This is a genomic window from Nakamurella sp. GG22, from assembly GCF_052976845.2.
The window spans coordinates 1-57,671 of sequence record NZ_JBRIIO020000020.1 but is presented as its reverse complement, the minus strand read 5'-3'; the positions used below and the strand labels follow the sequence as shown (position 1 = coordinate 57,671).

The 57,671-nt window shown below is 70.2% G+C and carries 51 protein-coding genes and 1 riboswitch (1 of these 52 running past the window's edge); of the genes, 26 read left to right on the top strand and 25 right to left on the bottom strand.

The window, feature by feature from the left end:
* Positions 1-283: the 3' portion of a DUF3099 domain-containing protein gene (locus tag ACVBEQ_RS19065; RefSeq protein ID WP_447154881.1), read on the top strand. The gene continues 140 nt to the left of window position 1, outside the view; the window shows 283 of its 423 coding nt (coding positions 141-423); its start codon lies beyond the left edge, outside the window; its stop codon occupies positions 281-283.
* Here ACVBEQ_RS19065 and ACVBEQ_RS19060 read toward each other — a convergent pair.
* Together ACVBEQ_RS19060 and ACVBEQ_RS19055 are read right to left on the bottom strand one after the other, a co-directional pair.
* Positions 268-1,152 carry a carbohydrate kinase family protein gene (locus ACVBEQ_RS19060; RefSeq protein ID WP_447154880.1) on the bottom strand — a complete coding sequence of 295 codons (885 nt, stop codon included), beginning with the start codon at positions 1,150-1,152 and terminating at the stop codon, positions 268-270. The genes ACVBEQ_RS19065 and ACVBEQ_RS19060 overlap by 16 nt on opposite strands.
* Complete coding sequence (locus ACVBEQ_RS19055) at positions 1,149-2,087, bottom strand: pseudouridine-5'-phosphate glycosidase (RefSeq protein ID WP_447154879.1); 939 nt, start codon at positions 2,085-2,087, stop codon at positions 1,149-1,151. Before ACVBEQ_RS19055 ends, ACVBEQ_RS19060 begins: the two co-directional genes overlap by 4 nt.
* 227 nt (positions 2,088-2,314) lie before the next feature.
* On the opposite strand from ACVBEQ_RS19055, the gene ACVBEQ_RS19050 reads away from it, so the two are divergent.
* Complete coding sequence (locus ACVBEQ_RS19050) at positions 2,315-2,548, top strand: DUF3039 domain-containing protein (protein ID WP_447154878.1); 234 nt, start codon at positions 2,315-2,317, stop codon at positions 2,546-2,548.
* Positions 2,549-2,579: 31 nt separating this feature from the next.
* Here ACVBEQ_RS19050 and ACVBEQ_RS19045 read toward each other — a convergent pair whose 3' ends face one another.
* On the bottom strand, positions 2,580-3,845 hold the full coding sequence (locus ACVBEQ_RS19045; RefSeq protein ID WP_447154877.1) for a YihY/virulence factor BrkB family protein: 1,266 nt from the start codon (positions 3,843-3,845) through the stop codon (positions 2,580-2,582).
* A gap of 309 nt (positions 3,846-4,154) precedes the next feature.
* Between ACVBEQ_RS19045 and ACVBEQ_RS19040 the strand changes: the two genes are divergently transcribed.
* The gene (locus ACVBEQ_RS19040; RefSeq protein WP_447154876.1) at positions 4,155-5,906 is read left to right on the top strand and encodes a DEAD/DEAH box helicase; all 1,752 of its coding nucleotides are present in this window, start codon (positions 4,155-4,157) and stop codon (positions 5,904-5,906) included.
* 19 nt (positions 5,907-5,925) lie between these two features.
* Here the strand turns inward: ACVBEQ_RS19040 and ACVBEQ_RS19035 are convergent, their stop codons facing one another.
* Together ACVBEQ_RS19035 and ACVBEQ_RS19030 are read right to left on the bottom strand one after the other, a co-directional pair.
* Positions 5,926-6,423: a hypothetical protein gene (locus ACVBEQ_RS19035; RefSeq protein ID WP_447154875.1), complete on the bottom strand. Its 498-nt coding sequence runs from the start codon at positions 6,421-6,423 to the stop codon at positions 5,926-5,928.
* A gap of 333 nt (positions 6,424-6,756) precedes the next feature.
* Positions 6,757-6,951, bottom strand: a complete 195-nt coding sequence (locus ACVBEQ_RS19030) for a DUF7455 domain-containing protein (RefSeq protein ID WP_447154874.1) — start codon at positions 6,949-6,951, stop codon at positions 6,757-6,759.
* A 439-nt stretch (positions 6,952-7,390) separates the two neighbouring features.
* Here ACVBEQ_RS19030 and ACVBEQ_RS19025 point away from each other — a divergent pair, with 439 nt between their 5' ends.
* Both ACVBEQ_RS19025 and cydB read left to right on the top strand, forming a co-directional pair.
* Positions 7,391-8,851, top strand: coding sequence for a cytochrome ubiquinol oxidase subunit I (locus ACVBEQ_RS19025; protein ID WP_447154873.1), 1,461 nt, complete (start codon positions 7,391-7,393; stop codon positions 8,849-8,851).
* A 127-nt stretch (positions 8,852-8,978) separates the two neighbouring features.
* Entirely contained in the window at positions 8,979-9,998 is a 1,020-nt protein-coding gene (gene cydB / locus ACVBEQ_RS19020; protein ID WP_447154872.1) for a cytochrome d ubiquinol oxidase subunit II, read from the top strand.
* 117 nt (positions 9,999-10,115) lie between these two features.
* Here the strand turns inward: cydB and ACVBEQ_RS19015 are convergent, their stop codons facing one another.
* The 3 genes from ACVBEQ_RS19015 to ACVBEQ_RS19005 all read right to left on the bottom strand — a co-directional run bounded on the left by ACVBEQ_RS19015 (position 10,116) and on the right by ACVBEQ_RS19005 (position 14,418).
* Complete coding sequence (locus tag ACVBEQ_RS19015) at positions 10,116-13,169, bottom strand: S8 family serine peptidase (protein ID WP_447154871.1); 3,054 nt, start codon at positions 13,167-13,169, stop codon at positions 10,116-10,118.
* A gap of 175 nt (positions 13,170-13,344) precedes the next feature.
* A complete protein-coding gene (locus tag ACVBEQ_RS19010) occupies positions 13,345-13,626 on the bottom strand; it encodes a hypothetical protein (protein WP_447154870.1) in 282 nt (93 codons plus the stop codon).
* A gap of 198 nt (positions 13,627-13,824) precedes the next feature.
* Positions 13,825-14,418 carry a response regulator transcription factor gene (locus ACVBEQ_RS19005; protein ID WP_447154869.1) on the bottom strand — a complete coding sequence of 198 codons (594 nt, stop codon included), beginning with the start codon at positions 14,416-14,418 and terminating at the stop codon, positions 13,825-13,827.
* 340 nt (positions 14,419-14,758) lie between these two features.
* On the opposite strand from ACVBEQ_RS19005, the gene cydD reads away from it, so the two are divergent.
* From cydD to ACVBEQ_RS18970, 7 genes are all read left to right on the top strand, one after another.
* Positions 14,759-16,507 carry a thiol reductant ABC exporter subunit CydD gene (cydD, locus tag ACVBEQ_RS19000; RefSeq protein ID WP_447154868.1) on the top strand — a complete coding sequence of 583 codons (1,749 nt, stop codon included), beginning with the start codon at positions 14,759-14,761 and terminating at the stop codon, positions 16,505-16,507.
* 11 nt (positions 16,508-16,518) lie between these two features.
* On the top strand, positions 16,519-18,273 hold the full coding sequence (cydC, locus tag ACVBEQ_RS18995) for a thiol reductant ABC exporter subunit CydC (RefSeq protein ID WP_447154867.1): 1,755 nt from the start codon (positions 16,519-16,521) through the stop codon (positions 18,271-18,273).
* A 99-nt stretch (positions 18,274-18,372) separates the two neighbouring features.
* Positions 18,373-18,720 carry a BlaI/MecI/CopY family transcriptional regulator gene (locus tag ACVBEQ_RS18990; protein ID WP_447154866.1) on the top strand — a complete coding sequence of 116 codons (348 nt, stop codon included), beginning with the start codon at positions 18,373-18,375 and terminating at the stop codon, positions 18,718-18,720.
* Positions 18,721-18,744: 24 nt separating this feature from the next.
* Positions 18,745-19,701: a M56 family metallopeptidase gene (locus ACVBEQ_RS18985; RefSeq protein WP_447154865.1), complete on the top strand. Its 957-nt coding sequence runs from the start codon at positions 18,745-18,747 to the stop codon at positions 19,699-19,701.
* Positions 19,702-19,803: 102 nt separating this feature from the next.
* Positions 19,804-20,040, top strand: a riboswitch (cobalamin riboswitch).
* Positions 20,041-20,250: 210 nt separating this feature from the next.
* A complete protein-coding gene (locus ACVBEQ_RS18980; protein WP_447154864.1) occupies positions 20,251-21,522 on the top strand; it encodes an ABC transporter substrate-binding protein in 1,272 nt (423 codons plus the stop codon).
* 2 nt (positions 21,523-21,524) lie between these two features.
* Positions 21,525-22,565, top strand: coding sequence for a FecCD family ABC transporter permease (locus tag ACVBEQ_RS18975; protein WP_447154863.1), 1,041 nt, complete (start codon positions 21,525-21,527; stop codon positions 22,563-22,565).
* Positions 22,562-23,359 (top strand): ABC transporter ATP-binding protein, encoded by a 798-nt coding sequence (locus ACVBEQ_RS18970; RefSeq protein ID WP_447154862.1) that lies wholly within the window; start codon positions 22,562-22,564, stop codon positions 23,357-23,359. The genes ACVBEQ_RS18975 and ACVBEQ_RS18970 overlap by 4 nt, the downstream gene beginning before the upstream one ends.
* Positions 23,360-23,471: 112 nt before the next feature.
* Here ACVBEQ_RS18970 and ACVBEQ_RS18965 read toward each other — a convergent pair whose 3' ends face one another.
* The 3 genes from ACVBEQ_RS18965 to cei form a co-directional block, all read right to left on the bottom strand.
* The gene (locus tag ACVBEQ_RS18965; RefSeq protein WP_447154861.1) at positions 23,472-24,821 is read right to left on the bottom strand and encodes an RNA polymerase sigma factor; all 1,350 of its coding nucleotides are present in this window, start codon (positions 24,819-24,821) and stop codon (positions 23,472-23,474) included.
* A gap of 229 nt (positions 24,822-25,050) precedes the next feature.
* Positions 25,051-25,857: a polyphosphate--glucose phosphotransferase gene (gene ppgK / locus ACVBEQ_RS18960; protein WP_447154860.1), complete on the bottom strand. Its 807-nt coding sequence runs from the start codon at positions 25,855-25,857 to the stop codon at positions 25,051-25,053.
* 131 nt (positions 25,858-25,988) lie between these two features.
* Positions 25,989-26,747: an envelope integrity protein Cei gene (cei, locus tag ACVBEQ_RS18955; RefSeq protein ID WP_447154859.1), complete on the bottom strand. Its 759-nt coding sequence runs from the start codon at positions 26,745-26,747 to the stop codon at positions 25,989-25,991.
* 585 nt (positions 26,748-27,332) lie between these two features.
* Between cei and ACVBEQ_RS18950 the strand changes: the two genes are divergently transcribed.
* The 4 genes from ACVBEQ_RS18950 (at position 27,333) to ACVBEQ_RS18935 (ending at position 29,492) form a co-directional block, all read left to right on the top strand.
* Complete coding sequence (locus ACVBEQ_RS18950) at positions 27,333-27,632, top strand: DUF4193 domain-containing protein (RefSeq protein WP_447154858.1); 300 nt, start codon at positions 27,333-27,335, stop codon at positions 27,630-27,632.
* On the top strand, positions 27,625-28,113 hold the full coding sequence (locus tag ACVBEQ_RS18945) for a pyrophosphohydrolase domain-containing protein (RefSeq protein ID WP_447154857.1): 489 nt from the start codon (positions 27,625-27,627) through the stop codon (positions 28,111-28,113). Before ACVBEQ_RS18950 ends, ACVBEQ_RS18945 begins: the two co-directional genes overlap by 8 nt.
* An 87-nt stretch (positions 28,114-28,200) precedes the next feature.
* Complete coding sequence (locus tag ACVBEQ_RS18940) at positions 28,201-28,569, top strand: OB-fold nucleic acid binding domain-containing protein (protein ID WP_447154856.1); 369 nt, start codon at positions 28,201-28,203, stop codon at positions 28,567-28,569.
* Positions 28,566-29,492, top strand: a complete 927-nt coding sequence (locus tag ACVBEQ_RS18935; RefSeq protein ID WP_447154855.1) for a DUF3159 domain-containing protein — start codon at positions 28,566-28,568, stop codon at positions 29,490-29,492. Before ACVBEQ_RS18940 ends, ACVBEQ_RS18935 begins: the two co-directional genes overlap by 4 nt.
* Positions 29,493-29,516: 24 nt before the next feature.
* Here the strand turns inward: ACVBEQ_RS18935 and ACVBEQ_RS18930 are convergent, their stop codons facing one another.
* Together ACVBEQ_RS18930 and ACVBEQ_RS18925 are read right to left on the bottom strand one after the other, a co-directional pair.
* Positions 29,517-30,170 (bottom strand): potassium channel family protein, encoded by a 654-nt coding sequence (locus tag ACVBEQ_RS18930; protein ID WP_447154854.1) that lies wholly within the window; start codon positions 30,168-30,170, stop codon positions 29,517-29,519.
* Between the two features lie 85 nt (positions 30,171-30,255).
* Positions 30,256-30,921 (bottom strand): potassium channel family protein, encoded by a 666-nt coding sequence (locus ACVBEQ_RS18925; protein ID WP_447154853.1) that lies wholly within the window; start codon positions 30,919-30,921, stop codon positions 30,256-30,258.
* A gap of 182 nt (positions 30,922-31,103) precedes the next feature.
* Between ACVBEQ_RS18925 and ACVBEQ_RS18920 the strand changes: the two genes are divergently transcribed.
* The 4 genes from ACVBEQ_RS18920 to ACVBEQ_RS18905 all read left to right on the top strand — a co-directional run bounded on the left by ACVBEQ_RS18920 (position 31,104) and on the right by ACVBEQ_RS18905 (position 36,809).
* Positions 31,104-33,152, top strand: a complete 2,049-nt coding sequence (locus tag ACVBEQ_RS18920; RefSeq protein ID WP_447154852.1) for an APC family permease — start codon at positions 31,104-31,106, stop codon at positions 33,150-33,152.
* Entirely contained in the window at positions 33,149-34,435 is a 1,287-nt protein-coding gene (locus tag ACVBEQ_RS18915) for a class I SAM-dependent RNA methyltransferase (protein ID WP_447154851.1), read from the top strand. The genes ACVBEQ_RS18920 and ACVBEQ_RS18915 overlap by 4 nt, the downstream gene beginning before the upstream one ends.
* A 169-nt stretch (positions 34,436-34,604) precedes the next feature.
* Entirely contained in the window at positions 34,605-35,165 is a 561-nt protein-coding gene (locus tag ACVBEQ_RS18910; RefSeq protein ID WP_447154850.1) for a DUF4265 domain-containing protein, read from the top strand.
* Between the two features lie 234 nt (positions 35,166-35,399).
* The gene (locus ACVBEQ_RS18905) at positions 35,400-36,809 is read left to right on the top strand and encodes an FAD-binding oxidoreductase (protein WP_447154849.1); all 1,410 of its coding nucleotides are present in this window, start codon (positions 35,400-35,402) and stop codon (positions 36,807-36,809) included.
* 89 nt (positions 36,810-36,898) lie between these two features.
* Here ACVBEQ_RS18905 and ACVBEQ_RS18900 read toward each other — a convergent pair whose 3' ends face one another.
* Positions 36,899-37,630, bottom strand: coding sequence for a glycerophosphodiester phosphodiesterase (locus ACVBEQ_RS18900; RefSeq protein ID WP_447154848.1), 732 nt, complete (start codon positions 37,628-37,630; stop codon positions 36,899-36,901).
* A 248-nt stretch (positions 37,631-37,878) separates the two neighbouring features.
* Here ACVBEQ_RS18900 and dxs point away from each other — a divergent pair, with 248 nt between their 5' ends.
* Genes dxs through ACVBEQ_RS18885 form a run of 3 tightly spaced genes read left to right on the top strand, consistent with a single transcriptional unit; the run spans position 37,879 to position 41,773 of the window.
* Positions 37,879-39,903 (top strand): 1-deoxy-D-xylulose-5-phosphate synthase, encoded by a 2,025-nt coding sequence (gene dxs / locus ACVBEQ_RS18895; RefSeq protein WP_447154931.1) that lies wholly within the window; start codon positions 37,879-37,881, stop codon positions 39,901-39,903.
* A gap of 20 nt (positions 39,904-39,923) precedes the next feature.
* Entirely contained in the window at positions 39,924-40,586 is a 663-nt protein-coding gene (locus ACVBEQ_RS18890) for a response regulator transcription factor (protein ID WP_447154847.1), read from the top strand.
* Positions 40,583-41,773, top strand: a complete 1,191-nt coding sequence (locus ACVBEQ_RS18885) for a HAMP domain-containing sensor histidine kinase (protein WP_447154846.1) — start codon at positions 40,583-40,585, stop codon at positions 41,771-41,773. Before ACVBEQ_RS18890 ends, ACVBEQ_RS18885 begins: the two co-directional genes overlap by 4 nt.
* A 580-nt stretch (positions 41,774-42,353) precedes the next feature.
* Here ACVBEQ_RS18885 and ACVBEQ_RS18880 read toward each other — a convergent pair.
* Both ACVBEQ_RS18880 and ACVBEQ_RS18875 read right to left on the bottom strand, forming a co-directional pair.
* Entirely contained in the window at positions 42,354-45,077 is a 2,724-nt protein-coding gene (locus tag ACVBEQ_RS18880; RefSeq protein WP_447154845.1) for a cation-translocating P-type ATPase, read from the bottom strand.
* Positions 45,078-45,256: 179 nt separating this feature from the next.
* Entirely contained in the window at positions 45,257-45,763 is a 507-nt protein-coding gene (locus ACVBEQ_RS18875; RefSeq protein WP_447154844.1) for a mycothiol transferase, read from the bottom strand.
* Positions 45,764-45,883: 120 nt separating this feature from the next.
* Here ACVBEQ_RS18875 and ACVBEQ_RS18870 point away from each other — a divergent pair, with 120 nt between their 5' ends.
* Both ACVBEQ_RS18870 and ACVBEQ_RS18865 read left to right on the top strand, forming a co-directional pair.
* Positions 45,884-46,213 carry a hypothetical protein gene (locus tag ACVBEQ_RS18870; RefSeq protein WP_447154843.1) on the top strand — a complete coding sequence of 110 codons (330 nt, stop codon included), beginning with the start codon at positions 45,884-45,886 and terminating at the stop codon, positions 46,211-46,213.
* Between the two features lie 65 nt (positions 46,214-46,278).
* Positions 46,279-46,752, top strand: a complete 474-nt coding sequence (locus ACVBEQ_RS18865; RefSeq protein ID WP_447154842.1) for a YbaK/EbsC family protein — start codon at positions 46,279-46,281, stop codon at positions 46,750-46,752.
* Between the two features lie 51 nt (positions 46,753-46,803).
* On the opposite strand, the gene ACVBEQ_RS18860 is transcribed toward ACVBEQ_RS18865, so the two are convergent.
* The 8 genes from ACVBEQ_RS18860 to ACVBEQ_RS18825 form a co-directional block, all read right to left on the bottom strand.
* Positions 46,804-47,007 carry a hypothetical protein gene (locus ACVBEQ_RS18860; RefSeq protein WP_447154841.1) on the bottom strand — a complete coding sequence of 68 codons (204 nt, stop codon included), beginning with the start codon at positions 47,005-47,007 and terminating at the stop codon, positions 46,804-46,806.
* Positions 47,008-47,207: 200 nt separating this feature from the next.
* Complete coding sequence (locus ACVBEQ_RS18855) at positions 47,208-49,355, bottom strand: 3-hydroxyacyl-CoA dehydrogenase NAD-binding domain-containing protein (protein ID WP_447154930.1); 2,148 nt, start codon at positions 49,353-49,355, stop codon at positions 47,208-47,210.
* Positions 49,356-49,360: 5 nt separating this feature from the next.
* Entirely contained in the window at positions 49,361-50,590 is a 1,230-nt protein-coding gene (locus tag ACVBEQ_RS18850) for a thiolase family protein (protein ID WP_447154840.1), read from the bottom strand.
* 248 nt (positions 50,591-50,838) lie between these two features.
* The gene (locus ACVBEQ_RS18845) at positions 50,839-52,191 is read right to left on the bottom strand and encodes an HRDC domain-containing protein (RefSeq protein WP_447154839.1); all 1,353 of its coding nucleotides are present in this window, start codon (positions 52,189-52,191) and stop codon (positions 50,839-50,841) included.
* A gap of 66 nt (positions 52,192-52,257) precedes the next feature.
* Complete coding sequence (locus ACVBEQ_RS18840) at positions 52,258-52,938, bottom strand: helix-turn-helix transcriptional regulator (protein WP_447154838.1); 681 nt, start codon at positions 52,936-52,938, stop codon at positions 52,258-52,260.
* A gap of 186 nt (positions 52,939-53,124) precedes the next feature.
* Positions 53,125-53,706 carry a DUF3000 domain-containing protein gene (locus ACVBEQ_RS18835; protein WP_447154837.1) on the bottom strand — a complete coding sequence of 194 codons (582 nt, stop codon included), beginning with the start codon at positions 53,704-53,706 and terminating at the stop codon, positions 53,125-53,127.
* Positions 53,707-53,787: 81 nt separating this feature from the next.
* Positions 53,788-55,311 carry an alpha/beta hydrolase gene (locus ACVBEQ_RS18830; RefSeq protein ID WP_447154836.1) on the bottom strand — a complete coding sequence of 508 codons (1,524 nt, stop codon included), beginning with the start codon at positions 55,309-55,311 and terminating at the stop codon, positions 53,788-53,790.
* A gap of 119 nt (positions 55,312-55,430) precedes the next feature.
* Entirely contained in the window at positions 55,431-56,264 is an 834-nt protein-coding gene (locus ACVBEQ_RS18825; RefSeq protein ID WP_447154835.1) for a pyrimidine reductase family protein, read from the bottom strand.
* A 71-nt stretch (positions 56,265-56,335) separates the two neighbouring features.
* Here ACVBEQ_RS18825 and zapE point away from each other — a divergent pair, with 71 nt between their 5' ends.
* Positions 56,336-57,349 (top strand): cell division protein ZapE, encoded by a 1,014-nt coding sequence (gene zapE, locus ACVBEQ_RS18820; protein ID WP_447154834.1) that lies wholly within the window; start codon positions 56,336-56,338, stop codon positions 57,347-57,349.
* A gap of 21 nt (positions 57,350-57,370) precedes the next feature.
* Here the strand turns inward: zapE and ACVBEQ_RS18815 are convergent.
* The coding region (locus ACVBEQ_RS18815; RefSeq protein WP_447154833.1) for an aminotransferase class III-fold pyridoxal phosphate-dependent enzyme at positions 57,371-57,671 on the bottom strand (301 nt) is incomplete at its 5' end.

Sequence of the window (57,671 nt, the reverse complement as noted above, 5' to 3'; positions counted from 1 at the left end):
CATGATCATGATGAGCCTGCGGGTGCCGTTCCTGATCCTGGCAACCGCGCTGTACCAGACGCCGTGGCTCGCGATCCTGGTGATCGCCATCTCCATCCCGCTGCCGTGGGCAGCGGTGCTGATCGCGAACGACCGGCCGGCCCGCAAGGCGACCACCGTCATCCCCGGAACCATCAACTACGAACGTGCGCTGCCGCCCGGCGGCCGCGAGGTCGTCGACAGCACGCCCGACGACACGGCAGGTTCGGCGACGCCGCCGGCGGGCAGCTACCGCGCCGGCTGATCCACACCGGGCCGGGCACCGATCCTGGCCGCGGCAGCCGTCCCGGCGACGACCCCCGCGCGCAGTGCATCCAGGGCCGGCGCGCCTGCCAGCCAGGACGCCAGCAGCCCCGCGTTGAACGCGTCGCCGGCGCCGGTGGAGTCCGTCTCGCAGGACTCCGGTGCCGGCACGTTGATCCGTTCCGACTCCGAATACCACGACGCGCCGTGCCGGCCGTGGGTCACCACGACGGTGCCGACAGAGGCCAGCGCGTTGTCCAGGCCGCCGAGCGCGGCGAGCTCGGAGTCGTTAGGCAGCAACAGGTCTGTTCCCTCGACCCAGGCCAGGAAGTTGTCCGAACCCACCGACACGACGTGGGTGGACGCCTGCGGATCGACCGACGTCGTCCAGCCTGCCTGCTTCGCCAGCCTGAGCGCCGCCAGTGCGGCAGGCCGCGAGCCCTCGTCCAGCAGCACGTACCCGGACAGGTGCAGATGGCCCCGACCCGGCACGGGCGGCAGGGACACGTCGTCGACGCAGAAGGCCGCGTTCGCGCCCCGGTCGGCCAGCATGGTCCGGTCGCCGTCGGACGCTACGAGCACGACGACACAGCACGTCCGCAGCACCGGGTCGATGGCGAACCGGCAGTCGATGCCCGCCGCGGCGAGCTCGGTCTGTGCCGTCCGCCCGGCCTCGTCCGAGCCGACCCTGGCGATCAGCGAGACGTCGACGTCGTGCCGGGCCAGCCAGGCAGCGGTGTTCCCGCCGGCACCGCCGGGCGCCACGGTGACCGCGGCCCGGGTGTCCTGGCCGAAGACGACGTCACCGGCGAGTTTCGCGACGATGTCCAGGCCCACGTCGCCGACGACCGTCACATGCGGGCGGGTCATGCCGGGCCGCCGGCCGGGGACGCGTCAGCGGCCAGTGACGCGGCGATCGCACCGGCGAGGGCGGCGTTCGCCAGCACCAGCGCGACGTTGACCTGCAGGCTCCGGCCCTCGGTCGCGGCGTGGAAGTACTCGAGAAGGCGTGGTGTGACGTCCTTCCCGCTGATCCCCTCGCGGTCGAGCAGCTGCAGCCCCGCCGCCAGGGTCCGGTCGTGCAGGTCCGGGTCGAGTTGCCGGTCCGGCGGCAGTGGGTTGGCCAGCACCACGCCCGCCCGGTCCGTCGCCAGTTCGCGGCGCGCCCTGACCACCGCCGCCGCCTGGTCGGGGCTGTCGATCCGCCACGCGACGGTCTCGCCGGAATCGGACAGGTAGAAACCGGGAAAAGCGTTGGTGCGGTAGCCCAGGACCGGTACGGACAGCGTCTCGAGGTACTCCAGCGTCGCGGGGACGTCGAGGATCGACTTGACCCCGGCGCACACCACCAGCACCGGGGTGGTGGCCAGCACACCCAGATCGGCGGACACGTCGAAGCTCTGACCGGCGCCGCGGTGTACCCCGCCCAGACCACCGGTGGCGAACACCCCGATCCCGCTGCGATCGGCAAGGGCGGAGGTGGACGCGACCGTCGTTGCGCCGCTGATCCCGAGCGCGACCGCGACGCCGACGTCGCGAACGGACAGCTTGGCGATGTCGGGGGAGTCGCAGAGCCGGTCCAGTTCGGCGGCGGTCAGGCCGACCCGCACGCGGCCGTCGAGCACGGCGATCGTCGCCGGCACGGCTCCCGCGGCGCGCACAGTGGCCTCGATATCGTCGGCAATCCGGCGGTTGTCGCCGCGGGGGAGTCCGTGCGCGAGGATCGTGGACTCGAGAGCGACCAGCGGCCCTCCCGACGCCAGCGTGTCGGCGACTTCGGGGTGGATCGAGACCAGCGGCGACACGTGGTGTCCTTTGATCGGCTGACGGCGGTGGTGCCCTGTCGAAAGGGGGGCGGTCGGGGGCTCGGAAACCGTGCCGGCCCGTTGCCCTCCGACTGGCATCATGATCGAAGCAGTGCCGGCATCACCAATCAGCCCCGAGAGAACCAAGGCCGAGAAACATCCGGCGGCCGCCGACCGTTGGACGACGTAGCGCACCGACATCAGCTTGCAGAAGGAGCAGACCCGCGATGACGACATCGACCCAGACGCTGGACAAGCCGCTCGAAGACACCACCACCGACGACGACACGCCGAAGATGTTCCACTACGTGCGCAAGTCGAAGATCGCCGAATCGGCCGTCCTCGGCAGCTTCGTGGTGGCGCTCTGCGGCGAGACCTTCCCGGTGACGAAGTCGCCGAAGCCGGATTCCCCGGTCTGCCCCGACTGCAAGAAGATCTACGAATCGATGAAGAAGGGCTGAAGCCGCAAGGGCCCGGCGCGACCGGCCGGGCTCAGTCGCCGGCCGGGTCGAGCTCCGGGTCGGAGTAGCGGTTCCACTTGCGCTGCTCCCGCTTCGACAGCCGCGGCGGGTAGAACTCCAGCATCGCGTTGTTGAACTGGGCACCGATGATGATCGCCATCGAGACGAAGTAGTAGAAGAGCAGGAACGTGATCGGCGTCGCCAGCGCGCCGTAGGTCAGTCCGTGGGAGTACACGTACGACAGGTAGAGCCGCAGTCCGAAGCTGGCCACGATGAAGACCGCGGCAGCCACCAGCGCCCCCGGTACCCCTCGGTACCAGGGGTGCTTGTGTTTGGGGGCGACCTTGTAGAGCACGGTCAGCATGAAGATGAGTCCCAGCGCCAGCACGGGGTAGTACGCGAAGTTGACGATGTCGGCGACCTGTGCGCGCCAGGACTCCGGGAACACCTTGGGCAGGTAATCGGGCCCGATCGCCAGCAGCGGCAGCAACACGATCCCCGCCAGCAGGGCGACCAGGTAGAGGCCGAGTGCGAAGAACCGCTCGGTGACCGGGTGCCGCACCTCGTGCTGGTTGTAGGCGATGGTGATCGATTCCACGAACGCCGACATCGCCGACGACCCCGCCCACAGGCTGATGATCAGGCCGATGGAGACGACGTCGGCCTGGCCGTCCCGAAGGATGGTATTGACGGTGTCGCCGACCAGGTTGTCGGCGACCTCCTCGTTGAAGATCGTGTTGAGGAAGAGCAGGACCTGTTCGCGGACCTGGTCGATCGTGCCCGCGGGGAAGTAGGACGGGACGATGAAGCCGATCATCCCGAGCAGCGCGAGCAGCAGCGGTGCGGTGGACAGCGCGCACCAGAAGGCCGCCTGCGAGCTCATCCCGAACAGCGAGTCGGCCCAGGCCTTGCTCAGCGTGCGCCCGAAGATCTTCCGCCAGCGGTGCCGCACCTTCGGGACGGGCAGCGGCATCGGTCCGGTGCCGTGCCGGTGCCAGGGAACCGTCAGCGAGTCGGCGGGAGAAGGCGCGGACCGGTGGATGACGGCGGTCGCCTCGGCCGAGTTGTCTGCGTCACCCCGCGCGTCACCCCGGGAGTCGACCGACTCGCGGTCGACGGCGGGCGTCGGACGGCTGCCGTTGACCGACGCGCCGTCCGGGCGGCGGGTGCCCGGAGGGGTCGGCCCGCCGGAGGACGGCCGGAGCGACCGTGTCTCGCCCGCGGTGACCGATCGCACAGGCGCCGCGGGTGTCAGCCGCTGGGTGGGACCGCCGGTCGGCGGTGGCGCGCTGGTCACCACACGAGCATGCCCTGACCCGAGCCCCCAGCGGTACTGCGACACCATCTCGAAACACGCGGTGTCGAAACAGGCGGCTTCGAAAACACGCCGGGTGAAACGCTCCGTCCGCAGCCGCCCGCTGCCGCCCGCGGTGCTCGGGAGCGGATCCGGTCGGCCACACCGGCGACGCGTGGCCGTCGCGGGCCGGGCTCGGCGGTAGGGTCGGTGCCGGCCCTCGAGCCGCCAGGACAGTCCAGATCGCTGTTGTGCGATCGTCCGGCGTCGGGGGTTTTTCCACGAGTTCGAGCTGAGACAGGGAGCGTTGCCGTGCGTCCGGTCGATCCTTCGGAGTCGCAACTGCGGCCCTGGCAGCGGCAGGCGCTGGCGGCCTACGACGACACCGCCGGGCAGCGCCGCGATTTCCTGGTGACGGCGACCCCCGGGGCCGGCAAGACCACCTTCGCGCTCGCCGTCGCCGCCCGGCTGCTGCGCCGCCGGGTCATCGACCGCGTCGTGGTGGTGTGCCCGACCGACCACCTTCGGACGCAGTGGGCCGACGCGGCCGGGGCGGTCGGGTTGGTGCTGGAACCGGGCATGACGAACGCGCAAGGCCCGGTTCCGGATGGCACCGACGGCTACGTCACCACATACGCGCAGGTGGCGAGCCGGCCGGCGATCCATGCCGCCCGGTGCCGTCGGCAACGGACGCTGGTCATCCTCGACGAGATCCACCACGCCGGTGACGGGCTGTCCTGGGGGGAGGCCACGGCGGAGGCCTTCGCGGAGGTGCACCGGCGGCTCAGCCTGACCGGTACCCCGTTCCGGACCAAACCGGGGGAGCGCATCCCATTCGTCGAGTACGAGACCGACGGCGAGCTGCTCAGGTCGGTGGCCGACTTCACCTACGGGTACCGCAACGCGCTGGCCGACCGGGTGGTGCGGCCGGTGGTGTTCGCCGCCTACACCGGGGTGTCCCGGTGGCGGAACAGCGCGGGTGAGGTGATCGCGGCGTCGTTGACCGATGCCGGGACGAGATCGGTCGAGGCCGCCGCCTGGAAGACGGCGCTGGACCCGGCGGGCGGCTGGGTGCCGCACGTCATCGCCGCCATGGACGAGCGGATCACCCACCTGCGGGAATCGGGGATGCCCGACGCGGCCGGGATCGTGCTGGCCAGCGATCAGGACGACGCGCGGGCCTACGCCGCCATCGTCCGGCAGATCACCGGAACCGCTCCCGCGCTGATCCTGTCCGACGACCCGGCCGCCTCGAAGCGGATCGAGCGGTTCCGCACGTCCGACCAGCGCATCGCCGTCTGCGTACGGATGATCTCGGAAGGCGTCGACATTCCCCGGGCCGCATGCCTGGCGTGGATGACGGCGTACCGCACGCCGTTGTTCTTCGCCCAAGCGGTCGGTCGCGTGGTGCGGGCCCGCGGACCTCGCGAATCGGCGACCGTCTTCCTGCCGGCCGTGCGACCGCTGCTGGCGCTCGCCGCCGAGCTGGAGAACGACCGCAACTACGTGATGGCCCCGCCCCCTCCGGTCGAGGACGACCTCGATGCGCTCGACCTGCTGCTGGAGCCGGCCGAGCCGACCGCGTCAGGCGCGATCGAGGTGCTCGACTCGCAGGCCGAATTCGCGCACCTGCTGCACTCCGGTCGCGCGGTCACCGCCACACCGGTGTCCGCGGCAGGGTCCGACCCGGCCGTCGTCGATGCCGGGCCGATCACGGCCGAGGACCAGGAGTACCTCGGGCTGCCGGGACTGCTGACCCCTGAGCAGACGGCCGCCCTGCTGGCCACCCGCGACTCGGACCTGCGCCGACGCGTGCAGGCCGCGTCCCAGGTCAGCGTGGCGGACCGGCCGGACGGACAGCACACCGAGGCCTCGTCCTGGCGGGCTGCGGCCGCGCTCCGGCGGGAGGTCAACCAGCTCGTCGCCAGGGTGGCTGCCCGCACGGGTGCGGCGCATGCCAAGGTGCACTCGCAGCTGCGGCGGGAAGTCCCGGGGCCGGCGTCCGCGGCTGCCGGACCGGACGTCCTGCAGGCGCGGCGGGACCACCTGCTCGGCATGCTCTGACGGTCGCCGGCCGGCATTCTCAGCCGGTCGCGAGTGCTTTCCACGCTCCCAGCAGACCGACGAAGCCCGCCGCCAGGAAGAGGTACCAACCAACCTGGGCCTGTGCGAACAGGGTGAACAGCCCGACGTCGAAGATGGCCCGCGCGCGCACCAGCATCCAGGCGGCCCCACCGATGCAGAGCAGCGACACCAGCAGTGCGGCAAGTCCGAGCGGCCGATGGTTGATGGAGGCCATCATCGCCAGCCCGAGGACGATCAGCGCTCCGCCGCCGACCGCGGCGCCCAACACGGAGTAGGTGGCGATCTGCAGATCGCCGGCCGCGTCGGGCACGGACCTGAGCAGCCGGTAGACCTGCCAGCCGGTGATGGAGACGTCATCCCCGGCGGCCCGCGGATCCACCGCAACGGCTCGCCAAGGCAGCAGCAGTTGCCAGATACCGATGGCGCCGCCGATCAACAGCAGCGCTGCCGCCACCGGGTCCGCCCGCGGCGGGCGCCGACCGGCCAGCGCGGGCATCGGTTGACCGGCGGGGGTACCGACCGCCCTGCTGGGTTGTACCAAGACCCGCCTCCCCGCCCGCTCGCTGCGCTTTGTTCGCGGGCGCGTTGTTCGCGCCTGCCCGGGCATCATCGCGCATCGGGGGGGCGGGGTCACGGCATTTGCGGGCACGTTCGGCCGAACGGGTGGCAACCCAAACCTGCTGGCAGGCAAGGAATTCGGTCGGGAAAGAATCAGGGGCGGCCCGTCGAAGACGGACCGCCCCTGGTCGGTGTGCGTCGGTGTGGACCCCTGCGGGCCCGCGCCGAACAGAACCCGCGGCCCGGTCAGGACCGGCGGGCGCTGCGAAGATCAGCCCGCGTCGCGGGAGTGGTGCAAAACGGCGGCGAGCTGCTCGAGGCGCGCGCTGTGCTCCTGGGCGTGGTGACCACAGAAGAGGAGCTCACCGCCCGTCGGCAGGACGGCGCGGACCCTCGCTGCTGCTCCGCAGCGGTCACAGCGGTCGGCGGCGGTGAGTGCAGCTGGACTGGCCAGGATTCCGGTCATTGTCGTCCTCCCATCGTCGGCCACCGCAAGCGGTGGCGGTACGTCACGCACCGTCAACGTTCCCGTTCACGGCTACTGTCAATCCGGTCTTTCGGTGCAGAGCCGACGAACACGCTCGATGACGGCACCGCTACTGGCGATGCACGACACGTCCGCAACCCGACAACTTTTACAGAAAGAGCCATCCCGCGGCCGTTGGGATACCGGGCCAATGGTGGTCGGCGTGACCGTCGGTTCCGTGGGACTCCTTCATCGTGCCACTCCGATGGGCCCGGACGGGGGCAGTTCGCCCGTGGCGTAGAACCCACTTTGGCAACCCTCGGTGATGGGCCGCACAGCTAACTAGGGACTTTGGTCCCTTTGTCCGAAGGACCATGCGAGTTCAAGCTGATCCGTGGCGCCGCCTGGTGCCCGTTCGACCTGCCGTCAAGGAGCTCCGATGGACTCGCTGGGGATCGCCCGTTGGCAATTCGGGATCACCACCGTGTACCACTTCCTGTTCGTGCCGATCACGATCGGTATGGCTTTCTTCCTCGCGCTGACGGAGACCGCCTGGGTGCGAACCCGGAAGCCTGTGTACCTCCGGATGGTGAAGTTCTGGGGGAAGATCTTCCTGATCAACTTCGCCCTCGGCCTGGTCACCGGCATCGTCCAGGAGTTCCAGTTCGGGATGAACTGGTCGAGCTACTCCCGCTTCGTCGGCGACGTGTTCGGTGCCCCGCTGGCCATGGAGGCGCTGCTCGCGTTCTTCCTCGAGTCGACCTTCCTGGGCCTGTGGATCTTCGGCTGGGACAAGTTCTCGCCGCGCCTGCATGCCGCGTGTATGTGGGCCGTGTCGATCGGCACGGCGCTGTCGGCGTACTTCATCATGGCGGCCAACTCGTTCATGCAGAATCCGGTCGGCATCACCGTCGACGTGGAACGCGGCAGGGCCGAGATGAACGACATCTGGGCGGTGCTGTCGCAGCCCCTCCAGTTGTGGGCCTACTCGCACGTGATCGCGGCCTCGGTCCTGAGCGGCGCCGTGATGTTCGCCGGCATCTCGGCGTGGTTCCTGATGAAGCAGCGTGACGTCGTCGTGTTCCGCCCCTCCGTCCGGCTAGGGCTGGTGGGCATGCTGATCGGGTCACTGCTGGTACTGGTCACCGGTGATCTGCTCGCCAAGGCGATGACCGAGGTGCAGCCGATGAAGATGGCGGCCGCCGAGGCGCTGTACGAGACGACCGACGGTGCGTCCTTCTCGCTGATCACGATCGGAACCCTGGACGGATCCCAGGAGGTCTGGTCGATCAGGGTGCCCGGGGTGCTGTCCTTCATGGCCACCGGCTCCACCGACGGCACCGTCGAGGGCATCAACAACATCCAGCAGCGGTTCGAGCAGCAGTACGGCCCCGGCGACTACCGGCCGAACATCCCCGTCTCCTACTGGTCCTTCCGGATCATGATGGGCGCCGGTTTCGTGATGATCCTGGTGTCGCTGGTCGGCCTGTGGCTGACCCGCCGAGGTCGTCTGCCGAAGAACAAGTGGGTCTGGCGCCTTGCGATGATCTCCATCGCGGGACCCGTCATCGCAAACTCCTTCGGCTGGATCTTCACCGAGATGGGCCGCCAGCCCTGGACCGTGGTCGGCCTGTTCAAGACCGAGGACTCCGTCTCACCATCGGTGTCCGGCGCCGCGGTGCTGACGTCGCTGATCATCTTCACCGCCGTGTACGGGATCCTCGCGATCATCGAGGTAGGCCTGGTCATCAAGTTCGTCAAGATCGGTCCCCCGACCGAGCAGGAGGCGCTGGCCTCGATCGAGCGCCGGCCACGGGGCGGATCCGCCGGCGACGGCGATGGTGGCGACGGCGATTCATCCAGCGAGCCGGGCGAAAAGCCGATGGCCTTCGCCTATTAGTGGATCCCGCTCTGCCCGGTCGTCCAGCTCGTAGCAGGTGCAGCTCAGCAGGTGCAGCTCAGTTGCAGCTCAGCAGTCGTTCAGCTCAGCAGTCGTTCAGCTCAGTACCGTCGGAGGAGCAATCGCCGTGTGGCTCAATAATTTGTGGTTCGGTCTCATCGCGATCCTCTGGATCGGCTACTTCGTCCTGGAGGGTTTCGACTTCGGCGTCGGTGCCCTGCTGCGGCTGGTCGGTAAGGACGAGAAGGGCCGCCGGGTGTTGATCAACACCATCGGCCCGGTCTGGGACGGCAACGAGGTGTGGCTGCTCACGGCGGGCGGCGCGACCTTCGCGGCGTTCCCGGAGTGGTACGCCTCGATGTTCTCCGGCTTCTACCTCGCCCTGGTGGTCGTCCTGGTTTGCCTGATCGTCCGCGGGGTGGCCTTCGAGTACCGGGGCAAGGGGCACAGCGATGTCTGGCGTGCCCGCTGGGACTGGGCGATGTTGATCACCTCCTGGGTGCTCGGGCTGCTCTGGGGTGTGGCGTTCGGGAACATCGTCCGGGGCGTGCCGCTGGACGCCGACCACGAGTACGTCGGCACCTTCTTCGACCTGCTCAACCCGTTCGCGCTGCTGATGGGGCTCTGCACGCTGAGCCTGTTCCTCACGCACGGCGCGGTGTACCTGGCCCTGAAGACCACCGCTGATGTCCGGGCCAGGGCCCGCGGTGTGGCGTTGACGGTCGGCCCGGCCGCCATCGTGCTGATGGCACTGGCCGTCGGCTGGCAGCAGATCATCCGCGGCACCGCGATCTCCGTCACAGTCGGCGTACTGGCTGTCGCCGCACTGCTGGTGGCATACCTGCTGACCCGGGCGGAGCGCGACGGCTGGGCATTCCTGGCAACCGCGCTCTCGACTGCCCTGCTGGTCATCGGCTGGTTCGCCTCGCTGTACCCGGACGTGCTGCCGTCGACCGTCGACCCGGCGTTCTCGCTGACCGTGGAGAACGCGGCCTCCACGCCGTACACGCTGACCGTGATGAGCTGGATCGCGCTGGTGTTCGTCCCGGTCATCCTGGCCTACCAGGCGTGGAGTTACTGGGTGTTCCGACGCCGCATCTCGGTGCACCACATTCCCGAGTCGCCGACCACGGTGCCGGTGGCCTGAGCAGCTCCCGGGGAACGACAGCGGGCCGGTTCCAGAGGGAACCGGCCCGCTGTGCTGTCACCGTGGCCGACGGCTACTTCGACCACTCCGAGTGCTGACGGGCCTGCGATCCGAGCGCTAGCCGGTAACGTCCACGAGTGTCAGCCCGACAATGCCGTCAGCGTTGCTGTGGGAGACGGCGCCCAGGTAGGTCGTTCCGGCCGTCAACCCGGACCAGCTGACAGTCACACTCGCGGTGGCCCCAATGGTGGCTGCAGTCGGTGCTTTGTCGATGACCAACGAACCACCTCCGGGTGCCGCAGGAACATTCCAGTTGTGCATGGTGTAGGTCACCGGGGTGGCACCTACCGCCCAGCCGTGCACGATCAGGGTGTAGTTGCCGTCGGGTGGTGAACTGACATCGATGGTTTCGTCGGTGCCGCCATTGGTGCTGGAGGCAACCACTTTCCCGGTGCCGTCCAACAGGTAGAGATCCAAATCGTTATCCCCGGGGAGCACCAGCGACCAGCGAGCGTGCGCGATGCCGGTCAACGTCACCGGGATGGCGTCAACTCCGGCTCCGTCGTCAGCACTGGGGTAGGTCTGGTCCGGGTCCTGACTGATCTGGTCTGTTGTGTCGATTGGCGCTACCAGGCCATGCGCGCGCGCGGCGTACGGACCGGTGTAACCGAACTTGACATCGAAGTTCAGTGAACCCTGTACACCGCTGCCGGAAACCTCCGTCGGCACATCCATCGTGACCCCACGGACCGCAATGGGGCTTCGGACCTCGTATGTCCTGGCCTTCCAGGTCAACGCTCCGGTGGCCCACTCACCGATCTTCGCGGAGCCGGTATTGGTGACAGTCACCTGGACGCGTTCGGATTCCCCGGGTCGGAGGGTGAACCGTTTGGGGTCGACTTTCACCGAATAACCGGGGGGCGCCATGATCTCCGCCCTCCAGGTGACTGGCTTGTCGGCGACGCTGGTGACCGTTCGGGTGACCGTCGTGCGGCCGGCGAGCTGGGACACACCGATCGAGGACAGGTTGAGTCCCGTGGCGACGATCGGTATCCCATTGGCTGACAGTGCCGAGCAGGTGGCCTCGGGATTTTGGAACGCCTCTGGCCCGGCGTCGCAGAGGAAGCCGAGATAGTCGGTGAAACCGGCGTCATAGACAAGGCCGGGCTTGAATGCGGAACCGTTGGCACCCGGCTTGCCAGGGTCCACCATGCCGGAGCCCATCGCGAACGGTCCGGCCTTGCTCTTGCGATCGTTGTCCTTGACGTTGGTGTCGGCCGTGGTCATCAACGCGGACTTGGCAGCCGCTGCGCTCCAATCCGGATGCACCTGCTTGATCAGCGCGTAGACACCTGCGACGACCGGGCTGGACATCGACGTGCCTGCAATGGCCTGGAACAGTTCCCCCGGGACCTCTTCCCCCGGGGTCGGGAACGGTGTGTTGCCGGCCAGTATTTGAATTCCTGGCGCGGTGATGTCCGGTTTGATGATGTCCGGCGCGGAAGGGTTGGGGCCGCGTGAGGAAAATGCGGTCATCGACGGGGCATAGGGCAATGTGGTCACCTTCCCCGTTTGAAGGGTGGCCATTGGATTGCGGTGATGATGAATATAGAACTTCACCGTCAATCCGGTTGAGAAATCCAGGTGCACGGTGGGCAGGAAGAAGTTGTCAGTAAAGAGGTTGTCGGAGTTCGAAGCGTTGTACAGGACCATCCCGGCCCCGCCGGCGGCCAGCACCGCGGCGCTCTTGGCAACGCGGCCGTTCCCGCCCCGCTTGCACAGCACGATCTTTCCGGTCACCTTGGCGGGGTCCAAGGTGCCGGCCAGGCACAGCTCGGATTGAGCCCCGCTCGCCCCTGCCTTCGGAGCCGCCTCTGCATCGACCAACGCCAGCCTCCGGGTACCTGCCGTCAAGGAGGAGCCGGACACGTTCGGCCCCCGGTCGAGCTTGACGATGCCTTCGAACGATCGCTTCATCGTGTTGGCACCGACCGCCGTCACCCAGGGGACATCAGCCGGCCCCCCGATCGTCTCCGCGGTCGGGCCGTCGTTGCCGGCGGAGACCGCGGAGAACACCCCGGCGTCGGCGGCAAAGAGAAAGGCGATCGTGTCTGCGGTGACTGTCTGGGCGCCGCCGCCGACCGAATAATTGATCACATCGACGCCGTCGGCAACCGCCTGGTCAATGGCTGCGGCCAAATCAGACGTGAATCCACCATCTTTTCCCAGTGCCTTGTAAGCGACGATCTGGGCTCGGGGCGCGATGCCCGAAATCACCGCTATCGGCCGGTGCGAGATTTCTGCCTGCACCTTGGAGTTACCGGCGGCGGTGGATGCAGTGTGCGTTCCATGGCCGTCATCATCCCTGGCCGAATCAAATTCGTCGGGTTCGGCGCCGACTACCTTCCGATAGGTGTCGAGCATCTGACGTGCGCCGATCAGTTTGTTGTTGCAGCTGAAAGGCGCGTCGTCCGGGTTGTGGGCAGTATCACCGAAGTCACAGGCCGAGCGTTCGCTGCTGTCCAGAGGTTGAGCCGGCGGTTTGTAAGAACCGTCATCGGCGAAACTTGGGTGCTCCGGCCAGATCCCGGTGTCGATGACTCCGACAACCACGCCCTCCCCGGTGACACCGCTGCGCCACGCCTCCGCGCGGCCGGTAAGGCCAAGAAAATGGCCCAAATCGTCCTGTTGGGTGCTCCCTGCTGAGGTGCTCTGGCCGGCCTGGGACTCGCGGGTCAGGTGCCGGACGTCGTCCGGCATGACCAACGCGACGGCTGGATTCGCCGCCATGGCTATTGCCTTGTCGTGACTGACAATTGCTGAGAATCCGTTGAGTGAATTTGTGTAGTCGTGAACCTTCGCCTCCTCGACCACTCCAGCATCGGCCAATACCTCGGTGTGGATAGCATCCAGTGCGCTTGCCTGAGCGACTGCTTGCGGCGTCGACAGGCGGGTGGTCGGTATCGACGCCACCAACGGGTCTTGCTTCATCACAACGATGTAGCTCCCGGAGGAGCTTTCCGCCACGTCCTTCGTCCCACCCGCGCCCGGCTCGACGCTGGTGTGGGCGCCCTCCGGTCCGGCCGGACTCGCAGCGAAGACGACGCCAGCAGGCTGCACCATGCCGCAGACCAGAATGACCATCGTGGCGACGGCTGTCTTGGTGCGCATTGGAGGACTCCCTCGATGAGTGATCTGCCGATAGAGACCGGAGTGGAGGAAAGTGACAGGTCGCCAACGTCAAGGAACTGTGCGTTCACTCTTCGCTGGGAAGGTACTCGTCCACCGTTCGGGCGACAACACCAAAGGGATATGGCAAGGCGATTTCGAGCCCGAGCGGGGACCCTCACGCGGTGCAGAGAAACGGGGGTCGTGGCCCCCCGCTGTGGTAGCGGTAGAGCTTGCCGTTTGCCTGAAGTTCGACCAGCGTCCCGTCGACCGGCACCTGCTTGTAGCGCATGTTCGGCCGACGACAACCGAGCGCCGAATCCGGCCACACCACCGAAGCGGCGGATACCGGCGTGATCTCCTCTGGCGAGATTCCCAGTCGGACGGCCAAGTCAGACCGAGCGGCCTCGACGATGCCGAGCAAGCCGCCTTCGATCCCTGGATCACCGGGTTGAGCCATGCTGACCGCCTTCGGAAGCCGGGACCGAATTATGCGGGTGGTCTCACAGGACCGACGCGCAGGCCGATCTTGGCACCCCGCCATGGCGCTCGCCTGGGCCGGTCAACGGGAAGCGGTAGCGCTCCGTCCGCGGCTCCGCGACAGGTGACGGTGGCGACCACCCTCATGCTGCTGGAGAGCCGCCGAAGGCACTGATCGTCAGGCGATCAATCCGGCGCGCATGGCGATTGCAACCATCTGCGCACGGTCACCGGTGCCGAGTTTCCGGCTTATCCGTGCCAGGTGGCTCTTGACCGTCAGGGCGGACAGCGACAGATGTTCGCCGATCCACTTGTTGGACCGGCCGTCGGCCACGTCGGTCAGCACCTCGATCTCCCGGTCGGTGAGCTCGTGAACGAGTCGAGGTAGTTCTGCGACAGGGGTTTTCGGGTGCCCGCGGAGTACGCCGGAGGCACCGGCCTGCAGCGCGCCGAGAACTGTCGGGACGTCGCCGGACGGCGCGAGTGCGACGACTCGCCGCCATGGTTCGCTGCGGAGCCGGCGGATCAGCCGAACCGCGGACTCGCCCAGAGCCAGACTGATCAGGGCCAGATCACCACCGGAGCTGCTGTCGACGATGTCCTCCGCCGCACCCACTGACTCGGCCACGATCACCCGCCCGATCCCTGCGTCGATCAGGCCGCCGGACAGGAGCTCCCGGCTCTCCCTCGCCGGATCGACGAGAAGTACCGTCACGACGTTCGGCCGCTCTCGACGCGGTATCTGGGTGTGTGCGGGACGCTGCGCGGGCATGCCGGACTGCGTGAGGAATGGACCTCGGTGGCCCTGGCTGGTAGTTCCTTGAATGACCACAGCAATCCACCCCAAGTATTCGCCATGCTTTCGGTAAAGCTGTCAATAGGTGACCTGTACCCGGTTTTGCCGATTCCCAAACGCTCTCCGATTCCGGTTTGTTTGGAGGACTTAACGAATCTCCTGCCATTCACGCGCGTGCAGGCGGTCGAGCATCGGCACATGGTGACCATCGCAGTCGGCACCGACAGTGCGTCCTCGAGCGCGCCGGTGATCGGTAACAGGGCAGTGCGGGAGGAACCGGGCAGGCACTGTCGGCACGGTCTGTGACACTGAACCCATGCGCCCACTGGACCCGCGACTGATGCGGTATGCCGCGGGTGTCCGCACGCTCCTGGTGGTGTCGGTGCTGCTCGGCATCGCGATGGCCGGCGTTGTCATCGCGCAGGCGGTGTTGATCGCCGGCATCCTCGCCGACGTCATCATCGGCGGCGACGGCCTGGACGACGTGCTGGATCGCCTGGTCGCGCTGGCCGTTGTCATGGGCGCCAGGGCGATTCTGGCCTGGGTGTCCGAGGAGGTCGCCCGGCGCAGCGCCAGTTCAGTGACGGTCGGATTGCGTCGGGACCTGTTGCGGCACGCCGCCGCACTGGGGCCGCGGTGGCGCTCCGGGGAGCACGGCGGCGAACTGGCCGTGCTGGCCACCACCGGGATCGAGTCACTGCACGACTACGTGGCGAGATACCTGCCGCAGCTGGTGTTGTCGGTGGTGATCCCGCTGATCATGCTGGCCTATCTGTGTACCGCCGACCTGACCAGCGCGGTGATCGTGGCCATCACCCTGCCGCTGATACCCGTCTTCATGGCGCTGGTCGGCTGGTACACCGACCGTCAGACACAGCAGAAGTGGCAGAGCCTGTCCCGGCTCGCCGGGCACTTCACGGACGTGGTGGCGGGACTGCCGACCCTCAAGGTCTTCGGCCGGGCCAAGGCGCAGGCGGAGGCCGTCCGCCGGGTCACCGACGATTACCGCCGTACCTCGATGAGCACGCTGAAAGTGGCGTTCCTGTCGTCGATGGTGCTGGAACTGCTGGCCTCGCTGTCGGTGGCACTGGTCGCCGTCGCGATCGGGTTGCGCCTCGTGTACGGCGATCTCACGCTGCAGGTGGGCCTGGCGGTGCTGATCCTCGCCCCGGAGGCCTACCTCCCGCTCCGCCAGCTGGGCACCCAGTTCCATGCCGCGGCCGATGGGGTCGCCGCGACCGGCAAGGTGCTGGCCGTCCTCGACACGCCGGTCCCGGTCCCGGGCGCCAGGACCGATCTACCCGCGGTGCCCGGGTTCCGGCTGGACGCCGTGACGGTCGGCGCCATCGGCGAACGGGGAACCGTCGGCCCACTGTCGCTGACCATCCCGGCCGGAGCGGTCACCGTGGTGACTGGTGACAGTGGTGCCGGGAAGACCACCCTGCTGCAGGTGCTCGCCGGTGTCCAGCGCCCCGACAGGGGCCGGGTGCTCGTCACGGGTCCGTCCACAGGACCACCACAATTGGCACCACAGGAATCGGTACCGCCCGCCGACATCGATCTGACCGAGGTCGAGCCCGGTGCCTGGCGTGCAGCCCTGTCCTGGGCGGGTCAGGGTGCGGCGATGCAGGCCGGATCGATCCGCGAGAACCTCGCGCTCGGCAATCCGACCGCCGACGACGCGACGTTGCGGGCAGCGCTGGCGGCGGTGGATGCCACCGGGTTCATCGACGCGTTGCCGGCCGGCTGGAACACAGAACTGGGCGAGGGCGGCGCCGGTCTGAGTCAGGGCCAGCGGCAACGGCTTGCGCTCGCACGGGCCATCGCCCGGCCGTCGACGGTGCTGCTGCTCGACGAGCCGACCGCCTCGCTGGACGAGGGAACAGAGGAGCGGGTGTTGTCCGGCATCCGGACGGCCGCCGTCGGACGGACCGTGGTGCTGGTGACCCACCGCACGGCGCCGCTGGTACTGGCCGACCACGCGATCCACCTCGGCTCGGTGGACCTCCCCGTGGCGGACCAACCGATCGACGACGTCGAGGTACTGGCGGTCGGCCCGTGGTGACGACCCCGCCTTTGACGCCAGCGCCGCCCGACCGCGCTCCGGCTGCCGCCGTTGCGGTGTACGTGCCGGTCCGCCGCACCGGCTCACCACTGCTGCGGCTGTGGGGACAGGCCCGCGGACACCGCGGCCGGCTCGTCGGCGCGGCCGTGCTCGGGGGTCTTGCCTCAGGCTGTGCCGTGGCGCTGATGGCGACCTCGGCATGGTTGATCGCCCGAGCCGCCCAACAGCCACCCGTGCTGTACCTGATGGTTGCGGTCGTCGCCGTCCGGACCTTCGGCATCGGTCGGGGGGTGCTGCGGTACCTGGAGCGGCTGGTGTCGCACGACGCCGCGTTCCGGGTGCTGGGCAGGATCCGTCAGCGGCTGGTGGCGCACCTCGCCGAACTGGCGCCGGCCGGGCTCCCACTCTGGCGCAAGGGTGACCTGCTCGCTCGCACCGTCGACGACGTGGACGATGCCGGCGATGCGTTCCTGCGTGGCCTGTTGCCGCTGGGAGCGGCCGTGCTGGTGTGCGGCGGCACCGTCGTGCTGGCGTTCCTGATTCTGCCGCTCGCCGGGCTGGCGCTCGCCGTGGCGCTGGTGGTCGCCTGCATCGCGGCGCCGCTCATCACAGCCCGGCGCAACGCCCGCATCGAGCATGCCGTCGTCGCCCTGCGGGCGCGGCGCACCCAGCTGGTCACCGAGATGCTCGACGAACTGGCCGAGCTGACCGTGTTGGACGCGATGGACGGCAGGCTGGCCGAACTGGCCGTGCTCGAGTCGGCCAATCGCCGGGTCGCGGCGGGTACCGCGCGTGCCGCGGGGATCGCCGCCGGCCTCGCGGTGGCGGCGATGGGAGCGGCGGTGTGGCTGTCGGCCCGGTTCGGCGTGCCCGCCGTGGTCTCGGCCAACCTCGACCCGGTGTTGCTCGCCGTGATCGTGCTCACGCCGCTCGCGCTCACCGACACCGTGCAGGCGGTGGGCACGGCCGCGTCCACGCTGCGCCGGTCCTCGGCTGCGGTCGCTCGGTTGTTCGGTGTGCTCGACACCCCGGCCGTGACGGCCGCCGCGCCCGAACATCCTGTGCCGCTGCCGGTCTCCGGCGCGGGGCCGCTGATCCGGCTGCGCGGTGTGTCGGCGCGCTGGCCGGGCGTCGACCACGACGCGGTGACGGGAATCGACCTCGACCTGGAGCCCGGCAAGCGGATCGTCGTGCTGGGGGAGTCCGGTTCCGGTAAGTCGACGTTGCTGGCGGTGCTGCTGGGATTCCTGACGCCGACCGCGGGCACCATCACCGTCGACGGCGTCGACCTGGCCGCACTCGACCCCGACGAGGCGCGGACACACTTCGGCTGGTGCGATCAACGAGCGCACCTGTTCGACTCCACCCTCGCCGAGAACGTTCGGCTGGCCCGGCCCGACGCGTCCGACGACGAGGTGGCTGCCGCCCTGCGCACAGCGGGCGCCGGGCCGTGGCTCGATCGCCTGCCCGAGGGCCTCGACACCCGGGTGGGGGAGCACGGGCAGGCCGTCTCGGGTGGCGAGCGGCAGCGGGTGGCGCTGGCCAGGGCATTCCTGGCCGGACGGCCCGTCCTGCTGGCCGACGAGCCGGCCGCCCACCTGGACCCGGCCACGGCAGACGCCGTCACCCGACTGCTGCTCACCGAAGCCGGGGATCGCAGCGTCGTCCTGGTCAGTCACCGGCCGTCGGATGTCGGCGCGGCGGACGAGGTCGTCGTGCTGGAGGGCGGCCGGCGGGTGCCGGCGACCGCGCGGCGGTCGGGATGACGTTCGCACCGCAGGCCGACCGACGCAGCAGGTGGCATACGGTTCTACTCGATGTAGAATCGTCCGGATTGAGTTGGTTATCCGGTGACGGGAGTGTCGATGGCGGGCCGCGGCGAATTGGAGCGCGCCGTCATCGAAGTGCTCTGGGACGCCGGGGAGCCGATGACGGCGCGAGCGGTGGTGGATCTGCTGCCCGGTCGGGAGCTTGCGGTCACCACCGTGCTGACGGTGCTGTCCCGGCTGGAGACCAAGGGCCTGGTGCGGCGCAGCCGGGACGGCCGGGCGCATTCCTACGAGGCGGTGGCCGACCGTGACGAGCACACCGCGGCGCTCATGCAGCAGGTCCTCGACACCTCTGCGGACCGCGACGCCACGCTCACCCGGTTCGTCGGGGGCGTGTCGGCCGAGGACGTCGAAGCGTTGCGGCGGGCGTTGGACGGCCGGTAGCACGTGATCTCCGGCGAGATCTCCGTGTCGTTGTTCGCAGTGCTCCTCATCGCGGTGGGACTCGTGCTCACCGCCCCGGTCAGCGAGCGGCTGGCCAGGGCCCGATGGCCGCGCCGATCACCGCGGCCTGCCCTGGTGCTCTGGCAGGCGGTCTGTCTGGCCGCCGGATTCTCCGTCGTCGCGGGACTGGTGGTGCTCGCCGTCGAACCGCTCGGCGACTGGCTGCTCGGCGGGGCCTGGAACTGGTTCGCCGCACTGCTGACGGGCTCGCTGGACGTGCCGGCGTGGCGGCTGGTCTGCGGCCTGCTCGCCGCCGTTCTCACGGCCGTGCTGCTGACGGTGCTGCTCCGTACCGCGGTGCTGATCGCCCGCCGGCGGCGCGCCCACCGGCAGGTGCTCGACCTGCTCACCGCCCCGGCGGAGCGACGGAACGGTGCCCGCCGGCTCGTCCGGCCCGCCGATGTCAGGATTCTGGATCACCGCGCCGCCGTCGCCTACACGCTGCCCGGATGGCATTCCAGGGTCGTGCTGTCCGCCGGTCTGGTCGACCTGCTGACCGACGCGGAGTTGGCCGCCGTCATCCAGCACGAACGGGCGCATCTGCGCGCCCGGCACGACCTGCTGGTGCTCCCGTTCCAGGCGTGGGCCATCGCCCTCGGCCGGGTACCCGGCGTCAGGCCGGCCGGTGGGGCGGTGTCCGAACTCACCGAGATGCTGGCCGACGACGTGGCGGCGAGCCGAACCTCCTGTGCGGCACTGGCTTCGGCGCTGGCGAAGGTCGCACTGTCGGGGCCGCCGCCGTTCGTGCCGCCCGACCGACTGGCCGACTCGCCGGCCATTGCCGGCACCGCCGTCGCCGACCGGGTCCGCCGGTTGCTGGACCCCCGTCCGCTGGCGCGCTGGCAGATCGCCCTGGTCTACCTCGCGTCCCTGGCGCTGCTGGCCATCCCGGCCAGCGTGCTGCTGCTGCACTGGAGCTGAACCCGACATCCGGCTCCGTGTGATCCCTGTACGCCGCAACAACGGATCGCCGTTCCTGGAGTAGCCTTCTCGCGGCTGATGGTCCGCAGAATCCTTCACCCTCACCGCATCGGCGGCGGTGGTGACGGGGCCGGTGGGACAACAGGGAACCCGGTGTGAATCCGGGACTGCCCCGCAGCGGTGATCGGGAACGACCGCCATCACCCCACCCCCGTGGGGTACAGCACTGGACGACAGCGTCCGGGAAGCGATGGCCAGTAGGAAGTCCGGCACGGTCGTTCCTCGATCGCGCCGGCAGCGCCCGGGAGTCCGAAGACCTGCCATCGGTACGTGGACCGCCGGTCCACGTCGTTCGGGACCGCGAGGGACGGTCGCGCGCGATCGGGCCACCCCGTGGTCCGTGCCGCTGGCTCCGAACCCGCCACCGCTCGGCCTGTCCAGGAGCCTTCTGTGCCTCCCCTCCACCCTGCCTCCAGGGTTGACCCCGACCACCCTCGCCACGATCACCCCCGCCACGACCCGACCCGGCCGCGTTCCAATGCGCGCACGGTGCGCCGCCGGGCGACCTCCCTGATCGGCGTCGTCGCCGCGGTGACGCTGCTCGCCGCCTGCAGTTCGTCCGAATCGTCCTCCAGCACGCCGACCTCGGCGGCGGCAACCGCCGAGAGCGGCAGTGCCGCAAGTGTTTCCGCCAGCGCCAGTGCCACCGGCTCCGCCGCCGCGACCTTCGACGACAAAGGCTGCATCACCGACTACACCGAGGGCGTCGACTACTTCCCGGCCAAGTCGCAGGTCGAGTACGCCACCAACTTCACCATCGAGTACGAGGACTCGTACCAGGTGTTGACGGTCAAGGAACCGACCCAGGGCGGGTCGGCGGAGTCCTACGTCCTGGTCCGTTGCGGAGCGCCGAAGCCGGAGCTGACCGGGGAACTGGCCGAGGCCACCGTCGTCACCACCCCCGTCACGTCGCTGTACTCGGGTTCCACCTCGCACCTGGGCAGCCTGGTCGCGCTCGACCAGCTCGACGCGTTGACCGGCGTGGGGTCGAAGGCCTTCATCTCCGAGAAGGAGGTCCTCGACCGGGTTGCCGAGCCGGGTGTCGTCGAGTACTCGGCGGCCGGCACCGTCGACGCCGAGGCGGTCGTCAAGGGCAAGCCCCAGGCCGTCATCACGGCGGGCACCGACGACCCGGCGTATGCGGTGATCAAGGCCGCCGGGATCCCGGTCCTGGCGAACGCCGAGTGGCTGGAGAACGACCCCCTCGGCCGGGCGGAGTGGGTGAAGTACTTCGCCGCCCTGACCGGGACAGAGGCCGCAGCGGCGTCCTTCTTCGACGGCGTCAGCACCGACTATGAGGCGCTCGCCGAAAAGATGAAGGACGCCACCGACGTCGCCGTGGTCCCCGGCCAGCCCTACCAGGGCACCTGGTTCGTCCCGGGCGGAAAGTCGTTCAACGCCAGGCTGATCGCCGACGCGGGTGGCACGACCGCATGGGCGGCCGACACCACGACGGGTTCGATCAGCACCGACGTCGAGACCGTCTTCGCCAAGGCGGGAACGGCGCCGGCGTGGCTGGCCAGCACCACCTGGACCACCAAGGCCGAGGCGCTGGCCGAGGAACCGCGGTTCGCCGAGTTCGAGGCGTTCAAGACCGGCAACGTCTGGAACGCGGCGAAGGACGTCACCCCGTCCGGCGGCAACAACTTCTACGAGCTGGGGGTCGTCCGGCCGGACCTGATCCTCGGCGACCTGGTCGCGATCCTGCACCCGGACCAGGCGCCCGGACACGAGTACGCGTTCTACCTGAAGCTCAGCTGACGATGCGGACACGGCCGGTACTGGTGTTGGCAGCGCTCGCGCTGCTGACCCTGGTGACGGCCGTGCTCGCATTCGGCGTCGGGTCGGTGCCCATCCCGCCGTCGGCGACGGTGCAGTACCTGCTCACCGGCGACGCCGGGGACCCCACCACCACGGTGCTGCTCGCCGAGGTCCGGATGCCCAGGGTGATCACCGCGATCATCGCCGGGGCGGGTCTGGCGGTCGCCGGCCTGCTGATGCAGACGCTGTTCGCCAACCCGCTCGCCGACCCCTACATCCTCGGGGTCTCCTCCGGGGCGGGGCTTGGCGTGGCGCTCTCGGTGCTCGGCACCGGCACCGCCGCCGGCGTGTTCGCCACCACCATCGGGGTCAGCGGCCGGTTCCGCACCGTCGTCGCCGCGGCCCTGGGTGCCCTGGCGATCCTGTTGCTGGTGCTCGCGCTGGCCCGGTGGGTGCGCTCGGTCGTCGCCCTGCTGATCATCGGGGTGATGATAGGGGCGGCCGCAGGGGCGCTGATCTCCTTGCTGCTGGCCTATTCCGACCCCGCGCGGATCCAGAAGTTCGTCCTGTGGGGGCTCGGTTCGGTCAGTGGCACCACCAGGGCGGACCTGTGGTTCCTCGGCATACCCGTGCTGGTGGGCATACTGCTGGCCGGCCTGGTGTCGGGGTCGCTCAACGCCCTGCTGCTGGGCGAGACCTACGCGGCGTCGATGGGCGTGGCCGTCCGCCGGCTGCGAACCATCGCGATCGTGGCCACCGCGCTCATCGCCGGCGCCATCACCGCGTTCTGCGGGCCGATCGCATTCCTCGGCATCGCGATTCCGCATCTCGCCCGGCTTGCGCTGGGTCGCGCCGACCATCGCCTGCTGCTGCCGGCGAGCGTGCTGATGGGCGCCGTCGTCTGCCAGGTCTGCGCGGTGATCGCGGTGCTGCCGGGCTCCGAAGGGGTGCTCCCGCTCAACGTGGTGACGGCCGCGATCGGCGCCCCGGTCGTCGTCGCCGCGCTGCTCCGCAGCCGGACGCTGGCGGCGGGTGCGGCATGAGCGGGCCGGTGGGCGACCTGGTGCTGAAGGGCGTGACCGTCGGCTACGCCGGCTCGGGCTGGCGGGCTGCGCCGGTGCTCGTGCTGCGTGACGTCGACCTCGTCGCGTCGGCGGGCCGGGTCACCGTGCTGCTGGGCCCGAACGGGTCCGGCAAGTCGACCCTGCTCCGGTCGGTGGCGGGACTGCAGCGGCTGTTCGCCGGTCAGGTGTTGCTCGCCGGCGCCTCACTGCTGGATCTCGAACCGCGCCGGCGGGCCGCCCGGGTCGCCGTGGTGCTGACCGAGCGGTTCGATCCTGGCCTGCTGCGGGGCGGTGACGTGGTCAGGCTGGGGCGTTACCCGCACCGCAAGAGCGCCGGCAACCTGACCGCCACCGACCGGTCCGTCATCGCCGACGCCATCGCCGCCGTGCACGCCGACGGACTGGAAGATGTTGCGCTGACGAGGATGTCGGACGGACAGCGGCAACGGATCATGATCGCCCGGGCACTGGCCCAGGAGCCGGCGCTGCTGCTGCTCGACGAGCCGAGCGCGTTCCTCGATGCGCCGGCCCGGATCGAACTGCTCGCGTTGCTGCGCCGGATCGCCACCGAGCGCGGCATCGCCGTCGTCGCATCCACCCACGACGTGGAAGCCGCGGTGCGGATGGGGCAGGACGGCTGGCTGATCGGACCGGGCGGCGTCGTCACCAGCGCGCCGGTCGAGCAGTTGGCGGCAGGCGGTGCCATCGGTCGCGCCTTCGACACCGCAGCGGTGACGTTCGAGCCGGACACCGGGATGTTCCGGCTCCGCTGACCGCCCCCGCTCCTGGACGACTCCGGTCAGCAAGCGGCCCGGTCGATCAACAGATCGACCGGGCCAACGTGCTCACGATGTGGACGGCGGGTCCGCCGTCCCCGAAGAATCTCTACTCCAGGTAGTCCCGGAGCACCTGGGACCGCGACGGGTGCCGCAGCTTGGACATCGTCTTGGACTCGATCTGCCGGATCCGCTCACGGGTCACCCCGTAGACCTGGCCGATCTCGTCGAGCGTGCGCGGCTGCCCGTCGGTGAGCCCGAAGCGCAGCCGGACGACACCCGCCTCCCGCTCCGACAGCGTCTGCAGAACGGCCTGCAGCTGGTCCTGGAGCAGGGTGAACGACACCGCGTCGACCGCGACGACGGCCTCGCTGTCCTCGATGAAGTCGCCGAGCTGCGAGTCGCCCTCGTCACCGATCGTCTGATCGAGCGAGATCGGCTCCCTGGCGTACTGCTGGATCTCCAGCACCTTGTCCGGGGTGATGTCCATTTCCTTGGCGAGCTCTTCGGGCGTCGGCTCGCGGCCGAGGTCCTGCAGCAGTTCGCGCTGGATGCGGCCGAGTTTGTTGATGACCTCGACCATGTGCACCGGGATGCGGATGGTCCTGGCCTGGTCAGCCATCGCCCTGGTGATCGCCTGCCGGATCCACCACGTCGCGTAGGTGGAGAACTTGTAACCCTTGGTGTAGTCGAACTTCTCGACCGCCCGGATCAGGCCGAGGTTGCCCTCCTGGATCAGGTCGAGGAACGCCATGCCGCGGCCGGTGTACCGCTTGGCCAGCGACACCACGAGGCGCAGGTTCGCCTCGAGCAGGTGGTTCTTCGCCCGCTCGCCGTCCCGCTTGATCCAGCGGAGGTCACGGCGCATCTGGTTGGTGAGCCGTTCGCCGGCCTCTTCGCTCTGCCGCATCCGCTCGGAAGAGTACAGGCCGGCCTCGATGCGCTTCGCGAGGTCCACCTCTTCCTCGGCGTTGAGCAGCGCGACCTTGCCGATCTGCTTGAGGTACGCGCGGACGGAGTCGGCGGAGGCGGTGAGCTCGGCGTCCTTGCGGGCCTGCTTGAGGGCCTCGGACTCTTCCTCGTCGTCCCAGGTGAAGTCCTCGGACTCGGCCGCCGGCTTCTCTTCCTTGGCGGCGCCGGGGATCGCCGCGGTGACCGCGGTGTTCTCCTCGTCCTCTTCTTCCTCGTCCTCGACCGCGCCGGGCTCGATCGCGCCGACGACGATGATGTCGGCGACGTTGACCTCGACGGTGCCGTCAGGTGCCGCGACCGCCTCGACGGATTCGACCTCGATCAGGTCGATGTCCTCGACCGGGACGGCCAACTCGTCCTCGGGGACGACGAGGTCGTCACCGGCTTCGACGTCGGGAGGGGTGCTGCTCGGACCGGTCAGCGGACCTGCGGCGGGCTTCGCCCGTCGGGTACGTGTCGAGCTGGGGGAGGTTGCTGCGCCTGCCACTGATGACCTTTCGCTTCAACGAGCCGCCTGGACTGGCAGTCCGTACCCGTACGCGCCAAAGGACAGCCGTGGCTGTCCCACGCGATGGATCCGAACTCGAGAACCGTGGTCCTGCCGGAAAGCGACTCTCCCATTGTAACGTCGAGCGTCGCTCACCACGACCGAACAGGCGCGGCCGGACACCGCGGGCGTGATTGTCCCTGCCCGGCCGCCCGCTGTTCCGGTGCGTTCAGTCCAGGACCAGCGCCTGCGTCGTCTCTGCCGGCGTCTCGCCGGCGGCGTCCTGTTCGGCTTCGGAGGCGGCCAGGGCGGCACCGACGATGCCGGCGTTGTTGATCAACTGGGCGACCACCAGCGGTGTCCGGTTCTTCAGCAGCGGCACCCACTTCTCCGGCTTCTTGGAGATGCCGCCGCCGAGGATGAACAGCTCCGGCCAGAGCAGATTCTCGACCGCGCGGAGGTACTTCGACGCCCGCTTGGCCCACTGCTCCCAGCTGAGCCCGTCACGCTCCCGGGCGGACGCCGCCGCCTTGCTCTCCGCGTCGTGCCCGTCCAGCTCGATATGGCCGAGTTCGGCGTTCGGCACGAGCTTTCCGTCGTTGATCAGGGCGATGCCGATGCCGGTGCCGAAGGTGACGACGATGACCAGGCCGCGGCGTCCCCGGCCCGCGCCGTACCGCGCCTCGGCCAGACCGGCCGCATCGGCGTCGTTGAGAACCGTGACCGGGCCGGGCAACTCCGGTTCCATCGCATGCTTGAGCGAGGTGTCGATCCAGCCCTTGTCGACGTTGGCCGCGGTCTTCACGACACCGCCGAGCACGACACCCGGGAAGGCGACCCCGAACGGTCCCTGATAGTCAAAGTTCGCCGACACCTTGCCGGCCGTCGCAGCAACGGCTTCCGGGGTGGACGGTCGCGGGGTGTCCAGCCGGAACCGGTCGCCGAGCAACACGCCGCCGCGGAGATCGACGACGCCACCTTTGATGCCGGTACCGCCGATGTCGATACCGAAGGCCGTTTCTGGCTGGGATGTCACGCCGAGCTCCTCACGTCTGTGCTTCCCGCCCCGAGGATGAGGTGACGGTGGGTGCGCGAATCGTACTGACGATGACGGCGGTCGGCACAGTGGTCCCGGGGAGTGTCCCCCGATGGCCGGAAACGTCCGTTTCAGGCGGCGCAGGCGGCCTGCGGGAGCGGCGGGATGGGCGGCAGCGGCTTGGCCGACGCCGTCTGTCCCTCGATGACGGCGGGCGGCGTGGCGGCGTCCGAGATCGACTTCAGCTGGTCCCGGACCTCCTTGGACACCGGGTCGTAGAGGTACCGACCACCCAGCGCCAGGTCGACCGAGTCGTCCACCCTGGAATCGACCACCAATTGCGCGCAGGGCGCCACCAGCAGCACCGTTCTGGCCGCTGCGGCGCCCGCAGCCCCGAACCGGACCTGGGCCACGCAGCGCAGATCGGACGCGGGATACAGGGGATCGTTGCTGCTGTCCAGGATGGATTCGAAGCCCGCCGATCGCAGTTCGTCGGTGACCGCCTTGGCCTGGCCGCGAACGGAGCTGGCGTTGTAGACCCGCAGCAACACGGTGGCCGGGTTCGCCGGACGGACGGCGGCCAGGCTCTCGTGATCGGCGTAGGCCCCCAATGACGTCTTCACCTGCGCCGTCGTGCTGGCCGCGGCGCTGGAGGCGGCAGGCTTCTTCGATGAGGCGGCCGAGCCCGACGCCGGCGCCTGACTGCGGGTGGTCGGGGCGGTGGTCGCCGGCGCGGGCCCGGGCGCGTTGCACGCGCTGCTGTTCTCGGGGTTCGGCCGCAGACTCGGGAACCAGACGACGACGGCGCCGACCAGCAACACCGCGATCACCGTCAGGGCGGGCCAGTACCGACGCCGTCGATAGCGATCTGTGGCGGAGTCGGGACTCACCGCTGGGAAACCTCCTGTATGCGGGACAGGGCAGGATCGCGACGCGCGTCGATCTGCGAAGTCATGTGCTGGGCAGCGGCCGGGAACCGTTCGCCCAACGCGCGCACGGTGCGACCCGCGGCCATCATGGCTGCCGCGACATGCGACCAGGGTAAAGGCACGCCGAGTCGTCGTCCGCCGATCGGCCGCCGACCCCGCACGGAGCGGTGGTGCGGCTCACTCCGCGGTGCTCCGGCACCGACGAACAAGGCTTCGGAGCGGCGGATCCTTCAGGCCGGCGGGCGATGTCCACCCCGGTGACGCCCCCGTCGACGCATCGGCTACTCTGCGCGCGCTGAACTCGTGACGGCGCCGGTGCGGGACCGAACCGGGGGAGGCGTCGCCTGCGCGGGCAGTGTCCCCGACCACCGGGACGTGCGCAAGGTGTGATCGAGAGCGCCACGGGCACAAAACCGGGGTCGACGGCGTTACCCCCGGAGCACCGTCCCGGAAACGAGCAGTATCCCGTCACCAGCCGGAAAACGCTGTTGGTGCCGTCAGACGATGCAGACGATGACGAGTGCGAGCTCGAAGTGAGGAAAACAGATGGCTACCGATTACGACGCACCCCGCCGTAATGAGTCCGACGAACCGTCGGAGGATTCTCTCGAGGAATTGAAGGCACGCCGCAACGAGGCGCAGTCGGCCGTCGTCGACATCGACGAGGGCGACACCGCGGAGAGCTTCGAGCTGCCCGGTGCCGACCTGTCGGGCGAGGAACTGACGGTCAAGGTGATCCCCAAGCAGGCGGACGAGTTCACCTGCTCGGTGTGTTTCCTGGTCCAGCACCGCAGTCGGTTGTCCTCGGACAACGGCGGACGGCTGGTCTGCGTCGACTGTGCCTGAGCCGACGCCCGATCCGACCCCCGAATCGACCACCGAGTCGATCGGAACCGACCTGGACGGCCGGTCGGCGCGCAGCCGCGCCGGCCGCCAGGTCGGGGAGTTCCACCGTGCGTACGGGTTGCCCGTGCGTGACGTCCCGACGAGCGACGTCGGCCGGGATCAGGTCGCGCTGCGCCTGTCCTTGATTCAGGAAGAGGTCTCGGAACTGGTCGCGGCCGCCGACCTCGACGATCTTGTCGGAGTCGCCGACGCGCTGGCCGACATCGTTTATGTGGCTTATGGCACAGCCCACGTGTACGGAATCGACCTCGACGCGATCCTCGACGAGGTGCACGCATCGAACATGACCAAACTCGGTGCTGATGGCCGCCCCGTTCGGCGCAGTGACGGAAAAATCCTCAAGGGCCCCGACTACCGGCCGCCCGATATCGCCGCCGCATTGGGTCTTCACGCGGGGCTACCCTCAACAGGGAACACCTGACGCCCTGCAAGGCCTCGGCGTCACTGTCACCCGGTGATCAACGACACCGTGATCACCGACGCAGGCCCAGTGGTGGAAGCAGGAGCCATGAGTAGCAAAGTAGCTGGCTGGTTGAAGCGGCTCGCCAAGGACGACGACGAGATGGACGCCGACCGGTTGAGCGGCGAAGTCGACTCCGCCGGCGCGGTTCGCGCGAAGATCTGCTGTCAGGGCGACAAGGTCACCCTGCAGGGTCGACTGCGCTACGTCGATCTCCGGCCCACCGACTCGCTCGCCACGCTGGTGGCGGAGCTGTACGACGGCACCGAGGGCGTCCAGCTGATCTGGCTCGGCCGCCGTTCCATCCCCGGCATCGAGCCCGGACGGACCGTCAAGGTCCGCGGCCGGGTGGCCGTGCGGGACGGCCAGAAGGTGATCTACAACCCCGATTACGATCTGCTGCCGGCGCACGCGTGACCCCGGAGCGCCGACCCGGTTCCGCCGGCGACACCCCTGATCTCACGAGCACCTACCCGACCGGGGCGACGACCGATGGTGCGGCCATGCCGCCGGGCCCGGGTCGGGACTCAGGCATCGCACGTTTCCTTCCTGATGACCTCGCCGACCGCGCAGCGGCGGAGATCAGCCAGGGCGATTCCGTACCGGGATCCCCCCCGGACCCCGACGGCCGTCCGGCCGACGACCGGCTGACCGGCGACCCACGGGCCGACGACCGGCTGGTCGACGACCCGCAGTCCGACACCGCCAAGGCCGACACCGCCAAGGCCCCGCCGACCATCTGGGAGCAGATGGGCGGCCCGATGGGAATGGTCGATTCCGGCCTGCCCGTCGTCGTGTTCATCATCGGCAACGCCATCGGCGGGCTCGGCTGGGGCATCGGAGCCGCCCTCGCCGCGGCCGTCCTCATTGCCGGGCTGCGCATCGCGCGCCGGCGGCCCGTGACGCAGGCCATCGCCGGTGTCTTCGGCGTCGGCATCGCCGCCTACATCGCCTACCGGACCGACTCCGCCAAGGGGTACTTCCTGCTCGGCATCTGGAGCTACCTGCTCTACGGCGGCGCACTGCTGCTGTCGATGGTGGTCCGGTGGCCGCTGATCGGGCTGATCTGGGAAGGCATCAACGGGCGTGGCACCGCATGGCGGTCCGACCGCCGACTGGTCCGCCGCTACGACTGGGCGACGCTGGTCTGGGTGGTCGTCTTCGCGGCGCGCTACCTGGTGCAGAACTACCTGTACGACAGCGACCAGGTGGGTTGGCTGGCAGCCGTCCGGCTGCTGATGGGATACCCGCTGTTCATCGTGGCGATCGCGATCTCGGTGTGGATCGTCGCCGGTGCCCGTGCGATCCCGTTGCCCGACAAGCTGACCCGGCGGCGCTGACCGGAACCTGTCGTCCGGCCGACGTCAGCGCAGCGCTTCGCGGACCTCGTTCTCCACCTCGGTGGAGGCGACGAACAGCAGCTCGTCACCCGGCTCCAGCGGCTCGTCCGGCTGCGGCACGATGACCCGGCCGCCGCGCAGGATGGTGACCAGCGCGGAGTCGCGCGGCAGCACCAGGTCGCGCACCGGCCGACCGGCGATGCTGGTCGTGGGCGGCAGTGTCACCTCCACCAGGTTGACCTGGCCCTGCCGGAGGGTGAACAGCCTCACCAGGTCGCCGACCGTCACGGCCTCCTCGACCAGCGCCGCCAGGATGCGCGGCGTGGACACGGCGACGTCGACGCCCCAGGCGTCGGTGAACAGCCACTCGTTGCGGGGGTCGTTGACCCGGCCGACCACCCGGCCGACCGCGAACTCGGTTTTGGCCAGCAGCGCCACCACGAGGTTGACCTTGTCGTCGCCGGTGCAGGCGATGACCACGTCGCAGGTCTGCAGGCCCGCGTCCTCGAGCAGCGCGACCTCGCAGGCGTCGGCGAGCACCCACTCCGCCGCCTCGATCCGCCCCGGCTTGATGGCCTCGGGGTCGCGGTCGATCAGCATCACATGGTGGCCATTTTCTACGAGCTCACCGGCGATCGAACGACCCACCGACCCGGCTCCCGCAATCGCGATCCGCATCAGTGGTCCTCACTCTGGGCGTCGCCGGATACCCCACCGGCGATCGAACGACCGACGGATCCGGCCCCCGCGATGGCGATGCGCATCAGAGACCGTCCACCGGGGAGATGGCTGCCTTGTCGGCGACGTCGTGGATGTCCTTGGAGAGCACCGAGGCGTAGATCAGGTCACCTTCCTGCACAACGGTTTCGATGCCGGGCAGCAGACCGCGGCCGAACCGGACGACGAACGCGGTGTGGATGCCGGCGCCGGCCTCCAACTCGGACAGCGGGCGGCCGATCCAGTGCCGGTGGTAGGGCAGGTTCACGATCGTCACGGTCCCGGACGGGTCGCGCCACTCGCTGATCAACCCCTCGGGGATGATCGCCCGCATCAGCCGGTCGGTCGTCCAGGGCACGGTGGCGACGGTGGGGATCCCGAGCCGCTCGTAGACCTGCGCGCGTTTCGCGTCGTAGATCCGGGCCACCACGGTTTCCACGTTGAACTGCTCGCGGGCCACCCTGGCGGCGATGATGTTCGAGTTGTCGCCGGAGGAGACCGCGGCGAAGGCGTGCGCCTCCTGGATCCTGGCCGCCAGCAGCACGTCCCGGTCGAATCCCATGCCGGTGACCTGCTGTCCGTGGAACTCGGAGCCGAGCCGCCGGAAGGACGACGGATCACGGTCGATCACGGCGATCGAGTGACCGGCCCGGCCGAGTTGCCGCGCCAGGGACGACCCGACACGTCCGCAACCCATGATCACGATGTGCACTGGGGATGACCCTTCCATGGTGGGCCTGCTGCCCGGACCGCTCCGATGCCGCCGCGCCGGTGCGGCCGGGCGACGAATGAAACCTACAACCTGATTCCGCGCATCGTCCCGGTGGCGCCGATCACCCGGCGTGATGTCGTCTCGTTGTGCTCATTGTGATCTACGGACCGTAGGCTCCCGTCGTGTCCAAACTGACCACGGCCGCCAAGCGTGTACTGGTCGGCCGGCCCTTTCGCAGCGACCGGCTGGCGCACACGCTGCTGCCCAAGCGCATTGCGCTGCCGGTGTTCGCGTCCGACGCGCTGTCCAGCGTCGCCTATGCGCCACAGGAGATCTTCGCCGTCCTGTCGGTCGCGGGGCTCGCGGCCTATGCCTACGCACCGTGGCTGGCGGGCCTCGTCGCGCTGGTGATGATCGTCGTGGTCCTGTCGTACCGGCAGAACGTGCACGCCTACCCCAGTGGCGGCGGTGACTACGAGGTCGTCACGAAGAATCTGGGGCCGACGTACGGGCTGCTGGTCGCCAGTGCTCTGCTCGTCGACTACATCCTGACGGTGGCGGTCTCGACGGCCGCCGGGGTGGCAAACATCGGCTCGGCGATCCCGATCGTCGGCGACCATCCTGTGTGGTTCTCGATCGGCATCATCGTGATCGTCTGTGCGCTGAACCTGCGCGGTATCCGGGAGTCAGGGTCCGCGTTCGCGATCCCGGTGTACGCCTTCATCTTCTCGATCTTCGCGATGATCCTCACCGGGCTGGTCGAGTTCATCATCGGCGCCGATGTGCGCGCGGAGAGTGCCGATTTCCACATGCAGGCGGAGTCGGCGCTGACCGGCTTCGCGCTGGTGTTCCTGCTGCTGCGCGGCTTCTCGTCCGGTTCGGCGGCGTTGACCGGTGTCGAGGCGATCTCCAACGGGGTCCCCGCGTTCAAGAAGCCGAAGTCCAAGAACGCCGCGACCACGCTGGCCCTGATGGCCGGGCTCTCGGTGTCGATGATGCTCGGGCTGGTCGCGCTGACCCTGTACACCGGCGTCCAGTTCGCCGACGACCCCGCCGCCCAGCTGGTCGGTGCACCGGAGGGCTACTACCAGAAGACGCTGATCGCGCAGATCGCCGAAGCGGTGTTCTCCGGCTTCCCGGTCGGCTTCTACGTCGTCTCCTTCGTCACCGGCCTGATCCTGGTGCTGGCCTGCAACACCGCGTTCAACGGTTTCCCGGTCCTCGGCTCGATTCTCGCTCAGGACCGGTTCCTGCCCCGGCAGCTGCACACCCGCGGCGACCGGCTCGCGTTCTCCAACGGCATCGTCTTCCTGGCCGCCATCGCCCTGGTGCTGATCATCGCGTTCCGGGCCGATGTCACCGCGTTGATCCAGCTGTACATCGTCGGCGTCTTCGTGTCGTTCACCTTCTCCCAGCTCGGGATGATCCGGCACTGGAACCGGTTGCTGCGGACCGAGCAGGACGCCACCGCGCGGCGACGGATGCGCCGCAGCCAGACGATCAACGCGGTCGGCTTCTGCTTCACCGCCGTCGTGCTGGTGATCGTGCTGATCACCAAGTTCCTGGCCGGCGCGTACATCGCCATCGTCGCGATGGCGATCATCTTCTTCACCATGAAGGCGATCAAGAAGCACTACGAGCGGGTCTCCATCGAGATCGCCGCGGACGAGGACGACATGGTGCTGCCCAGCCGGGTGCACTCGATCGTGCTGGTGTCCAAGTTGCACCTGCCGACCATGCGGGCGCTGGCCTACGCCAGGGCGACCAGGCCGGACTACCTCGAGGCCGTGACGGTCAACGTCGACCCGGAGGACACCGCGGACCTCGCGCGCGAGTGGGAGGACCGGCAAATCCCGGTCGCCCTCAAGGTGATCGACTCCCCGTTCCGGGAGATCACCAAGCCGGTGCTGGACTACGTGCGGCGGACCCGCAAGGACCAGCCGCGGGACATCGTGACGGTGTTCATCCCCGAGTACGTGGTCGGCCACTGGTGGGAACAGTTGCTGCACAACCAGTCCGCGTTGCGGCTCAAGGGCCGGCTGCTGTTCACGCCAGGCGTGATGGTCACGTCCGTGCCGTGGCAGCTGTCCTCGTCGGAGGCACTGGACGAACGGATCAGGGAGCGGGCGAACCGCACCACATCGGTCCGTGGCCCGATGCCGGGCTCGACGTTCGATCCGGGCGCCTTCCCGGACGACGCCGACGGTCGCGGCCGGGTGGACGACGAATGACCGTCCTCTCCGCCGACGACCTCGCACCCGGCGTCGACGTCCAGGTCGACATCGGACCCGTCGCGCACGGCGGCCACTGCGTCGCGCGCTACGACGGCCGGGTGATCTTCGTCCGGCTCGGGCTGCCCGGCGAACGGGCGGTCGTCCGGATCACCGAGGCGAAGAAGGGTTCGTTCTGCCGGGGTGAGGTGATCGAGGTGCTGCGCGCCGACCCGCGCCGGGTCGAGGCGCCGTGCCCGCACTTCCACCCCGGTGGCTGCGGTGGCTGCGATTTTCAGCACGCGGACGGCACCCTGCAGCGGGAGCTCAAGGCCGCGGTCATCGCCGAACAGCTCTCCCGGCTCGCCGGCATCGAGCGTCAGGTCGAGGTGGAGGCACTGCCGGGCGACGGGTTCGGCTGGCGCAGCCGGGTGCGCTGGGCGCTCGATCCGGAAGGCCGGATCGGGCCGCGCGGAGTGCGCTCGCACCGCGTCGAAGGCGTCAACAGCACGGCGCCGTGCCTGATCGCCGTGCCCGAACTGACCGCCATGGCAGGCGCCGTTGACGTGCCGGCCGGCGTCCGGCCGCCGTCCCGCGGCCGGCGCACCACCCGTGGCGCCGACCACCGCCCGGCCGGCGGACGGGGCACCAACCGGGGGAGCGGCGCGCTGCCCGAGGTGGCGCTCTGCCGGGACGGCAGCGGTGCCACCACCGCGACCTGGATCGGGTTGCCCTCCACCGTCGTTCCGGAGCAGGCCATCGGCCGGGAGTTCTCGGTCGCCGCGGACGGCTTCTGGCAGCCGCACGTGCATGCTGCCGAGGTGCTGGCAGCGGCGGTCGCCGAGGCGCTGGCGGACGCCGACCTGCAGGGCCGCACCGGGTGGGACCTGTACGGCGGTGTCGGGCTCTTCGCCGAGGTGCTGTGCCGTGCCATCGGGCCGGGCGGGTCCGTGGTCTCCGTCGAGTCGGACGAGCGGGCCAGCGAATTGGCGGCGGGCAATCTCGCTGCCCACCCGCAGGCCACCGTCCGGGTTGGCAAGGTCGAGCACGTGCTGCCGGACCTCGACGACGGCGTCGACGTGATCGTGCTGGACCCCCCGCGGACCGGGGCCGGCGCCGCGCTCTGCGCCGCGATGGCCGAGCGTCAGCCCTCCCTCATCGTCTACGTCGCCTGCGACCCGGCCGCGCTGGCCAGGGATACGGCCGCGCTCGCCGATGCCGGATACCGGCTGGACACGCTGCGGGCGTTCGACGCGTTCCCGCAGACTCACCACATCGAGTGCGTCGCGAGCTACGTGCGCTGACCGGCTGTAGCTGCCGGCCGGTCCCTCCGGCTCCGGCGGTCGCCGATCGGGTGACAGGACCACGCACCGACTGGTGAAAAAAGGTGCACCGCGGATGTATCGGTGACAGGCTGTCCCGACTCTTGGAAGCCATCACAGCCATTGTCGCCTGTCCGGCGGAGGAGTTCACATGTCACTGTCCATCGATTCGCGATCCGCCACCCAGGGGCCGGAGCCCACCGGGGGAGCGTCCGCGCCAGCAGCCTTCACGCCGGCTGCAGCTGTGTCGACCGGCACCGATCGGTCCGTGGTCGATGTGCTGTTCCCGCTGGTCGACGACGACGAGTGGCCGCCGTGCCCGGCAGAGCAGATCGAGGCTGTGCTGATCTCCCATGACCTCGCCGAGATCCGGGGCGTGCCGTGGTTCGCCGCCAACATCAGCCGCGGCGACATCGTGAACGTCCGTCACGACGGCATCGGGTACGTGGGCGGTACGGTGGTCAGCCGCGGTGGGCACTCCACCGTCCACGTGATGGCCGCATCGGAAGCGGAACTCGCCCCCATCGTGAAGCAACTGGTCGCGCTCGGCGCGAGCACCGCAGGCGGGCTGACCCCGCCGATGCTCACGGTGGACATTCCCGAGTCGGTGGCGCTGGATCCGATCCTGGACGTGCTGGCCGCCGCCGAGTCCATGACCTGCGCCCACACGGTCGCCTGCCGCCAGCACCGCCCGTCCGGCACTCGCGAGTAGCACGCGGCCGCCGCTGTCGGCGCCGCACCGCGCTCCGCGCAGGTCCGAATCCGCCCTGCGCACGTTCGTCCGGGCCGTGCCCTGCGCCGACGGCGTTGTGCGATGCGCCCGCCGCCTTCCCGATCCTGGCCGTCGCCCCTCGGCGGCCATCCCACCCGACCGACCCGGCATCGCCGACCGCGATGTCGGCCACCCGCGACCGCTCGTCGCACACCCCTCGAATGGAGCTCAGCAGTGAACGCACCGACCCTCCCCGCTTCGATCAAGGACGCATCGATCAAGGACGCATCGGTCGACGCCCGGATCTTGATCCCCGGCCTCACCGGCCGGGTGATCGCGCCCGGCGATGCCGACTACGACATCGCACGCCTGGCCTGGAATCTCGCGGTCGACCAACGCCCGGCGCTGGTCGTCCAGGCCGCCGATGCCGCCGATGTTGCGGCCACCGTCATGTTCGCGGCGGCCAACGGGCTGCGCGTCGCCCCGCAGGGCACCGGTCACAACGCCGCGCCGCTCGGCGACCTGTCCGGCACCGTGCTGCTGCGGACCGACCTGATGCGCGAGGTCACCGTGAACGTCGCCGCCCGCAGCGTGCGGGTCGGTGCCGGTGTCCTCTGGGGTGAGGTGACGGCCGCACTCGCCCCGCACGGACTGACCGCTCTCGCCGGATCGTCCGCCGATGTCGGCGTCGTCGGCTACACGCTGGGCGGCGGGTACAGCTGGCTCAGCCGCAAGCACGGCCTGGCGATCTCGAAGGTCACCGCGGTCGAACTCGTCACCGCCGACGGCGGCTTCCACCGGGTGGACGCCGACACCGAGCCGGACCTGTTCTGGGCGGTCCGCGGGGGCGGTGCCAACGTGGGCATCGTCTGCGCCCTCGAGTTCGACGTCCTTGCGCTGTCGCAGATCTATGCCGGCAACCTGTTCTTCCCGCTCGAGCGGGCCAGGGAGGTGCTGCTCGCGCACGCGCGGTGGAGCGCAACCGTGGAGGACGCGGCCACCACCGCGGTCCGGCTGCTGCGCGTCCCGCCGCTGCCCGACGTTCCGGAACCCTTGCGCGGCAAGGCATTTGTGGTCATCAACGGGGCGATCGACGCGCCGGCCGCCCGCGCCGAGGAGCTGCTGGCGCCGCTGCGCGCCCTCGGCGCCGTTGTCGACACGTTCGCCGACATCCCAACCGCTGCTCTCGTATCGGTGCACATGGACCCGCCGAACCCGGTCCCTGGCATTGGTGACGGGATGATCCTGGACGAGCTGTCCGGCGACGCCGTCGACGCGCTGCTGGCGCTCGCCGGTGCCGGCACGGACACCTCGCTGCTGGCGGTGGACCTCCGCGCGCTCGGCGGTGCAGCCGGTAGGCCCGAGCCCAGCGACGGCGCCATCGGCTCGCTGCCCGGCCGGTACCTGCTGTTCGCCGTTGGCATCCCGACCGGCCCCGACGTCGCTGTCGCGCTCCGCGGCGAAATCGCCGGACTCCGGTCAGCGCTCTCCCCGTGGGCGAACGGCAGGAATTACGGGAACTTCCGGGAGCTGCCGGGCGCGGCCGAGCAGTTCTTCGCCCCGGAGACCCTCGACCGGCTCCAAGCGATCGCCGACCGGTGGGATCCGGCGCAGCTCCTGCAGGCCAACCACTCGGTGCGCTGATCCGCTGGACGTTGCACCGGGACCACCCGTCGAGTGCCGTTTGTGCAGTGAGATCTGGCTGTCAGCGGGCCGTTTTCCCTGCTGGGACGTCAGTCGACCCGCGGGTAAGCGGTAAGCCCGGCCTGCCACCGGAGGAATTCCGCCGGGGTGTTGGTGATGACGGCGTCCACCCCGGCGGCGCTCAGCCGGGCCCAGTCGTCCGGATCGTCCGCGGTCCACACGGCCACCGAGATCCCGGCCGCGTGGAGCTCCGGCACCACCTCGGGGCGATCGATGACGGCGCTGTAGTGCGGGTTGTAGGCCACCGCGCCCAGTTCCCGGCACCGGCCCACCGGATCGTCATCGAGCCGCTCGACCAGCAGCCCGAACGGCGTGGCCGGTGCGAGCTTGACAAGTTCGCGCAGGACGTCGATGTCGAACGACTGCAGGAAGACCCGGTCGGCGCAGCCCGCCGCGCGGACGGCTGTGAGCACCGCCGACAGTTGCGCCGCCGTGTGCCGGCCCTTGATCTCCAGCAGCACTGCGCGGTCGCCGGAGACGAGCTCCAGCAATGCCGCCAGCGTGGGCACTCGTCCGCCCGGGAGCCCGACCACGTCGAGCTCCGCGACCTGCGCCGCGGTGTGCCCACGCACCGGCCCGGAACCGGTCGTCGTCCGGTCCAGAGTGGGGTCGTGCAGGATCACCGGTACGTCGTCGGCAGCCGGTTGGGTATCCGCCTCGACCCACCTGGCGCCCGCTTCCCATGCCGTCACGAAAGCGGGAAGTGTGTTTTCCGGCACGGTGGCCGACGCGCCGCGATGCCCGATCACGTACGGCTGCATGGCAGGCAGGCTACGTCGGCGCTCAACCCGGACGGCTCATCGGGCGTCCAGTGGTCGCGCCGACGGCATGTCGACCCCGGGGGGCGGTAACGTCGGCGGGTGGGATGCCACCGTCGGCTCGTGGTCCGCCTGCCGCTCGGCAGCCCGGATCGCGCGTTCGGCAGACCGCGATCGCGCTCCGTTCGGTACGCGGCACAGGACAGCAGTGGGAGGCGTCGGTGACACAGCAGGGCCCCGCGACAGGGCAGATCCCGCAGTCGCCGGTCGCCGCCGACGCGCAGGTCGATCTGAGATCGCTGTCGCCTGCCCGGTTGCGGGCGATGACCGACGAGCAGCGCACCGCCCTCGCCGCCGCCATCCGGGGGTTCCTGGTGGCGCAAACCTCCAAGCGCGGCGGGCACCTGGGACCGAATCTGGGTGTCGTCGAGCTGACGATGGCCCTGCACATGGTCTTCGACTCGCCCAAGGACCCGATCCTGTTCGACACCGGCCACCAGGCCTATGTGCACAAGATCCTCACCGGCCGGGCCGACCGGTTCGACGCGCTGCGGACCCGCAACGGCCTGTCCGGGTATCCCAGCCGGGCCGAGTCCGAGCACGACTGGATCGAGAACTCGCACGCCTCGACGTCGCTGTCCTACGCGGACGGCCTGGCGAAGGCGCTGTCCCTGCGGCACGAGGACGACCGCACGGTGGTCGCCGTCATCGGCGACGGCGCGCTGACCGGCGGGATGGCCTGGGAGGCGCTGAACAACATCGCCGGGGCCCAGCACCGCCCACTGGTGATCGTGCTGAACGACAACGGGCGGTCGTACGCGCCGACCACCGGCGGGATGGCCCAGCGGCTGGCCGCGATGCGGCTGCGCCCGGGGTACGAGCGGATGCTCGGCCGGGTGAAGAACACCCTGCCGCGGGCTCCGGTCGTCGGCCGGCCGCTGTACTCCGCCCTGCACGCCGCGAAGTCGGCGGTTAAGGACTGGCTGCTGCCGCAGACGATGTTCGCCGACCTGGGGCTGAAGTACCTGGGCCCGATCGACGGTCACGACGTCGAGGCGCTGCGGTTGGCCCTGCTCGCCGCCCGTGACTTCCGCGGTCCGGTGCTGGTGCACTGCGTCACCCGCAAGGGCGAGGGCTACCCGCCGGCCGAATCCGACGACGCCGAACAGATGCACTCCCCGCCCGCCTTCAACCCGACCACCGGCAAGCCGGTCGCGGCGACCACCAACACCTGGACGCACGTGTTCGGGCGCGAGATGGTGGTCGCCGGCGCCGAGCGGCCGGAGGTCGTCGCGATCACCGCCGCCATGTGCGGGCCGACCGGGCTGACACCGTTCGCGACCGCCTTCCCGGATCGTTTCTTCGATGTGGGCATCGCCGAGCAGCACGCCATGACGTCGGCCGCCGGCCTCGCGATGGGCGGCATGCACCCCGTCGTCGCGGTGTATGCAACCTTCCTGAACCGGGCTTTCGACCAGTTGCTGATGGACTGCGCGCTGCACCGGCTGGGCGTCACGGTCGTGCTCGACCGGGCCGGGGTCACCGGCGAGGACGGCCCCAGCCACCACGGCATGTGGGACATGTCGCTCGCGGCGATGATCCCCGGCCTCCGGATGGCCGCACCGCGGGATGCGGCGACGCTGGCCGAGGAACTGTCGGAGGCGCTGGACGTCACCGACGGACCGACCGTGGTGCGCTTCCCCAAGGGCGCCGTGCCGGCGACAGTGCCTGCGCTGCGGCGTTTCCGGCTGCTGCCGGACGGTGTGGAGCTGCTCGATCCGGACGCCGTCCTGCGCGACGGCACGGCCGGGGTCGACATCCTGGCCGAGCCGCAGGACGGGCAGGACACCGATGTGCTGCTGGTCGGGGTCGGCGCGTTCGGCGGCCTCGCGGTCGAGGCGGCCGATCGGCTCGCCGCGCAGGGCATCGGCGTCACGGTCGTCGATCCACGCTGGGCGCTGCCGGTGCCGCCGGAGATCAGCGCGTTGGCCGCACAGCACCGGCTGGTGGTCACCATCGAGGACGGCGGACGGTCCGGTGGCGTCGGTGCAGCGGTGACCGACGTGCTCGCCGGTACCGGTGTCCCGGTGCGGGTGCTGGCCATCCCGCAGGACTTCCTGGAGCCCGGTCCGCGGGCCGAACTGCTCGGCGACCTCGGCCTGACGGCGCAGGCGGTCGCCCGCGGCATCACCGAGGAGATCGCCCGGAGCAGCCACGAGTCCAGCGCTCCCGCCGACCGGCTCTCCGGCGACCGGGAGCCCGGCGCGGCCGGCTGAGCGAGTTCGGAGAGACCGCGATGCGGGTGCTGGTGGTGGAGGACGCGCGGCGGCTCGCCGACGCGATCGCCCGTGGGCTGCGGGCCGAGGGGATGGCGGTCGACGTCGCGTACGACGGGCTGGAGGGCCACCACAAGTCGACGTTCACCCGGTACGACGTCGTGGTGCTCGACCGCGACCTGCCGGAGATGCACGGCGACGATCTGCTGGCCGAGATCCTCGCCGCCGGCGACCTCACCAGGGTGCTCATGCTCACCGCGTCCGCCGGCGTCGACGACCGGGTGGACGGGCTCTCGCTCGGTGCCGACGACTACCTGTCCAAGCCGTTCGCATTCCCCGAACTGGTCGCCAGGGTGCGCGCCCTCGGCCGGCGGGCGACCCCCGCGGTGCCGCCGGTGCTGCGGGTGGGTGACGTCGAACTCGACCCGGCCCGGCACACGGTCAGCCGAGCGGGACGGCCGGTCGACCTGACCCGCAAGGAGTTCGGCGTCCTCGAGGTGCTGCTGGCCGCCCGCGGCTCCGTGGTGTCCAGCGAGGAGCTGCTCGAGCGGGTGTGGGACGAGAACGCGGACCCCTTCACCACCACGGTGCGGGTGACGATGATGACCCTGCGACGCAAGCTCGGCGAGCCCGCGGTCATCGACACCGTGGTCGGCGCCGGGTACCGGGTCGCGACTGCATGACGTCGGCGCTGCCGGCAACCACGTCGCCCGCGCCCCGGTCCGCGGCCGGCCGGCCGCCGATCCGGCAGGGCCTGCGGCTGCGGCTCACCCTGCTGTCCACGGCACTGCTGGCGCTGATCGGGGCCCTGTTGTTGGCGCTGTCGTACCTGGTCGTCGGGCGGGTGGTGGCCGCGCTGCCGCAGTTCCCGGTCGGCACGACAGTGCTGATCGGTGACCAGGTGATGGACGCCTCCCAGGCGGCCGCCGAGATCGCCGCCCAGGGTCGGCGCACCGTGCTGATCGTCGGGCTGATCGCCTTCCCGCTCCAGGTGCTCGCCGGAGCGGCCCTGTCCTGGATCCTGATCGGCCGCACGCTGCGCCCGCTGTCCACCCTGACCAGGACCGCCCGCGCGCTGTCGGAGTCCTCGCTGGACCAGCGGATCCGGTTGACCGGGCCGCGGGACGAGGTCGCCGACCTCGCCGACACCTTCGACGACATGCTCGGCCGGCTGCAGGCGGCGTTCGACGCGGAACGGCGGTTCGTGGCGAACGCATCGCACGAGCTGCGGACGCCGCTGGCGGTGATCCGGACCGAGGTCGAGGTGACCATGGCCGACCCGGCCGCGGACGCCGCGGACCTGCGCCGGATGGGCGAGGTGGTGCTGGAGGCGACGGACCGGGCGAACCGGTTGCTGACGTCGCTGCTGGTGCTCGCCCGGACCCAGGCCCGCGGCGTGTCGGTACACCAGTCCGTCAATCTGGCCGGCCTCATCGGGCCCGCGCTGGATGCCGTGCATGCCGAACTGACCGAGCGGGAACTGACCCTGACCGTGCAGAGCGGCCCGGCCGTGGTGCAGGGTGACCCGGCGCTGCTCGAACGGCTGATCGGCAACCTGGTCGAGAACGCGGTGCGGCACAACATCCGGGCCGGCTGGATCCGGATCCGCACCGCGACCGACGGGGGCGCGGGAGTACTGGAGGTCGCCTCGAGCGGCCCGGTGATCGAGCCCGCAGCGCTGACCGAGCTGTTCGAGCCGTTCCGGCAGGGGCAGCGCGCCCGGGTCGGCCACCGCGGCACTGGTCTGGGGCTCTCCATCGTCAGGGCCGTGGTCGCCGCGCACGACGGGACGGTCGGCGCGGTGCCGCTGGCCGGCGGCGGTCTGCAGGTGACGGTGCGGCTACCGGCCGGGCCGGCGCGCATCGGCTGACTGCCGTTGCGGCGCACCTCCCGGTGCGGAACAGTGCTGTCCGGAAAGGTGCCGGCGCGCCGCGTCATCCGACGACCTGATGGAGGCCCCATGCTGCTGGGACGCGGGGTGGCCGAGGGCATCAGGGACGGTGCGGTGACGGCGGTCTTCCGCCGGTGGGACGCGCCCAGGGTCCGGCCCGGCGGCACCCAGCGGACGCCGGCCGGGGTGATCAGGTTCATCTCGGTGGAGCCGGCGGACGAGACCGCGCTGACCGAGGCCGACGCCATCGGCGCCGGGATGGCCTCGCTGGCGCAGTTGCGCAAGGCCAACGAGCGGGGCAGGGGATCCCGGCTGTACCGGATCGAGGTGACGTTCGACCGGCCCGACGAACGCGTGGAATTGCGCGACACCCTGCCGTCCGCCACCGATGTCGCGACGATCAGTGCCGCGCTCGACCGGATGGACCGTGGCCGCAGGACCGGGCCGTGGACCAGGGAGATCCTGCGGCTGATCGCGGCCCGGCCCGCCGTCCGGGCACCCGATCTGGCGGCGTCGCTCGGCCGGGAAACCAAGCCGTTCAAGCTCGACGTCCGCAAGTTCAAGGAGCTAGGGCTGACCCACAGTCTCGAGGTGGGGTACGAGCTTTCGGCGCGCGGTCGCGCCTACCTCGAACTGTCCGGGGACGGGGTTGCAGACGGCGCCGGTTCCACGGCGACGAGCTCCGCCGGGGCGACGGCCGGATAGTGGGAATGCCGTGCAGTACGGTCTTCTCGACCAGATCGGCGAGGACGACGGCGGGGATCGCGAGCATCGCGAGCGCCCAGCCGGCCGCTGAGGGGAAGCTGCCGCCCAGCACCGCGGCCACCGGCGGGACACCGAGGAACGCCAGCAGCAGGACGAGCTCGACGGCGATTGCAATGGGCAGCAACGGGTTCCGCCTGGTGAGCACGGCGCCGACCCAGTGGCTGGTGCTGCGGCAGGCGTACGCATTCGTCAGCTGCCCGAGAACCACTGCGGCGAAGGCGGTTCCGGAGGCAGTGGCGAGCAGTGCGGGATCGGGCACCGCACCCCAGCGCCACCCGCCGAGCATCAGGACAGCGGTGAAAGCGCCCATCACGACGATCGCCTCCGCCGGGCCGAGCACGCCGAACGCCCGTCGCAACACCCGCGCGTCCATCAGCCGGGTCCGCGGCACCGGGCCGTCCATCGTGCGCTTGCTGGGCGGCTCGGCACCCAACGCGAGCGCGGGCAGCAGGTCGGTGCCGATGTCGAGAGCGAGGATCTGCAGGACGCCGAGTGCGAGGGGAAGGTGGCCGAGCGTCAGCACCCAGATCGCGAACGGGGTGAGCTCGGCGACGTTGTCGGTCAGGTGGTAGGTCAGGAAGCGGCGGATGTTGGCGAAGGTTGCCCGGCCCAGCTCGACGGCCGTCACGATGGTCTGGAAGCTGTCGTCGAGCAGGACGAGATCAGCGGCCTCGCGTGCCACGTCGGTGCCGCTCGCGCCCATGGCCACACCGATGTCCGCCTCCCGCAGGGCGGGCCCGTCGTTCACCCCGTCGCCCGTCATCGCCACCACATGGCCGCGGCGCTGCAGCGCATGGGCGATGTTCAGCTTGTCCTCCGGCGTCACCCGGGCGATGACCACCCCGTCGTGATCGAGCAGCTCACCCAGTGCGGCTTCGTCGGACGGCAGGTCCGCGCCGAGCAGGACCGGCTGGTCGGTCAGCAGCCCGACCTGCTCGGCCAGCGCGCGGGCCGTTCCGGGGTGGTCCCCGGTCACCATGGCGATCTTGATCCCGGCCCGCCGGCAATCGGCGATGGAGCCCGCGATGCCGCTGCGGGGCGGGTCCTGCAGGCCCACCAGGCCGAGCAGTTCGAGATCCCGCTCCGCTGCGTCGGCATCACCGGACACCCGGGTGTCCGCGTCGGGTCGGCGGGCCACCGCCATCACCCGCAGACCGCGCTCGCTCATCTCCCTGGCGGCCCGTAGCGCCCCGCGTTGCGCGCTGTCCGCTGTCCGGGAACACCGCGGCAGCACCGAGTCCGCCGCGCCGATCACCTGCAGGGTCCCGTCGACCAGCACCGACGACCGCCGCCTGCGGGGGTCGAACGGGAACCTGCGACTGGTGTGCAGTCCGGTCGAACCGTGGTCGGGATGCCCGCAGCGCACCCCGAACACGTGCAGCGCAACCTCCGTCGGATCGCCCTGTGCGACCCAGCTGCCGTCCTTGCGGACGGCACGCCCGGTGACGCAGTGCAGCGCGGACGCGCCGACCTGCACCGCCGCGGTCATCGCCTGGGGGGAGCCGACGAGCCGGCCGCCGGGGTCGTAGCCCTCGCCCTCGACGGTGACGTCGCCGGCCGTGGTCCAGACGGCCACCACCGACATCCGATTCTGGGTCAGGGTTCCGGTCTTGTCGGTGCAGATGAAGGTCGTCGATCCGAGCGTCTCGACAGCCTCCAGATGCCGGACGAGGGCGTGCTTGCCGGCCATCTGCTGTGCGGCGCGGGCGAGCGACAGGGTCACGGTCGGCAGCAGACCTTCCGGCACCAGGGCGACCGTGACGCCGACCGCGAACAGGAAGCCCTGGTTCAACGGCGTGCCGAGCAGCAGGGTGATGCCGAAGAACGTCACGCCCAGTGCCAGCGCAACGCCGGCGATCACCGTGACCACCCGGTTCAGCTGACGGGACAGCGGGCTCGGTGGCCGTTCGGCGGTCCGGGTCAGCTCGGCAATCCCGGCGAGCTCGGTGCGGCCGCCGGTCGCGGTGACCGTCCCGGCGCCGGTGCCCTCGATGACGAACGTCCCGGCGCGCACCCGGTCGCCGATACCGGCGTGCACGGCGGCACTCTCGCCGGTCAGCATCGACTCGTTCAGGGCCAGTCCCTCGGCGCGTTCCAGGCGGAGATCGGCGCACACCCGGTCACCGGCGTCGAGCAGCACCTGATCACCGGCCACCAACTCCTTCGCGTCGATCACCTGCCGGACGCCGTCCCTGGCCACCTGCACCGTGCTCGGCAGCAGGTCGCGGAGCCGGGCGGCGGCACGATCCGCCCGGTATTCCTGGACGAACGAGAAGGTCCCGTTCAGTAGGACGACGATGACGATCGCGACTGCGAGCGCCGGCATTCCGCCGATGGCGGCCAGTGCGGCCGCGACCCAGAGCATCAGCGCGAAGAAGTGCACCATCTGCCGTAGCAGCAGCCGGGCGATCGGCGGCCGGGCGGCCGTCGGAAGGATGTTCGGGCCGTCGGCGCGCAACCGGACGGCCGCCTGGGCAGAGGTCAACCCGGCAACAGACACCGCTGCATCGGAATCCATCCGTCGCACCCCGCACACACATCCCGAACACCACACGGCCGTGCGCCGTCCTTCGGTCGGTGGCGCCGCCTTGTCCTCAGGCTGCGCTCATCGCCGTCACGGCCGACAGGGCCCAAGGTCCCGGCGATCCCGGTGCGGGGAACCGGGCCTGCCGAGCAACCAGCTGAGTCCGGGGACGGTCAGCGACGTTCGGCGATCCCACGGACGAAGGCGGCCTGTCCGGCGTGCTCCAGCCCGTCGGAGATCACGCTGATCAACCGCACCCCGAGCGTCACCGGCGGGTCCCATGCGGTGTCGACGACCCGGTCGAGATCGGCATCGGTGACGCCGCGCAGGTGCGCGGCGGTGGCCTCGTGCACCGCGTCCAGATAGCCGAGCAGCAGGTTCGCCGGCGGGTTCACCCGACCGACGTCCTCGGTGCTCTGGCCGTAACCGGTCTCTGCGCGGTCGAACGGCAACCCAAAGCGGTCGTACCAACCCTGGGCGGTCCAGACCTGCTCGCTGCCGAAGGCGTCGGCGACGTGGTCGTCGTGCACCCGGGTCAGGTGCCAGACCAGCCAGCTGATGGTGTTGGCATCGGGGTCGGCGCGAAAGGTGAGGTCCTCCGCGGCGATGCCCTCGACCGCTGCGCGGGCCGTCTGGGTGACCCGGTCGAAGGCGTCGAGAAGGAGTTGGGACGTGTTCACGCTGATCGCCTCTGGTTCGTTCTTCGGGGTGCCGGTCGGTGGTGTCCGGCAGAGGCTACGCCCGTCCGCAGCCCGGGTCGTAGGGTGATCCGGGCCCACCCAGCGCCAGAGAGCAGGCCGATGACGTCCACCGCCGCCGTTCCGCCGGACATCCTGGCGGCCATCGTCGCCGACGCCGCGGGGCAGGTCCCGACCCGGTCGGTGGAGCTCGCGCCAGAGGGTGAGGTCGCCGCCGGTGAGGTTGAGGTGCTGTCGGCGGAGTCCGTGCGGTGGAACGACGGATCGCTGGGCTGCCCCGAACCGGGTCGCTCGTACACGCAGGCGTTGGTGGACGGCTACCGGGTGATCGTCCGGGTGGGAGACGTCGAGCTCGACTACCGGGTCAACGGGCGGGGGCGTTTCCGCATCTGCCGGCGGGGCGGTGGCCGGTCCGCCCGGTCGTTCCGGTAGAAGTTGACCGGTCAACGGGTGGGCACCGCCTGCCGGGCCGGGTATCGATCGCGAGGAGATCACAGATGCACCCGAATGCGGCGGCCGTCGGCCGGGCGCTCGCGGACGCCGGTGTCGCGGGAGCGGTCCAGGAATTGGCCGATTCGGCGCGAACAGCCGCGCTGGCGGCCGCGGCACTGGGCTGCGAGGTCGGGGCCATCGCGAACAGCCTGGTCTTCATGGCCGACGACGTTCCACTGCTGATCCTGACCAGTGGCGGACACCGCGTGGACACCGCCTACGTCGCAACACTTCTCGGTGTCGACGCGGTGCGCCGGGCGACCCCCGAGCAGGTCCGCGCGGCCACCGGCCAGCCGATCGGCGGGGTGGCGCCCGTCGGTCATCCGACGCCGGTGCGCACCCTGGTCGACGTCGCCCTGCGCGACTACCCGGTCGTCTGGGCGGCCGGTGGAACACCGCATACGGTCTTCCCGACGAACTACGACGAATTGCTGCGCATCTGCTCCGCCGAGCCGGTCACGGTCCAGTCGCCGTCCTGATCGCGGTTCACGCGGGTGCGGTCGGTGGGTCGACCGCGCTGCAGAGTGCGGTCAGCCGGCCAGCAACCCGGCGTCGATGCCGCGGGTGCGCCGCGGGTTGCCCACCATCACGGACGGCCTGGCCGGCAGAGTCAGCATCGCGGCGTCAAGGCCACGGGTCCGGCGCGGATTGCTGACGAAGGCTGTGCTGACGACCGCGGCGAAGGAGGACGGGACAGCTGCGGTCGGGGCGGGGGTCTGAGCGGACGTCGTCATGGTCGGCACCTTCGTTTCGCGGGAGTATGGGTGGCCAGCGGACAACTGCTCCGCTGTTCCTGAGCATGACGTATGACCAGTGCCGTTGATGACGTTGTGTTGCCCTACTCACTCTACAAATCGTCGAAACTCACCCGAAAGAGCGAACGCGCCGCCGAATCCAGCGATTCGACGGCGCGTTACGTTCGTGTGACAAGGAGTCAAACGGGCAAAGTGGCCACGCCCGGCGCAGCGAACCGCCGGCCGGTAGCCCGCTCGGACACGCCGGTCCGATCCAGGTACGGCGTGATCCCGCCGAGCCAGAACGGCCAGCCCGCCCCGGTGATCACCCCGAGGTCGAGGTCCGCCGCATCGGCGACGACGCCCTCGTCGAGCATCAGCCGCGCCTCCTCGGCAAGTGCGACCAGCACCCGGTCCAGCACCTGCTCGGCGGTCGACGGGTGGTCACCCTGGACGAGCAACGCCGCGATCTCCGGGTCGAGCACCTGCCGCCCCCTGTCATCCCAGCTGAGCAGTGTCCGATGCTTGCCGTCGACGATCCGCCGGAGATTCTCCGACACCGGGAACCGGTCGCCGAACGAGCCGTGCAGCGTCTCCTGGACGTGCAACGCCACCGCGGGTCCGGTCAGCTGGGTCAGCATCAGCGGGCTCATCGGCATGCCGAGCGGTCCGAGTGCACCGTCGGCCACATCGCTGGGCGTGCCCTCGTCGATGGCCGCGAGCACCTCACCCATGCTGCGCAGCAGCAACCGGTTGACGACGAAGCCGGTGGCGTCCTTGACCAGGATCGGCCCCTTCTTCAGTGGCTTGGCCAGGGCGAAAGCCGTTGCCAGGGTGGCATCGTCGGTCCGCTCGCCGCGGACGATCTCCAGCAGCGGCATGACCGCGACCGGGTTGAAGAAGTGGAACCCGACGACGCGCTCGGGGTGCTGCAGATCCGCCGCCATCGCCGTGATCGACAGCGACGACGTGTTCGACGCCAGCACCGCCTCGGGCCGGACGTGCTTCTCGAGCTCGGCGAAAACCTGCTTCTTGACGCCCAGCTCCTCGAACACCGCCTCGACGACGAACTCCGCGTCGGCGAAGGCCGCGTAGTCCAGCGAGCCGGTGATCAGTGCGCTGAGCCGGTTGGCCTCGTCCTGCCTGATGCGCTTCTTGGACGCCAGAGTCGCGATGTCCCTGCGGACGGCGGCCAGCCCCTTGTCGAGCCTGGCCTGGTCCACATCGGTCAGCACGACCGGCACATGGAGGTTCCTTGCGAACAGCAGGGCCAACTGGCCGGCCATCAGCCCGGCCCCGATGACGCCGACCTTCATCACCTTCCGGGCGGTACGCGGGTCGGGGGCACCGGCAGGCTTGCGGGCGCGTTTCTGCACCAGGTTGAACGCGTAGACACCGGCCCTGAACTCCTGGCTCATGATGAGGTCCACCAGGGCCGCGCGTTCGGCGGCGAAGCCGGTCTCGAGGTCGGTGGTCCGGGACAGCGCGATCATCTCCAGCGCACGGTACGGGGCCGGTGCGGCGCCGTGGGTGCGCATGTCGGCGACGATCTTCCCGCGCTCGAGTGCGGCCGCCCACTCCTCGTCGGTGGCACCGCCGAAATCGGTACGCGGGACGCTGATCGAGCCGTCCAGGACCCCGGCGAGCCAGGCCAGGGACTGCTCGAGGTAGTCCGCGGCATCGAGCACGACGTCGACCACGCCGAGCCGCAACGCGTCCTTCGGCTTCATCATCCGGTTTTGGTTGAGTGCGTTCTCCACGATCACCGTCACCGCGTTCTCCGGCCCGGCGATCCGCGGGAGCAGCTGGGTGCCGCCCCAGCCCGGCAGGATGCCGAGGAACACCTCGGGAAAGGCAACCGCCGCAGCATTGGCCGCGAGCGTGCGGTAGTCGCAATGCAGGGCCAGTTCCAAGCCGCCGCCCATCACCGCACCGTTGATGAAGGCGAAGGTTGGGATCCCTGATGTGCCGAGCCGGCGGTACACCCGGTGGCCCAGCGCGACGGTGGCCGCGGCGCTTTCCCGGTCGAGCACCATTGCCGCCTGTGACAGGTCGGCGCCGACCGCGAAGACGAACGGCTTTCCGGTGATCGCGATGGCGTCCGGGGCGGCGTCGACGGCGGCCGTGATGGCCGCGTCCAGGCTCGCTAGTCCCAGCGGGCCGAGGGTGCTGGGCCGGGTGTGGTCGCGCCCGTTGTCCAGGGTGATCAGCGCGACCCGTCGGCTGCCCGCCGGGGCGCCCGGTGCCGGGACGTCGATCAGCCGGGTCAGGGCGTGGGTGACGACCTCGGGCGCGGCCTCGGTGGGACTCCCTGCGGCGGAATCCGATGCGGTGCGGGCCTTCTCGATGGTGCTCACAGATCGCTCCCGGCGGTTTCGATCGAGGATGCTTCGGTCGAGGACGTATCACTGGACTGCGTGAAGTGCGGGTTCTCCCAGATGACGGTGCCGCCCATGCCCAGGCCGACGCACAGCGTGGTCAGCCCGTACCGGACGTCGGGTCGCTCCTCGAATTCCCGGGCGAGCTGGGTCATCAACCGCACGCCCGAGGAGGCCAACGGGTGGCCCATGGCGATGGCGCCGCCATACGGGTTCACCCGCTCGTCGTCGTCGGCCAGCCCGAAGTGGTCGGTGAACGCCAGCACCTGCACGGCGAACGCCTCGTTGATCTCGATCAGCCCGATGTCGTCGATGGTGAGACCCGCGCGGCGCAGGGCCTTCTCGGTGGCCGGGATGGGACCGGTGCCCATGGTTTCGGGTTCGACGCCGGCGAAGGCGAAGGCGACCATCCGCATCCGCACCGGCAACCCGAGTTCCTCGGCGACGTCGGAGGCCACCAGCAGGCACCCGGTGGCGCCGTCGGTCAGCCCGGAGGCGTTGCCCGCGGTGACCCTGCCGTGCGGCCGGAACGGCGTGCGAAGGCCCTCGAGACCGTCGAGAGTCGTTCCCGGGCGCGGCAACTCGTCGGCTCCGGCGAGTCCCCAGCCCTGATCGGAGCGGGTGGCGACGGGCACCAGGTCGGGCGCGATCTTGCCGTTGGCGAGCGCCTTGGCGTACTTCTCCTGGCTGGCGACGGCATAGGCGTCGGCCCGCTGCTTGGTCAGTTGCGGGTACCTGTCGTGCAGGTTCTCGGCGGTGGAGCCCATCATCAGCGCGGACGGGTCGACCAATTTGTCGGCGACGAACCGCGGGTTGGGGTCGGCACCCTCGGCCATCGGATGGTGGCCCATGTGCTCGACACCGCCGGCGATGACGACGTCATAGGCGCCGACCGCGATGCCGGAGGCAACCGTCGTGACGGCCGTCATCGCCCCCGCGCACATCCGGTCGATCGCGAAGCCGGGCACCGACTTCGGCAGCCCGGCAAGGATTCCGGCGGTTCGGCCGATCGTCAGACCCTGGTCGCCGGTCTGGGTCGCGGCCGCGATGGCGACCTCGTCGATCCGCTCGGGCGGCAGTCCGGGTTGGCGGCGGAGGAGTTCGCGGATCACCTTGACCATGAGGTCGTCGGCGCGGGTCTGCCAATACTGACCCTTCTCGCCGGCCTTGCCGAACGGGGTTCGCACACCCTCGACGAAGACCACGTCACGGAGCGTTCGGGCGCTGGGCGCCGGTGGGCGGTCACCGGCCGGCCCTGACGCCCGTCCCGCTGGAATCGTTCCCGATGAAACTGGTGCCGCTGCACTCACGGACTGCTCCCTCTCGTCTGCCGGGCATGAACGGTGGCTGCTCGGAACGGCGAACGGGTGCTGTCGTCCCTGCCGCGGAGTTCTCTCGGGCCGGACACACCCTCGGCACGTCGAGGGGCCATCGGGTCATCGTACTCCGAATGTTACTGGCCAGTAACTTGACCTGCCGGAGCACCGACGACGCCGGCATTTAGCGCTGCCGCGAGCAGTCGTGCGGTCAGTTCGATCTGCCACGGGCGGCTGCCGCGGTCCGCGAGAGCCCGCGCGATACCCCCGGAGTCGTCAGGTGGCGTCCACAGGATCCGCCGCACGACATCGGGCGAGACGAGGTTCTCGACGGGCGTACCGACCCGTTCGGACAGCTCGGCCAGCGCGCCGCGCGCGGCCTGCAGCCGGGCCGCGGCCGCCGGATCGCGCGAGGCCCATTTGGCCGGTGGCGGCGGGCCGTCGCCGGGCGGCCGGACGACGGGGAGTTCCTCGGCGGGCAGCGCCAGTGCGCGGCCGATCGCGGACAGCCAGATCGCCGCGCTCCGCCGCTGCATCCGCCCGGAGAAGACCGGGAGCGCGGTGAGTGCCGCGGCAGTCGCGGGCTTGCTGACCGCGGCCGCGATGATGGCGGAGTCCGGCAGGATCCGGTGCGGAGCGACATCGCGCCGGCGGGCGAGCGCATCGCGGGTGGTCCACAGCTCGCGGATGACGGCAAGCGCCCTCCGGTCGGTGATCCGGTGCATGCCCGAGGTGCGGCGCCACGGATCGATCCGTGGCGGGCTCGGCGGGGTGGTCAGGATCGCCGCGAACTCCTGGTGCGCCCATTCGAGCTTGCCCTGACGGATCAGTTCGGCCTCCATCGCGTCGCGGAGTTCGACCAGCACCTCCACATCGAGAGCGGCGTAGGTCAGCCACTCCTGCGGCAGCGGGCGGGTCGACCAGTCCGCGGCGCCGTGCCCCTTGCGGAGGTGGAAACCGAGCATCTGCTCGACGAGCGGACCGAGGCCGACCCTCGGCAGCCCTGCCAGCCGGCCCGCCAGTTCGGTGTCGAAGAGCCTGCGGGGGCGGATGCCGACTTCGGCCAGGCAGGGCAGGTCCTGGTTGGCGGCGTGCAGCACCCACTCCGACTCAGCGAGCGGCTCGTCCAGCACGCTGAGATCACCGAGCGGGATGGGGTCGATCAGGGCGGTGCCGATATCGGGACGGCGCAGTTGGACGAGATAGGCACGGGAGCCGTAACGGAAGCCGGAGGCCCGCTCGGCATCGATCGCGACCGGGCCGCCGGGTTCCGCCAGCCGGGTGGCCCACTCGCGCAACTCGGTGTGGTCGACGATCGGACCGGCCACCGGTCCGCTCGGGATCAGCAGTGGAATCGCGATGGGAGCGTCGTCGTCGACGGCCCCGTTGACCGGCTCGTCGATGCCGTCGGGCGGTACCTGGATGGCGTCCGGCGAGTCGTCCGGCTGGACGTCGGGCACGCCGACGTGTCGATCACCGGTGTCGGACATCAGCGGAACCTATCGCGCCGCGACGACGGAAGTCGCCTCCGCCACCGCGTGGTGTGGCGCCGTCGTTCAGGAAATGACTCCGGCACGCATCGCCAGCGCCACCATGTGCGCCCGGTCGCCGGTGCCCAGCTTGCGGCCGATCCGGGCGAGATGGCTCTTCACGGTGAGCGCCGAGAGTGACAGCTGCTCGCCTATCCACTTGTTGGACCGGCCGTCGGCGACGAGCCGGATGACCTCGATCTCCCGGCTCGACAACTCGTGGATGCTGCTCGGGATGCTGGACGCGGAGGAGTTGGCCCGGCGGCCGATCAGCACACCGCTCACACCCGCGCCGACAGCGTCGATGACCGGACCGATGTCGGCCGTCGGTGCCAGCGCGATGACCCGGGGCCAACCCGACTCCCGAAGAACGTGGACGACCCGGCCGGCGTCGCCGCCGAGGGCAAGGCTCACCAGGGCCAGGTCGCCGGCGACCTGGCGGCCGACGAGGTCTTCGACACCGGCGACGGACGACGCCTCGATGATCCGGCCGAGGCCGATCTCGGTCAGGCTCGTGCGCAGCGGATCGCGGGTGCTGCGGTCGGGATCGACGACCAGAATGGTCGCCATCCGCAGCGGGGTGATGGGTCCATCACGCAGGGGGGAGCGCTGCGCCGGCAGCAGACCGGCGGTCAGGCCGTCCTCCGAGCGTCGCGGCGGGCTGGTGCCGAGTGCCCCGCCGCTCACGCCAACAGCCGAGTTGCTCACGGGACGTTCCTCCAACCGGCCGAGCCGCAGCCCGGCGTCACAATTTCCCGGAACGGCAGGCGGTCCACCGTGGTGCCTGCAGGCCGCTCCGGGGTACGAGTCGTTCCGTTGTCACAGCTAGTGTCTGCCCTACGGCCGTCCGTGGTCAAGCACCCGAAACGACCAGTCCATTTCGTCCGATCCCTCTCACCTGACTCCGGACGGATCTGACCCCTGGATCAAAGTCACTCCTTCTGGCGGCAGCCCGGCCGCAACGGACAGGAACCCCGCGAAGGCCTGCAGGTGGAGGTCGGTGCGTTCGTCCGCCGTCCACGACGCCCGAACTTCCAGGTCGTCGGCACGTTGCGGGCCTGCGATGTCGCCGAATCTTGTCGACGAGGTGGCCGTGACGGTGCCGCCCAGAGCGCTGTATCCGGCCCCCGATGCGTCCAGCGACTCCGTCAGCCAGCTCCACGCGACTTCCGGCAGCAGCGGATCCACCGCTATCTCGGTGTCCAGCTCGCAGGTGGCGAACACCACGACCCGCAGGGAACCGCCCCATGCGTCGACCCCATCGGGATCGAACAGCAGGATCATCCGCCCGGAGGCCATCTCCTCGTCGCTCCCGGCGGGATAGAGGGTGATGGAGAGGGCATGACTCCACGGCGCCAATCTCGCGGGGGCCGGCAACGGCCCGAGCTCGACCTCCGCACGGACCCGGGCGACGTCCAGCCGGGCGACGGCCCGCCGGAACTCGGCAGGACCGGCGGCGGTCGTCGACGCGGTCATGCCGGGCACACTACGACCGGCCACCGACAGCGGACCCGCACCACGCCGTCCGCCGCCATCCAGGGCCGCCCCGGCGGCCGGTCACGGCGGGCAGAGCGTCCCCGCCCCGGGCAGCTCCTGCTTCAACAGATACGCGTCGACCGCCGCAGTGACGCAGGCACTCGCGGGATAGCTGCCGTGCCGGCCGGACTGCCAGCTGATCAGGGTCGCGGACGCGAGCTGTCCGCTCAGTGACCTCACCTGTTCGTACGGCGCGAGCGGATCCCGCACGGACCCGACCACCAGGATCGGTGCCGCGCCTGCTGCCTTGACGGCGCCGAGCGCGGCCTCCGCTGCCGGCCACGACGAGCAGAGACCGGTGAGCCCGACGGTGTACGGACCGAACAACGGCGCCGTGACCCGCGCCTTCTCCACCGCCGCCGACAGCTGGTCGGGCGAGATCCGCAGGGCGCCGTCGTTGCAGCCGTAGATGATCGCCGCGTTGAGCCAGGTTGAGCCCTGCTGCAGACCGAGGGCCGATTCCAGCAGTTGACCGATGGGGGCGGGGTTGCCGTCAGCGGCCGCGGCGATGGCCGAGGCGAGGGCGGGCCAGCTGTCCGGGTCGCCGAGCGTCAGCAGCATTGTCAGCAGCACGCTGCCGCCGTTGGTGCTGCCCGCGCCCGGCCCGGCGCCGGGCCGGGCGTCCAGCGTGCTGATCGCCTGTTCGACGGTCGCCCGTGGATCGGCGCCGAGCGGGCAGCCGCCGCTGAACGACGGGCAACGGGCCGCGAAGTCGTCCAGCGCCAGCTCTGCGGAATTCGCGACATCCGTTGCGGTGACGTCCATCTCATCCAACGGATCGTTCGGTGCGTCCAGCACGGCGGCTTCAACGCGGCCCGGGTACCGATCCGCGTACACCGCTCCCAGGGTGGCGCCGAAGCCCTGCCCGATGAGCGTCAACCTTTCCTGGCCGAGCGCCGAGCGCAGTGCGTCGAGATCGTCCGCGGCGGTCGTGCTGTTCACCAGAGACAGCTCCGGCCCGGCCAGATCCCCGCACTCGAAGGTCAACGACCGGGACAGCTCCGCGATGGCCGTCGCGGCCCCGGGTGCCGCCGGGTCGGCACCGAGACTGGCCAGGGACGCCGTGTCGTAGCCGGAGAGGCAGTCGATGGGCGCCGACTGCCCGGTACCGGCGAGGTCGACGGTCACCACCGCGAAGTGCTCCCGAACCGCCTCCGACAGTCCCGCCGCCACGGAAGCGACCCGGTCCCGGCCGTTCGCGCCGGGCGGACCGGACAGCACCACGACCGCCGGCGCGTCCTCGGCGACGCCGGCCGCGCGTGCCCTGGCCACATGGATCGCCTGGTCGGTGAAGCTGACTCCGGTGCGGTCGACCAGCACGGCGGCGCAGTCGACGGTGAACCTCAGCCCGCTCTCCCGGTCCACCGGACTCACATCGCTGCACGGCTCCCAGCGGATCGGATCGGCCTGCCTGCCCGTTCCGCCCGGCCCCACCGGGGTGCTCTCCGGGACCGTCGCCGTGCTGGTGGAGGGCGCCGCGCCGAAGGTGGCCAGCGGCGGCCGCTCCGACGGGCCGAGGGTGCAGCCCGCCAACAGCAATGACACTGCGGCAAATGACACTGCGGCAAATGACACTGCGGCAAATGACACTGCGGTCGATGACACTGAGGCCAGCGACATGACGGGCCGTCCGCGCTGTGTTCCGCGGGAGCTCTGCCGGGACATCACCGCGGGATCTTCCGATACCGGGTGAACAGGTGGTTGCCGGACACGGCGGCGGTGACCAGTTCCCAGCCCAGCGGATCCTGCAGTTCGATCGGCAGGACCGGAGCGGCGCGTGAGCCGAGCATCAGCGGTGCGATCGTCAGGCAGTACTCGTCCAGCAGGCCGCCGGCGGCCAAGGCGGCCAGCAGGGCCGGCCCACCTTCGCAGTGGATCCGCCGGAGCCCCAACCCGGCGAGGGCGTCGATAGCAACGGCCGGGTCGATCCGGTCGGTGCCGGCGACGATGACCCGGACACCGGCCGGGACGGTGTCGGCGCCCTGTTCCGTGGTGATCACGATGGGCGGCGTCCTGGTGTCGACGAACAGCGGCGAACCCGGGTCCAGCCCCCGGCCGGTGACCACCGCGATCGGCGGCGGCTCGGCGCCGAAACCCCAGCGCAGGCGCCGCGCCGCCCGCTCCGACGGGAGCCGGATCCCGCCGTACCCCTCGGCGCGCACGGTGCCCGCACCCACCAGGATGACGTCGGCAAGGTCTCTCAGCAGGGCGAAGAGATGCTCGTCGGCGGGATTGCCGAGCCCACCCGATCGGCCGTTCAGGGTGGCGCCGCCGTCCAGCGACGCGATCATGTTCGCCCGGACCACCCTGGGGCTGGCTTTCCACGGATCTGCCGAGGTCCCTCCGGAGACGGGGTCCGGGAGTGGCGGCCAAGCGTAGAGCGCGGCCAGTTCGTCGTCCGCGCCGGGCCCGCTCGGCAACTCGCCCACAGCGGGTCCGGAGTTGCGGTCGATGCCGAGGTCGGGGACGTCATCAGGTGTCGGGGTCTCCGGGAGCACCCCCCATCCGTACCACGCCGATCCGGGAGGCGGTTCGGAGTGACGTCCGGCCCGCTCTACTCTCAATCCTCGTGTCCGTGATCCAGCTGGTCGACCGCGATCCTGTCATCGGCCCGGATGAGTTGATCACCGGGCTGGTGCCGCCGCCCCGGTTCGACGCGGTCCGTTTCGAGACCTACATTCCCGCCCCGGATGAGCCCAGCCAGCGCGCCGCCGTGGTGGCGCTGTCCGAGTTCGCGGCGCGGATCGCCTCGCCGCCGCGCAAGGGCTTGTTCCGCAAGTCGACGCCGGCCGGTGGCGGCTACTACCTCGACGGCGGGTTCGGCGTTGGCAAGACCCACCTGCTGGCCTCGCTCTGGCACGCCGTTCCTGGACCCAAGGCGTACGGCACCTTCGTCGAGTACACCCATCTCGTCGGGGCGCTCGGGTTCGGCGAGACCGTTCGCCGGTTGAGCGGACACCGTTTGCTGGCCGTCGACGAGTTCGAACTCGACGACCCCGGCGACACCATGCTGATGACCCGGCTGCTCGGCGAGCTCTCCGAGTCCGGTGTGCACCTGGCCGCGACGTCCAACACGCTGCCCGGCAAACTCGGTGAAGGCAGGTTCGCGGCCGAGGACTTCCGCCGCGAGATCCATGCGCTGGCGGCACGTTTCGACACCCTTCGGGTCGACGGCCCGGACTATCGGCACGCCGGACTGGCCGAGGCGCCGCCGCCGCTGACCGACCACGAGCTGGTCGTCGCGGCCCGCGCTGCCGGCGAGGGCGGGGCCGCGACGGCGAGCCTTGACTCGTTCGACGCCGTCACCGCGCGGCTGACCGACCTGCACCCGTCGAAGTACGGCCGGTTGGTGGACGGCATCGGCACCGTCCACCTGCGTGCGGTGCGGCCGTTGGACGGCCAGGCCGCCGCGCTGCGCTGGGTAGTGCTGATCGATCGGATCTACGACCGGTCCATCCCGGTGCGCGCCTCCGGGGTGCCGCTGGACCAGATCTTCACGCCCGAGATGCTGCGCGGGGGATACCGGAAGAAGTACCTGCGGGCGACGTCCCGGATCCTGGCCCTGGCCCGCGAAGGCAGCTGACTGCCTCGGCGGCCAGCAAGGTCAGCGTTCGGACAGCACGGCGGCCAGGGTGTCGACGGCGTGGTCGATCTCGTCACGGGTGATCACGATCGGCGGCGCGAAACGCAGCGTCGTCTCGTGGGTTTCCTTGACAAGGATCCCGCGCCGGGCCAGTTCCTCACTGATCGGCCTGCCCAGCCCGATCCGCGGCGCCAGTTCGGCGCCGGCCCACAGTCCACGGCCGCGAACCTCGGCGAGCCCGCCGTCGCCGACCAGCGCGCCGAGCCTGGCATATCGATTCGTGCTTGTCCGTGGTACTCGGCAACCGTGGGCTGAGTCGGAG

Bases quoted from the DNA above. Each gene is read 5' to 3' on its own strand.
- ACVBEQ_RS18975 (WP_447154863.1), top strand. From the start codon at position 21,525: ATGCGGACACGGCCGGTACTGGTGTTGGCAGCGCTCGCGCTGCTGACC.
- ACVBEQ_RS19025 (WP_447154873.1), top strand. From the start codon at position 7,391: ATGGACTCGCTGGGGATCGCCCGTTGGCAATTCGGGATCACCACCGTG.
- ACVBEQ_RS18880 (WP_447154845.1), bottom strand. From the start codon at position 45,077: ATGGATTCCGATGCAGCGGTGTCTGTTGCCGGGTTGACCTCTGCCCAG.
- ACVBEQ_RS19060 (WP_447154880.1), bottom strand. From the start codon at position 1,152: ATGACCCGCCCGCATGTGACGGTCGTCGGCGACGTGGGCCTGGACATC.
- ACVBEQ_RS18910 (WP_447154850.1), top strand. From the start codon at position 34,605: ATGTCACTGTCCATCGATTCGCGATCCGCCACCCAGGGGCCGGAGCCC.
- ACVBEQ_RS18865 (WP_447154842.1), top strand. From the start codon at position 46,279: ATGCACCCGAATGCGGCGGCCGTCGGCCGGGCGCTCGCGGACGCCGGT.
- ACVBEQ_RS18930 (WP_447154854.1), bottom strand. From the start codon at position 30,170: ATGCGGATCGCGATTGCGGGAGCCGGGTCGGTGGGTCGTTCGATCGCC.
- ACVBEQ_RS18870 (WP_447154843.1), top strand. From the start codon at position 45,884: ATGACGTCCACCGCCGCCGTTCCGCCGGACATCCTGGCGGCCATCGTC.
- cydD (WP_447154868.1), top strand. From the start codon at position 14,759: ATGCGCCCACTGGACCCGCGACTGATGCGGTATGCCGCGGGTGTCCGC.
- ACVBEQ_RS19010 (WP_447154870.1), bottom strand. From the start codon at position 13,626: ATGGCTCAACCCGGTGATCCAGGGATCGAAGGCGGCTTGCTCGGCATC.
- ACVBEQ_RS18950 (WP_447154858.1), top strand. From the start codon at position 27,333: ATGGCTACCGATTACGACGCACCCCGCCGTAATGAGTCCGACGAACCG.
- ACVBEQ_RS18900 (WP_447154848.1), bottom strand. From the start codon at position 37,630: ATGCAGCCGTACGTGATCGGGCATCGCGGCGCGTCGGCCACCGTGCCG.
- ACVBEQ_RS19050 (WP_447154878.1), top strand. From the start codon at position 2,315: ATGACGACATCGACCCAGACGCTGGACAAGCCGCTCGAAGACACCACC.
- ACVBEQ_RS18990 (WP_447154866.1), top strand. From the start codon at position 18,373: ATGGCGGGCCGCGGCGAATTGGAGCGCGCCGTCATCGAAGTGCTCTGG.
- ACVBEQ_RS18885 (WP_447154846.1), top strand. From the start codon at position 40,583: ATGACGTCGGCGCTGCCGGCAACCACGTCGCCCGCGCCCCGGTCCGCG.
- ACVBEQ_RS19030 (WP_447154874.1), bottom strand. From the start codon at position 6,951: ATGACCGGAATCCTGGCCAGTCCAGCTGCACTCACCGCCGCCGACCGC.
- ACVBEQ_RS19005 (WP_447154869.1), bottom strand. From the start codon at position 14,418: ATGCCCGCGCAGCGTCCCGCACACACCCAGATACCGCGTCGAGAGCGG.
- ACVBEQ_RS18845 (WP_447154839.1), bottom strand. From the start codon at position 52,191: ATGTCCGACACCGGTGATCGACACGTCGGCGTGCCCGACGTCCAGCCG.
- ACVBEQ_RS18835 (WP_447154837.1), bottom strand. From the start codon at position 53,706: ATGACCGCGTCGACGACCGCCGCCGGTCCTGCCGAGTTCCGGCGGGCC.
- ACVBEQ_RS19035 (WP_447154875.1), bottom strand. From the start codon at position 6,423: ATGCCCGCGCTGGCCGGTCGGCGCCCGCCGCGGGCGGACCCGGTGGCG.
- ACVBEQ_RS18890 (WP_447154847.1), top strand. From the start codon at position 39,924: ATGCGGGTGCTGGTGGTGGAGGACGCGCGGCGGCTCGCCGACGCGATC.
- ACVBEQ_RS18915 (WP_447154851.1), top strand. From the start codon at position 33,149: ATGACCGTCCTCTCCGCCGACGACCTCGCACCCGGCGTCGACGTCCAG.
- ACVBEQ_RS18860 (WP_447154841.1), bottom strand. From the start codon at position 47,007: ATGACGACGTCCGCTCAGACCCCCGCCCCGACCGCAGCTGTCCCGTCC.
- ACVBEQ_RS19015 (WP_447154871.1), bottom strand. From the start codon at position 13,169: ATGCGCACCAAGACAGCCGTCGCCACGATGGTCATTCTGGTCTGCGGC.
- ACVBEQ_RS18940 (WP_447154856.1), top strand. From the start codon at position 28,201: ATGAGTAGCAAAGTAGCTGGCTGGTTGAAGCGGCTCGCCAAGGACGAC.
- ACVBEQ_RS18970 (WP_447154862.1), top strand. From the start codon at position 22,562: ATGAGCGGGCCGGTGGGCGACCTGGTGCTGAAGGGCGTGACCGTCGGC.